The 55,219-nt window shown below is 68.4% G+C and carries 57 protein-coding genes, 2 tRNA genes, 1 other RNA gene and 1 pseudogene (2 of these 61 running past the window's edge); 42 read left to right on the top strand and 19 right to left on the bottom strand.

The window, feature by feature from the left end; genetic code table 11:
* The 4 genes in view from RUR_RS34780 to RUR_RS34765 are tightly spaced (at most 56 nt apart) and all read left to right on the top strand, a layout consistent with a single transcriptional unit that may run on beyond the window.
* Positions 1-692 carry the 3' portion of a helix-turn-helix transcriptional regulator gene (locus RUR_RS34780; protein WP_283139479.1) on the top strand. It extends 367 nt beyond the left edge of the window, so only the last 692 of its 1,059 coding nucleotides appear in the window; its start codon lies beyond the left edge, outside the window; it ends in the stop codon at positions 690-692.
* A gap of 29 nt (positions 693-721) precedes the next feature.
* Positions 722-1,648 (top strand): N-acetylglucosamine kinase, encoded by a 927-nt coding sequence (locus RUR_RS34775; protein ID WP_283139478.1) that lies wholly within the window; start codon positions 722-724, stop codon positions 1,646-1,648.
* 56 nt (positions 1,649-1,704) lie between these two features.
* Entirely contained in the window at positions 1,705-3,240 is a 1,536-nt protein-coding gene (locus RUR_RS34770) for a hypothetical protein (RefSeq protein WP_283139477.1), read from the top strand.
* A complete protein-coding gene (locus RUR_RS34765; RefSeq protein ID WP_283139476.1) occupies positions 3,237-3,977 on the top strand; it encodes a sugar isomerase domain-containing protein in 741 nt (246 codons plus the stop codon). The genes RUR_RS34770 and RUR_RS34765 overlap by 4 nt, the downstream gene beginning before the upstream one ends.
* A gap of 323 nt (positions 3,978-4,300) precedes the next feature.
* Here the strand turns inward: RUR_RS34765 and RUR_RS34760 are convergent, their stop codons facing one another.
* Genes RUR_RS34760 through RUR_RS34745 form a run of 4 tightly spaced genes read right to left on the bottom strand, consistent with a single transcriptional unit; the run spans position 4,301 to position 9,162 of the window.
* A complete protein-coding gene (locus tag RUR_RS34760) occupies positions 4,301-5,863 on the bottom strand; it encodes a hypothetical protein (RefSeq protein ID WP_283139475.1) in 1,563 nt (520 codons plus the stop codon).
* Complete coding sequence (locus tag RUR_RS34755; RefSeq protein WP_283139474.1) at positions 5,863-7,443, bottom strand: hypothetical protein; 1,581 nt, start codon at positions 7,441-7,443, stop codon at positions 5,863-5,865. Before RUR_RS34755 ends, RUR_RS34760 begins: the two co-directional genes overlap by 1 nt.
* Positions 7,444-7,465: 22 nt before the next feature.
* A complete protein-coding gene (locus tag RUR_RS34750) occupies positions 7,466-8,278 on the bottom strand; it encodes a carbohydrate ABC transporter permease (RefSeq protein ID WP_283139473.1) in 813 nt (270 codons plus the stop codon).
* Complete coding sequence (locus RUR_RS34745; protein ID WP_283139472.1) at positions 8,278-9,162, bottom strand: carbohydrate ABC transporter permease; 885 nt, start codon at positions 9,160-9,162, stop codon at positions 8,278-8,280. The genes RUR_RS34750 and RUR_RS34745 overlap by 1 nt, the downstream gene beginning before the upstream one ends.
* Before the next feature lie 179 nt (positions 9,163-9,341).
* Between RUR_RS34745 and RUR_RS34740 the strand changes: the two genes are divergently transcribed.
* The 7 genes from RUR_RS34740 to RUR_RS34710 all read left to right on the top strand — a co-directional run bounded on the left by RUR_RS34740 (position 9,342) and on the right by RUR_RS34710 (position 16,518).
* Positions 9,342-10,634 (top strand): ABC transporter substrate-binding protein, encoded by a 1,293-nt coding sequence (locus RUR_RS34740; protein ID WP_283139471.1) that lies wholly within the window; start codon positions 9,342-9,344, stop codon positions 10,632-10,634.
* Positions 10,618-11,610, top strand: coding sequence for a Gfo/Idh/MocA family protein (locus RUR_RS34735; protein WP_283139470.1), 993 nt, complete (start codon positions 10,618-10,620; stop codon positions 11,608-11,610). The genes RUR_RS34740 and RUR_RS34735 overlap by 17 nt, the downstream gene beginning before the upstream one ends.
* Entirely contained in the window at positions 11,607-13,319 is a 1,713-nt protein-coding gene (locus RUR_RS34730; protein WP_283139469.1) for a heparinase II/III domain-containing protein, read from the top strand. The genes RUR_RS34735 and RUR_RS34730 overlap by 4 nt, the downstream gene beginning before the upstream one ends.
* Complete coding sequence (locus RUR_RS34725; protein ID WP_283139468.1) at positions 13,316-14,077, top strand: amidohydrolase family protein; 762 nt, start codon at positions 13,316-13,318, stop codon at positions 14,075-14,077. The genes RUR_RS34730 and RUR_RS34725 overlap by 4 nt, the downstream gene beginning before the upstream one ends.
* Positions 14,074-14,874, top strand: coding sequence for an amidohydrolase family protein (locus RUR_RS34720; protein ID WP_283139467.1), 801 nt, complete (start codon positions 14,074-14,076; stop codon positions 14,872-14,874). The genes RUR_RS34725 and RUR_RS34720 overlap by 4 nt, the downstream gene beginning before the upstream one ends.
* 1 nt (position 14,875) lies before the next feature.
* Entirely contained in the window at positions 14,876-16,180 is a 1,305-nt protein-coding gene (locus RUR_RS34715) for a GTP cyclohydrolase IIa (protein WP_283139466.1), read from the top strand.
* 249 nt (positions 16,181-16,429) lie between these two features.
* Positions 16,430-16,518: transfer RNA gene (locus RUR_RS34710), tRNA-Ser, on the top strand.
* Positions 16,519-16,569: 51 nt separating this feature from the next.
* Here RUR_RS34710 and RUR_RS34705 read toward each other — a convergent pair.
* A complete protein-coding gene (locus RUR_RS34705) occupies positions 16,570-16,737 on the bottom strand; it encodes a hypothetical protein (RefSeq protein ID WP_283139465.1) in 168 nt (55 codons plus the stop codon).
* 233 nt (positions 16,738-16,970) lie between these two features.
* Between RUR_RS34705 and RUR_RS34700 the strand changes: the two genes are divergently transcribed.
* The gene (locus RUR_RS34700; RefSeq protein ID WP_283139464.1) at positions 16,971-17,327 is read left to right on the top strand and encodes a hypothetical protein; all 357 of its coding nucleotides are present in this window, start codon (positions 16,971-16,973) and stop codon (positions 17,325-17,327) included.
* Between the two features lie 206 nt (positions 17,328-17,533).
* Here the strand turns inward: RUR_RS34700 and RUR_RS34695 are convergent, their stop codons facing one another.
* Complete coding sequence (locus RUR_RS34695) at positions 17,534-18,193, bottom strand: hypothetical protein (RefSeq protein ID WP_283139463.1); 660 nt, start codon at positions 18,191-18,193, stop codon at positions 17,534-17,536.
* Between the two features lie 411 nt (positions 18,194-18,604).
* Here RUR_RS34695 and RUR_RS34690 point away from each other — a divergent pair, with 411 nt between their 5' ends.
* From RUR_RS34690 to RUR_RS34680, 3 genes are all read left to right on the top strand, one after another.
* A complete protein-coding gene (locus tag RUR_RS34690) occupies positions 18,605-18,784 on the top strand; it encodes a hypothetical protein (RefSeq protein ID WP_283139462.1) in 180 nt (59 codons plus the stop codon).
* A gap of 457 nt (positions 18,785-19,241) precedes the next feature.
* The gene (locus tag RUR_RS34685; protein ID WP_283139461.1) at positions 19,242-19,418 is read left to right on the top strand and encodes a hypothetical protein; all 177 of its coding nucleotides are present in this window, start codon (positions 19,242-19,244) and stop codon (positions 19,416-19,418) included.
* A 20-nt stretch (positions 19,419-19,438) separates the two neighbouring features.
* On the top strand, positions 19,439-19,621 hold the full coding sequence (locus RUR_RS34680; protein ID WP_283139460.1) for a hypothetical protein: 183 nt from the start codon (positions 19,439-19,441) through the stop codon (positions 19,619-19,621).
* Positions 19,622-19,774: 153 nt separating this feature from the next.
* Here the strand turns inward: RUR_RS34680 and RUR_RS34675 are convergent, their stop codons facing one another.
* Positions 19,775-20,077 (bottom strand): type II toxin-antitoxin system VapB family antitoxin, encoded by a 303-nt coding sequence (locus tag RUR_RS34675; protein WP_283139459.1) that lies wholly within the window; start codon positions 20,075-20,077, stop codon positions 19,775-19,777.
* 313 nt (positions 20,078-20,390) lie between these two features.
* Between RUR_RS34675 and RUR_RS34670 the strand changes: the two genes are divergently transcribed.
* Complete coding sequence (locus tag RUR_RS34670; protein ID WP_283139898.1) at positions 20,391-20,741, top strand: hypothetical protein; 351 nt, start codon at positions 20,391-20,393, stop codon at positions 20,739-20,741.
* Between the two features lie 42 nt (positions 20,742-20,783).
* Here the strand turns inward: RUR_RS34670 and RUR_RS34665 are convergent.
* Together RUR_RS34665 and RUR_RS34660 are read right to left on the bottom strand one after the other, a co-directional pair.
* A pseudogene (locus tag RUR_RS34665) lies at positions 20,784-20,900 on the bottom strand (type II toxin-antitoxin system VapB family antitoxin); the annotation flags it as partial.
* A gap of 270 nt (positions 20,901-21,170) precedes the next feature.
* A tRNA-Ser gene (locus RUR_RS34660) sits at positions 21,171-21,256 on the bottom strand.
* A gap of 113 nt (positions 21,257-21,369) precedes the next feature.
* On the opposite strand from RUR_RS34660, the gene ffs reads away from it, so the two are divergent.
* The 7 genes from ffs (at position 21,370) to RUR_RS34625 (ending at position 27,833) form a co-directional block, all read left to right on the top strand.
* Positions 21,370-21,465: signal recognition particle sRNA small type (gene ffs / locus RUR_RS34655), an RNA gene on the top strand.
* 34 nt (positions 21,466-21,499) lie between these two features.
* Positions 21,500-23,518: a DNA polymerase III subunit gamma and tau gene (locus tag RUR_RS34650; protein ID WP_283139458.1), complete on the top strand. Its 2,019-nt coding sequence runs from the start codon at positions 21,500-21,502 to the stop codon at positions 23,516-23,518.
* A gap of 359 nt (positions 23,519-23,877) precedes the next feature.
* Positions 23,878-24,246: a YbaB/EbfC family nucleoid-associated protein gene (locus tag RUR_RS34645; RefSeq protein ID WP_283139457.1), complete on the top strand. Its 369-nt coding sequence runs from the start codon at positions 23,878-23,880 to the stop codon at positions 24,244-24,246.
* Positions 24,247-24,248: 2 nt separating this feature from the next.
* Entirely contained in the window at positions 24,249-24,848 is a 600-nt protein-coding gene (gene recR / locus RUR_RS34640; protein WP_283139456.1) for a recombination mediator RecR, read from the top strand.
* Positions 24,841-25,413, top strand: coding sequence for a DUF5063 domain-containing protein (locus tag RUR_RS34635; RefSeq protein WP_283139455.1), 573 nt, complete (start codon positions 24,841-24,843; stop codon positions 25,411-25,413). Before recR ends, RUR_RS34635 begins: the two co-directional genes overlap by 8 nt.
* A gap of 90 nt (positions 25,414-25,503) precedes the next feature.
* Positions 25,504-26,778, top strand: a complete 1,275-nt coding sequence (locus tag RUR_RS34630; RefSeq protein ID WP_283139454.1) for an aspartate kinase — start codon at positions 25,504-25,506, stop codon at positions 26,776-26,778.
* Positions 26,775-27,833 carry an aspartate-semialdehyde dehydrogenase gene (locus RUR_RS34625; protein ID WP_283139453.1) on the top strand — a complete coding sequence of 353 codons (1,059 nt, stop codon included), beginning with the start codon at positions 26,775-26,777 and terminating at the stop codon, positions 27,831-27,833. Before RUR_RS34630 ends, RUR_RS34625 begins: the two co-directional genes overlap by 4 nt.
* A 3-nt stretch (positions 27,834-27,836) precedes the next feature.
* Here the strand turns inward: RUR_RS34625 and RUR_RS34620 are convergent, their stop codons facing one another.
* Positions 27,837-28,472 (bottom strand): hypothetical protein, encoded by a 636-nt coding sequence (locus RUR_RS34620; RefSeq protein WP_283139452.1) that lies wholly within the window; start codon positions 28,470-28,472, stop codon positions 27,837-27,839.
* 446 nt (positions 28,473-28,918) lie between these two features.
* On the opposite strand from RUR_RS34620, the gene RUR_RS34615 reads away from it, so the two are divergent.
* Positions 28,919-29,602 (top strand): bestrophin-like domain, encoded by a 684-nt coding sequence (locus RUR_RS34615; protein WP_283139451.1) that lies wholly within the window; start codon positions 28,919-28,921, stop codon positions 29,600-29,602.
* A 429-nt stretch (positions 29,603-30,031) separates the two neighbouring features.
* Here RUR_RS34615 and RUR_RS34610 read toward each other — a convergent pair whose 3' ends face one another.
* On the bottom strand, positions 30,032-30,226 hold the full coding sequence (locus RUR_RS34610) for a hypothetical protein (RefSeq protein ID WP_283139450.1): 195 nt from the start codon (positions 30,224-30,226) through the stop codon (positions 30,032-30,034).
* Position 30,227: 1 nt separating this feature from the next.
* Here RUR_RS34610 and RUR_RS34605 point away from each other — a divergent pair, with 1 nt between their 5' ends.
* The 5 genes from RUR_RS34605 (at position 30,228) to RUR_RS34585 (ending at position 33,964) form a co-directional block, all read left to right on the top strand.
* Positions 30,228-30,545 (top strand): hypothetical protein, encoded by a 318-nt coding sequence (locus RUR_RS34605; RefSeq protein WP_283139449.1) that lies wholly within the window; start codon positions 30,228-30,230, stop codon positions 30,543-30,545.
* Between the two features lie 36 nt (positions 30,546-30,581).
* Positions 30,582-31,073 (top strand): hypothetical protein, encoded by a 492-nt coding sequence (locus RUR_RS34600; protein ID WP_283139448.1) that lies wholly within the window; start codon positions 30,582-30,584, stop codon positions 31,071-31,073.
* 578 nt (positions 31,074-31,651) lie between these two features.
* Positions 31,652-33,064 carry an amidase gene (locus RUR_RS34595; RefSeq protein ID WP_283139447.1) on the top strand — a complete coding sequence of 471 codons (1,413 nt, stop codon included), beginning with the start codon at positions 31,652-31,654 and terminating at the stop codon, positions 33,062-33,064.
* 61 nt (positions 33,065-33,125) lie between these two features.
* Positions 33,126-33,476 (top strand): YkvA family protein, encoded by a 351-nt coding sequence (locus RUR_RS34590; protein ID WP_283139446.1) that lies wholly within the window; start codon positions 33,126-33,128, stop codon positions 33,474-33,476.
* An 86-nt stretch (positions 33,477-33,562) separates the two neighbouring features.
* Positions 33,563-33,964 carry a MarR family winged helix-turn-helix transcriptional regulator gene (locus RUR_RS34585; RefSeq protein ID WP_283139445.1) on the top strand — a complete coding sequence of 134 codons (402 nt, stop codon included), beginning with the start codon at positions 33,563-33,565 and terminating at the stop codon, positions 33,962-33,964.
* Between the two features lie 277 nt (positions 33,965-34,241).
* Here the strand turns inward: RUR_RS34585 and RUR_RS34580 are convergent, their stop codons facing one another.
* On the bottom strand, positions 34,242-35,231 hold the full coding sequence (locus RUR_RS34580; RefSeq protein ID WP_283139444.1) for a pirin family protein: 990 nt from the start codon (positions 35,229-35,231) through the stop codon (positions 34,242-34,244).
* Positions 35,232-35,320: 89 nt separating this feature from the next.
* Here RUR_RS34580 and RUR_RS34575 point away from each other — a divergent pair, with 89 nt between their 5' ends.
* The 11 genes from RUR_RS34575 to RUR_RS34525 all read left to right on the top strand — a co-directional run bounded on the left by RUR_RS34575 (position 35,321) and on the right by RUR_RS34525 (position 46,268).
* A complete protein-coding gene (locus tag RUR_RS34575; RefSeq protein ID WP_283139443.1) occupies positions 35,321-36,208 on the top strand; it encodes a phosphotransferase family protein in 888 nt (295 codons plus the stop codon).
* Between the two features lie 72 nt (positions 36,209-36,280).
* Entirely contained in the window at positions 36,281-36,556 is a 276-nt protein-coding gene (locus tag RUR_RS34570) for a TFIIB-type zinc ribbon-containing protein (RefSeq protein ID WP_283139442.1), read from the top strand.
* 157 nt (positions 36,557-36,713) lie between these two features.
* Positions 36,714-37,502: an SURF1 family cytochrome oxidase biogenesis protein gene (locus RUR_RS34565; protein ID WP_283139441.1), complete on the top strand. Its 789-nt coding sequence runs from the start codon at positions 36,714-36,716 to the stop codon at positions 37,500-37,502.
* A 193-nt stretch (positions 37,503-37,695) separates the two neighbouring features.
* Positions 37,696-38,970, top strand: a complete 1,275-nt coding sequence (locus RUR_RS34560; protein WP_283139440.1) for an amidohydrolase family protein — start codon at positions 37,696-37,698, stop codon at positions 38,968-38,970.
* Positions 38,971-39,119: 149 nt separating this feature from the next.
* Entirely contained in the window at positions 39,120-39,830 is a 711-nt protein-coding gene (locus tag RUR_RS34555) for a VC0807 family protein (RefSeq protein WP_283139439.1), read from the top strand.
* 65 nt (positions 39,831-39,895) lie between these two features.
* On the top strand, positions 39,896-40,432 hold the full coding sequence (locus RUR_RS34550) for an RNA polymerase sigma factor (protein WP_283139438.1): 537 nt from the start codon (positions 39,896-39,898) through the stop codon (positions 40,430-40,432).
* Positions 40,432-41,589: a hypothetical protein gene (locus RUR_RS34545; protein WP_283139437.1), complete on the top strand. Its 1,158-nt coding sequence runs from the start codon at positions 40,432-40,434 to the stop codon at positions 41,587-41,589. The genes RUR_RS34550 and RUR_RS34545 overlap by 1 nt, the downstream gene beginning before the upstream one ends.
* Positions 41,590-41,917: 328 nt before the next feature.
* Positions 41,918-42,223, top strand: coding sequence for a hypothetical protein (locus RUR_RS34540; protein WP_283139436.1), 306 nt, complete (start codon positions 41,918-41,920; stop codon positions 42,221-42,223).
* An 82-nt stretch (positions 42,224-42,305) separates the two neighbouring features.
* Positions 42,306-42,905, top strand: a complete 600-nt coding sequence (locus tag RUR_RS34535; RefSeq protein ID WP_283139435.1) for a TetR/AcrR family transcriptional regulator — start codon at positions 42,306-42,308, stop codon at positions 42,903-42,905.
* A gap of 371 nt (positions 42,906-43,276) precedes the next feature.
* Positions 43,277-44,725 (top strand): DUF7059 domain-containing protein, encoded by a 1,449-nt coding sequence (locus RUR_RS34530; RefSeq protein ID WP_283139434.1) that lies wholly within the window; start codon positions 43,277-43,279, stop codon positions 44,723-44,725.
* A 79-nt stretch (positions 44,726-44,804) separates the two neighbouring features.
* Positions 44,805-46,268, top strand: coding sequence for a glutamate-cysteine ligase family protein (locus RUR_RS34525; protein ID WP_283139433.1), 1,464 nt, complete (start codon positions 44,805-44,807; stop codon positions 46,266-46,268).
* A gap of 67 nt (positions 46,269-46,335) precedes the next feature.
* Here the strand turns inward: RUR_RS34525 and RUR_RS34520 are convergent, their stop codons facing one another.
* On the bottom strand, positions 46,336-46,947 hold the full coding sequence (locus tag RUR_RS34520; protein ID WP_283139432.1) for a GNAT family N-acetyltransferase: 612 nt from the start codon (positions 46,945-46,947) through the stop codon (positions 46,336-46,338).
* Between the two features lie 638 nt (positions 46,948-47,585).
* On the opposite strand from RUR_RS34520, the gene RUR_RS34515 reads away from it, so the two are divergent.
* Positions 47,586-49,856: an MMPL family transporter gene (locus RUR_RS34515; protein WP_283139431.1), complete on the top strand. Its 2,271-nt coding sequence runs from the start codon at positions 47,586-47,588 to the stop codon at positions 49,854-49,856.
* Here the strand turns inward: RUR_RS34515 and RUR_RS34510 are convergent.
* Positions 49,849-51,159: a pyridoxal phosphate-dependent aminotransferase gene (locus RUR_RS34510; protein WP_283139430.1), complete on the bottom strand. Its 1,311-nt coding sequence runs from the start codon at positions 51,157-51,159 to the stop codon at positions 49,849-49,851. The two genes, RUR_RS34515 and RUR_RS34510, sit on opposite strands and share 8 nt — an antisense overlap.
* A gap of 384 nt (positions 51,160-51,543) precedes the next feature.
* Here RUR_RS34510 and RUR_RS34505 point away from each other — a divergent pair, with 384 nt between their 5' ends.
* Positions 51,544-51,798, top strand: coding sequence for a hypothetical protein (locus RUR_RS34505; RefSeq protein WP_283139429.1), 255 nt, complete (start codon positions 51,544-51,546; stop codon positions 51,796-51,798).
* A 29-nt stretch (positions 51,799-51,827) separates the two neighbouring features.
* Here RUR_RS34505 and RUR_RS34500 read toward each other — a convergent pair whose 3' ends face one another.
* The 5 genes in view from RUR_RS34500 to RUR_RS34480 are tightly spaced (at most 50 nt apart) and all read right to left on the bottom strand, a layout consistent with a single transcriptional unit that may run on beyond the window.
* On the bottom strand, positions 51,828-53,246 hold the full coding sequence (locus RUR_RS34500; RefSeq protein WP_283139428.1) for a serine/threonine protein kinase: 1,419 nt from the start codon (positions 53,244-53,246) through the stop codon (positions 51,828-51,830).
* A gap of 5 nt (positions 53,247-53,251) precedes the next feature.
* Positions 53,252-53,827, bottom strand: a complete 576-nt coding sequence (locus RUR_RS34495; RefSeq protein ID WP_283139427.1) for a GTP-binding protein — start codon at positions 53,825-53,827, stop codon at positions 53,252-53,254.
* Positions 53,808-54,113 (bottom strand): DUF742 domain-containing protein, encoded by a 306-nt coding sequence (locus RUR_RS34490; RefSeq protein WP_283139879.1) that lies wholly within the window; start codon positions 54,111-54,113, stop codon positions 53,808-53,810. Before RUR_RS34490 ends, RUR_RS34495 begins: the two co-directional genes overlap by 20 nt.
* Positions 54,114-54,163: 50 nt before the next feature.
* Positions 54,164-54,568, bottom strand: a complete 405-nt coding sequence (locus RUR_RS34485) for a roadblock/LC7 domain-containing protein (RefSeq protein ID WP_283139426.1) — start codon at positions 54,566-54,568, stop codon at positions 54,164-54,166.
* Positions 54,568-55,219 carry the end of a sensor histidine kinase gene (locus RUR_RS34480; protein ID WP_283139425.1) on the bottom strand. 1,739 nt of this gene lie beyond the right edge of the window, so 652 of the gene's 2,391 nt are visible here — the last part of the coding sequence; its start codon lies beyond the right edge, outside the window; the stop codon is at positions 54,568-54,570. The genes RUR_RS34485 and RUR_RS34480 overlap by 1 nt, the downstream gene beginning before the upstream one ends.

The following is a 55,219-nucleotide window of genomic DNA, read 5'->3' as shown; positions in this document are numbered from 1 at the left end:
CGTGGGACGACCACCGGGTCGGTCCGCCGGTGCGGATCGAGGCCGAACTGGCGCGGGCCGTACAGACCGGCGACCGGCGCGCGGCCGCAGGCCTGCTGGCGAGCTGGGTGGACCGGTGCGCGCAGGAGCGCGACCTCGACCCCCGCGCGCTGCACCGGTGGCTCGTGGGCGAACTGCTGTTCATCGTGGACGTCGCGAACCGGCGGCGACTGGCCGACGGCTCGACCGACTGGGTGGACGCGTGCGAGCGGCTGCCGGTCTCCGAGCTGATGGCGGTGAGCACGATCCACGAGCGCTCCTACCTGCGGATCTGGCTGGAGGAGACCTTGGTGGGCATCGTGCCGCGCGCGTCACGCACGGATCGGAACATCCTGTCGACGGCGGAAAGCTACATGGCGGCGCATTACGCCGACCCGGGGCTGCGGCTGTCGACGGTCGCCGAGGCGGTGTCGGCCAGTCCCTACTACATCTCACACCTGTTCGCGAAAGAGCGGCGGACGACCTTCCTGCGGCAACTGACGGCGCTGCGGCTGCGACACGCGCGGGCGCTGCTCACCACGTCCACGCTGCCCGTGGACACGGTGGCCGTGCGATCCGGCTATCACAGCGCCAAGGCGTTTCGCGGGGTGTTCAAGCGGCATGTCGGATGCTCGCCGAGCGAGTACCGGCAATCGTATCGGCCGGAGCCCTAAGCTCCGGGGAAAAGCGGGGTTGACCTCCTGTGGACATCGCTGTCGACGGTGGACAGACCGGACTTCGCATCGGATTGGCCGGCGAGGGACGGCTGCTTCGGACCCATGAAGTGGCCGGCCTGTCCTACGCGGCCGGATCGCCGGTCGACGTGGTCACGTCGCGCGTTCTGGAGGCGTGGCGGGGTCTGGATCCGCCGAAAACCCGGCTCGGCTCGCTCTGTCTCGGGCTGACCTCGCTGCTCGGGACGGTCGCCGCCCACGAGGAACTGGCCCGGCGGCTGCTCGACGCCATCCCGGCGCGGCGCGTCCTGGTCACGGGCGACGTCGTGACCGCGCACGCGGGAGCATTCCAGGGGCGGCCTGGTGTGGTGCTGGCCGCGGGCACGGGAGCCGTGGCGCTGGGGGTGGGCGCCTGCGGCGCGACCAGGCAGGTGGACGGCTGGGGATTCCTGCTGGGCGACGCCGGAAGCGGCCTGTGGATCGGCAGCCGAGGCCTGGAGGCCGCCTACCGCGGGTACGACGGGCGCCTGGCGCCGGGGCCGCTCACCGCGCGGGCGCACGAGGTGCTCGGCGACCTCGGCCGCCTGCCGGAGCGGCTCTACCTCGCCGACGACGCGGTGGCGCGCGTCGCGGGCTTCGCCGTACACGTTCTCGAACTGGCCGCGGTCGACGAGACCGCCCTCGCCATCGTGGAGGCGGCGGGACACGAACTCGCCGACAGCGTCGCCGCCGCGGCCTGCTGCTTCTCGGGGACCGCGCAGGTGCCCGTGTCGTGGACAGGCCGCCTGCTGCGCGACCCGATCCTGCGCGCGGCGTTCGAAGGACGGTTGGGTACAAGGCTGCCGCAAGCCCGGATCGCCCCACCCGCGGGAGACGGGCTGACCGGTGCGGCCGTCATCGCCGCGACCGCGGGACTCGGGCGCTACCAGACGCTGGTCAGGAAGTTCGAGCGGTGAGAGACGGGTACGGCACGGCAGCGTGGGCGTCGGGGCATCGAGACAGGGGACCGACGGTGAGGATCGGCTATGGCGCGGCGCGGTTGGACGTGCCGGTCGGAAGCTCCATGGGCGGCTACATCGACCGGGTGGGAAAGTCGACCGGCACCCTGGATCCGCTGGAGGTGTCGGCGATCACGTGGTTCGACGGGCACAGGCGGTTCGCTCTCGTGGTGGCGGACGTCATCTGTGTGAACACGGACCTGGTCGCAGCCGCCCGAGCCGCCGTGCCGGAGGCCGGGCGGCTGTGGCTGGCCGCCACGCACACGCACGCCGGGCCGGAGACCGGGTGTGTGCCCGGTGGTTCGGCGACGCCGCAGCCGTGGTCGGCTCACGTCGTCGGGGCCGTGAGGCACGCCGTGGCCGCCTCGGTCGCCGCCGAGCGGAGCGCGTGGAGTGCCGGTGTGAGCGGCGGGCTGCGGGACGTCGGCGCGGACCGCAGCCTGCCGGGCGCCGAGGCGGTGGTGCCGCTGGACGTGGCCGCGGTGCGCGACGGCCTCGGCCGGCTCACCGGAGTGCTGGTGGTGCTTCCTGTGCATCCGACTGTGCTCCCGGCCGCCAACCGCAGGGTGAGCGCCGACCTTCCCGGCGCGGTACGGCGTGCGCTTCGGGAACGGCTCGGTGTCTGGGTGGTGGTGGCGACCGGCGCCGCGGGAGACATCAGCACCCGGCACACGCGGCGCGGCCAGGACGCCGCCGAACTGGAACGTCTGGGGGAACTCGTGGCCGACCGCTGCGTCGGACTCCTCGGCGGAGCCGACCGGCGGGCGACGGTACGGGAGACTCCCGAGGACAGCGGCGGGCCGGGGTCGGCATCGGCTCCGGAGGGCGCATGCGGAGAGGGCTCGCCGGGAGACGTGGACAGGCCCACCGTGGGGTGTGAGCACGGGGATGCCTCCCGGCCCGCCCCCGAGGCAGGGCTGGGGAGGGTGGCGTGGGCGGCTCGGGAATGCGTGCTCCCCCGCGCGGCCGGGCCGGGCGACCCGGCCGCGCTGCTGGCCGACCTGCGCGCGGCCTACGAGGAGTCGCTGGCGGCGGGAGACCCCGTGGCGATCCGCATGGCGCGAAGCCGCCTGGAGGGAGCCCGGGTCGCGACGACCCGGGCCCCCGGGTCGCCGCCGTCGGCGGACGCTCCGCCGGCCTCCGGCCCGACTGCCGACCTGCGGCCCGGCTTGGGAGCCGTGCCCGAAGGGGGGCGCGCCCTTTCCGGCATCGCAGCGGAAGTGGGTGTCGCCAGGCTGGGCGGGCTCACGCTCGTGGCGCTGCCCGGCGAGCCGTTCCTGGCCGTCCGGGAGCTCATCGGGGAGGCGGCCACCCCCGGTGGTGAGAGGGCTCACGAAACCCTTCCCGCGTCCGGTCCTGCGACCGAGCCCGCCGCCGTGGCCGCGTCGGGGTCCGCGATCGTCCTCGGGTACGCCAACGGCTACCCGGGCTACCTCCCGACGCGTGAGGCGTACCTGCGCGGAGAGTACGAGGTGCTCGCGGCCCGGGTGGCGGCCGGGAGCGCCGAACTGCTCGCGACAACCGCACGAGAACTGCTGGAGGAAACATGATCGACCAGACGGCCTACGCGGAGATCGTCCGGACCGCGATCGAGCGGGTGCTCACCGAGGAGCGTCACACGATAGCGCGTGCCGGTGAGATGATCTTCGACGCGCTGCGGAGGGGAGGGGTGCTGCAGACGTTCGGCACGGGACACTCCAGGGAGATCGCACTGGAACTGGTGGGCCGCGCGGGTGGCCTGGTGCCGGCCAACCAACTCGGCATTCGAGACCTTGTGTATTACGGTGACGCCTCCCCGCAGGACATCCTCGACCCCAAGATCGAGCGTGTGCCAGGCCTGGCCGAGCGCATCTGGAACCTGGCCGACATCCGCCCCCAGGACGTTTTCGTCGTCATCTCGAATTCGGGGGGCAACGCCGCGATCGTGGAGATGGCGCGGCTGGCGGTGGACCGCGGGCATCAGGTCGTCGGGATCACGTCCCTGGCGCACACGAGCCGGGTGCCCGGTGAGCGGCTGATCGACCTGGCGCACGTGGTCATCGACAACGGAGCACCGTACGGCGACGCGGTCGTCGAGTTGCCGTCGGGCGTGGGGGCGGTCGGCGCGATCTCCAGCGTGACGGGGGCACTCATCGCGCAACTGCTGGTGACGGAGGTCGTCGGCCACTATGCGAGGGCGGGTGAGGACGCGCCGGTCTTCATCTCGGCCAACACGCCGGTCGGCGACGACCACAATGACCGCTTGATGCTCGCTTACGGCTCCCGCGTTCGGCTGGGCGACGCGTGAAGTCGTAGCAGTCAGGTCCTTGATCAGCGACACGAACCCCTCCCTGTGTCACCCCGTTCTTGTCACTGCCATGGCCGCCGAGGACGTGCCGCTCGACGGAGGCTGTCCGCCGCCGGGCACGATGTCCGCGCTCACTCCAGGCGGGTGCGCGGGTCGAGCCGTGTCCCGCCCCCGAGGAGGCGGCCGGGTCGGTGGTCTGGGTGCGCCAGTCGATGCCCATGGACGACCCCGCTCGCTCCCGCGACATCGCCGAGGCTCCGGCCAAGGTGATCGGGGCGTGGAACGGCCGCCGACCCGCGCGGGCCGGCGGCCGTCCGGTCGGGTCAGGCTCCCTTCAGGAGCCGGGACAGGGTGATGAGGTGGCCGGAGTTCTCCGGGGTGAAGTTCGCGTACTTGTTGACCACCAAGGTGCGTACCTGCGGGTCGAACGCGGCGAGCTCGACCCAGGAGTGCAGGTAGTAGTCCATGTGGTCCTGGTTGTGCGGGATGCTTGGGTGAGGGGTGCCGTCGACGTAGCGGGAGAACTCGGGGGCGGTCACCGTACCGCTCCACATCTTGGTCGTGAACGTGTTCTTCAGCTTGGTCATGTCGTCGGCGGTGAACACGCTGCCCCGCCGGTGGAACTCCAGGAACGCCTCCAGATCCATGTTGGCGTGGGAGAGGTCTTCCTTCATGGTGGTGTAGGTGGCGTAGTTCCACACGTAGGCGGTGCCGGAGACGGTGAGGTCGTTCCTGGCCCAGTGGGCTATCCGGGTGGCCCGGTCGAGGTAGGCCGGGTCGGAGTTGACGGAGTGCAGCACCCGGAGCAGGTGGGCGAACACCAGCGGCATGTTGTACGGCAGGTCGTCGGAGGGGCGGGTGTGGCTGAACACATCGAAGTTGGGTGACTGCCGATAGAGGCCCTCAGTCGCCCCGATGGGATGCCAGGTGTTGCCGATGTAGGAGCTCAGCTGCCACCTCGGCACAATCTCGGTTTCGAGGAAGGTGCGGTACGAAGCCGCCTTGGTCGCGTAGGACGCCAGAGCAGGCGTCTGGTGGACCAGCCTGATGAACTCCGCCATGGGGAGGCCGATCATGCCGTCGTGGACGATGTAGGGAAACATTCCGCTCAGCTTGACGTCGTCGAAGTACGCCGACCCCGGCTTCGTGTAGTCCGCGTGCTCCAGCCAGACCGAGTAGGTCTGCCCGGCCGGCATCTCGCACACGGTCTCCTTGTAGGTCCACGTGGAGGTCGTGTACTCCAGCATGCAGACGGTCGCCGTCCCGTTCCGCAGCACGATCCTGCCGACGCTCTGGTCGGTGCGCTTGCCCCATCCGCGCAGCTTGTGCCGGGTGCCGCCCTCATAGGTGCTCGCGACTGTCTGGTGGAGCTTCTTCCACTTGTTCTCGCCGGCGACGATGCGCACCGATCTGCTGCCGGTCACATCGGGCGGCACATCCGTGGACCGGTAGACGTAGGTTCCGGTGTCCTGGAACCTGGTCCAGTTGGCCGGCAGCGTCGCATCGCCGGTCGTCGCCGTCTCGAAACCGGGATTGAGCAGTTCGACGGGGGAGTAGCGCGCCGTGGACCACCCGAGATAGCCGTCGCCGTCTAGGTCGTCCGCATCCGCGATGACCTGGTCGGTATGTGTGACCAGTTTGTCCAGCCACGCGGTGTTGCCCGTGACCGAGTACACATCGAGGTAGCTGCGCAGGATGTAGCTCTCGTTCCAGGCCAGATTGGCGCTGTCGGGGTTCTGATAGGCGGTGTGCCCGATCTGCGACTCCAGTGCGCTGTACTTCGTGAGCCACTCGCTCTGCGTGTCGTTGACGGCGGCGTTCGCCGCGGCGGGCGCATGCAGGCCGCTCAGCACCAGCGCCGCGGCGGCGATCAGTCTTCCGAGCATCACGCCCCCCGCCGCGGGTACCAGTTGAGGTAGGCCACGCACAGCAGGTACGAGCCGTACTGCGGTTCCACGGCCCTCGCCTCGTAGATGGATTTGGCGTGCTGGAAGACGTCGCGATCCCATGGCGCGGCCATCATCCAGCGCGGCGCCTGGAGGTACTGCCCCGCCGCGGCCAGCCCGCCTGTTCCGTCCACGCGCAGGAATGTCGTCGGCACACCGGCTGGATCGGTCGTGGCCATGTTCTTGCTGTAGCTTCGCGCGAACCTGCCCATGTCCAGGCCGCGGAATCCGAGTCCGCCCCGGTGGGCGAGGGCGGCGAACTCCACGTCGATCGCGCCGTGGCTGAGATCCTCGATCTGCTTGGCGCCACGACCCGACGGGGTGTACTCGGAAATCCCGTCGCTCGCGCTGAAACCCCGATGGGTGTGGCCGAACGTCGGCCAGTACGCCCAGGTGTAGGCGTCGTCGGCGTCCACCGTGAGCTCGCGGGCGAAGGTGCGTGCCATCCGCCGTACCCGGTCGGCATAGTGGCGCTCACCCGTGGCGGCGGCGATCTCGGCGTAGGTCTGGCCCAGTGCGAGCGACTGGTTGGTCGGCTGCTCGGTGCCGTCGTAGCCGAGCGGTGTGCCCTTGTTCCAGACGAAGTAGCCGCCGCCGTCATCGGTCTGCCGCCACTCGTCGTCGTGTACGGCTGCCGCCGCCTTGGCCGCGGCCAGGTACTCGACCGCCTTCTGGCGGTACTTCGCCACCTTCAGCAGGCGCCGGCTCCGCAGCACCAGCCGCGCGAACGACGCCATCGGGTAGGTGATCATCCCGGTGTGCACGGTGAAGACCACCGGTTGCGACACGAGCGGCGTCGCACCGTGAGCGGGAAGTGCCGTATCCCCGGCCTCGCCCACCGCCTTGGCCGTCACCAGTGTCGGCGTGGGATAGGCGTCGTTGATCCGGCGTACGGCGAAGTCCGGCGAGGCCGGGTCCGCCGACAGGTCGGTGAACGTGGCGGTCGCGCCGTTCCTGCTGTTGCGGACCTCCAGCGTGAACCGGTCCTCGGTGCTTCCCGCCCGCACGGTGGCCGTGGCCAGGTCGGCGTAGGTCTGCGCGCTGCGGACCTCCAGCACCGGCCGCCCGTCGCCGGACTTCAGCGTGGCGATTCCCACGGTGTAGGGGTGCATGGCCCGCCAGCCGGGTAAGGACCGCCCCCGGTAGTCGGTGACGCCGCGTACCGAGTCGCGGTTGGCGAGCACGAGGTCGATGTTGGTGATGAGCCGGTCGAGGTAGTGGGTGTCCTGGTACGCCTCATACATTCGGATGAACCCGGCCAGGACGTAGGACTGCCCCCAAGCCAGTGCGCCGTGCTCGTTGGTGTCGGTCGGCTGCCCCACGGTGCCGCTCGCGTGAAAGGTCCTGTCGAAGTGGTCGAAGGTCTCTCGGGTTGTGTAGTCGTAGGCGCTTCGCATGGCGGCGGCGCGAGCCGTACGCGTGGCGAGGCGGTCCGAGCCGGCGTATGCCGTACCCGTCGAAGCGGCGGCGAGGGCGCCCGTCATGAGCGCTCCCCATCCGAACTGTCTGCGTGTCAACATCGGTCGATCACCTCCGGCGGCGTCAGCCCTTGACCGCGCCGCGCATTCCTTCGAGAACGTGTCGTTGGAGGAGCATGAAGACGACGACGACCGGGATCATCGAGATGATCGTGCCGGCCGCCAAGGAGCGGACATCCGTGCCGGTGATGCCGGCGAGATAGGCGATGCCCAGTGCGATCGGATAGTTGGCTGAGTCCTTCAGCACCACCAGCGGCCACAGAAAGCTGTTCCACACCGAGATGAAGCCGAAGATCCCGAGGATGGCCAGAGTGGGTCTGGCCGCGGGGAGCATGACGTGCCAGAAGATGCGCAGCTCGTGGCAGCCGTCGGTGCGGGCGGCGTCCACGACCTCGCGCGGTATGGCGGCGAACGTCTGACGGAGTAGGAAGATCCCGAACGCCGACAGCAGACCCGGGAGGATCACCCCGGCGAAGGTGTCGGCCAGGCCGAGCTGCGAGACCACCAGGAAGCGGGGGATCAGCATGACCTCGGCGGGCAGGAACATCGTTGACAGGATCGCGAAGAAGAGCACGTTCCTGCCGCGGAAGCGCATCTGTGCGAGGGGGTAGGCGCAGAGCGCGGAGACGACGACGTAGGCCGGCACCATGAGGCCGACGTAGATCACCGAGTTGAGCAGGTAGCGCGGGAACGGGATCGCCGTCCACGCCTCTTTGACCCAGGTCAGCACCGGTGGCCTGGGGATGATGTCCGGAGGGAAGGAGAACACGGCCTGGTCGGCAGGTTTGAGCCCGCTCGACAGCAAGATCAGGAACGGGCCGACGAAGGCCAGCGCGATGGCGGTCAGCAGGATGTACATCCCGGCTCTGCGCAGCATTACGCCACCACCCGCCCCTTGCTGATTCTGTGGTTGAGGAAGGCCAGGCCGATCATGAGCGCCCACAGCACGAGCCCCATGGCGCTGGCGTAGCCCATCTCGTAGCGTTGGAAGGCGGACGACCAGATGTAGTAGCCCAGCGTGAGTGTGGCGTCCTGCGGTCCGCCCCCCGTCATGACGTAGATGGAGGTGAAGGACTGCATCGCGTCGAGCATCTCCACGGTGATCGCGACCGCGATGTAGGGCATCATCAGCGGCACCGTGATGTGCCGCAGTCTGACCCAGGGGCCGGCGCCGTCCACCTTCGCCGCTTCGTACAACCCGGCCGGGATCGTCTGCAGGCCGGCGAGGTAGATCATCATGTAGAAGCCCATGCTCTTCCAGCCCTCGACGAGCACCAGCGCGGGTAGCGCCCAGAACGAGTCGAGGAGGTACTGGATCGGCTGGTCGAGCAGGCCGACCGTGGTCAGCATCCAGTTGAGCACGCCTTGCTGGTGGAAGACGTACTCCCAGGCCACTCCCACCGCGACCATCGACGTCACGACGGGCAGGTAGTAGAGCATCCGGAAAGTCCTGATGCCGGGGAGCTTCTGGTTGACGAGTACCGCCAGCAGCAGCGGCACCACCACGAGGAGGGGAAACATCCCCACCAGGAAGAGTGCCGAGTTCAGCATCGACGTCCAGAAGCGTTCGTCGCCCAGCATCCTCGTGAAGTTGCCCATTCCCACGAACACGGGAGGGGAGACGACGTCGTACTTGAGGAAGGAGAGCTGGATGGCTGTGACGGCCGGCCAGGCGAAGAACACCCCGAACAGGACGAGTGCCGGGAGAGAGAACAGATAGGGGGTGTACCACCGTTGTCCAGGCAGTCCGGTGGTGGCCATCGGCATCACATCCTTAGAGCCGTCCTAAGAACAAATAAGGGCTGGCCGGAATTTGACGAAGCGTATAGTCGCTGCCTGGTGAGGTCAATGGGCGTGGAGTCTTGACGCAGACTGGTTCGCATGCCATTGTGCCGAAAGTGCCCATAAAGGACGGCCATATTCTCTAGGAGGTTGTGGCCATGCCCGCTCCCCCCCGCAGCGTTCTAGCAGCCGGCGCGCTCGCCCTGTCTCTCCTGGTCACCGGTTGTGTAGCCGGTACGTCGACGGAGAGCGCCGGGACCCCGGCCGGTGACCAGCCCTTCGAGGGCGAGGTCGAGTTCTGGACCATCAACCTGAAGAAGAACTACAGCGACTACATCACCGGGTTGATCACGGAGTATCGGAAGAAGCACCCCAAGGTCACCATCAACTGGGTGGACGTCCCCGGCCAGGAGAGCTCGACCAAGCTGCTCGCCGCCGTCGCCAGCGGCGACGTCCCCGACGCGGTCAACATCACCTCGATCGAACTCGGCCGCTTCGTCCCCTCACTCGAACCGCTCGACTCCCACTTCGGCCAAGCCGACCTCGCCGACTACCATGCCAACCTGGTCGAACCCCTGCGCGCCGACGGCAAGCTCTACGCCATCCCGTGGTACAACGGCGGCGCCCCGGTCGCGATGTACCGCAAGTCGCTGGTCGGCAAGGCCGGCTTCGACGAGAAGGCCCCGCCGACGGACTACGACCAGGCGCTCGCCCTGGCCGACAAGGTCTACAGCGAGACCAAGGTCAGCGGCATGAATTCCATCCCGGACGTCAACGTGCTGCGCTACCACGGGGTCGAACTGCTGTCCGCGGACAAGAAGAAGGCCGCCTTCAACACTCCCGAGGCGGAAGCCGTCCTGGCGAAGTTCAAGAAGAGCTACGACGCCCGCGGCATCGCGCCGGGTGCCATCTCCAAAGACGTCCGCAACATGCCGCAGACCCTGGAGAACGGCCAGCTCGCCTTCCAGCCGACGGCCAACGCCTCCCAGCTGCTCAACGTGCAGAAGAACGCCCCCGACGTCTACAAGGACCTCGCCGTCACCGAGCCGGTGCGGATGAGCACAGGCGGATATCTCCTCCTGGCCCAGCAGGTCTTCGTCGTGCCCAAGGCGTCGAAGCAGAAGAAGGCCGCGGCCGAGTTCATCAAGTTCTTCACCAACGGCGCCAATCAACTCGCCTTCTGCAAGATAGTGCCGATCTACCCGTCCACCGTCTCCTCCACCAAGGACCCGTTCTTCACCGCCGACGGCGGCGACGACGCGATGGCCACGGCCCGCAAGGTGATCGTGAAGGGCATGCCCAAACTGGAGTACAAGCCGCTCGGCACCGGCAAGGACGCCGAACTGGGCGAGCTCCTCCTGGAAGAGGTGAGGGCCTTCCTCCAGGGCAGCAAGAGCGCCAAAGAGGCGCTGGAGTCCGCAGAGAAGCAATGGAATGACGCACTTGCCTAAGCTCAGAATGGGGATCATCGGCGTCGGCATCATGGGCCGCGGCCACGCGGAGGTCCTCAACGCCCACCCCGAGGTCGAGCTGACCGCCGTCTCCCGCGCGCCGCTCGGCGACGCGGCCGTCTACACCGATTATCTGGACATGCTCGACTCGGGCACCGTCGACGCCGTCTCGATCACCACGCCTGACCACCTGCACGCCGACATGATGGTGGCGGCGGCCGAACGCGGGGTGCACATCCTCGTCGAGAAGCCGTTCACCACGACTGTGGAGGACGCCGACCGGTCCGTCGCCGCCATCCGAGACGCAGGCGTGGTCGCCATGTGCCTGTTCAACCACCGCTGGGTGCCCGCCTACGCCCAGGCCAAGGACCAGATGGCGCTCATCGGCGAGCCCGCCGTCGGCTATGCCCGCAAGGACGACACCATCCACGTCCCCACCGAGATGATCCGCTGGGCCGACCGCACCACCTGCGCCTGGTTCCTGTCGAGCCACGACATCGACCTGATGGCGTGGTTGTACGACGACGAGGTGGTTGAGGTCTACGCCGGCGCGCGGTACGGCAAGCTGCGCGGCCTGGGCATCGACACCCCGGACGCGATGCAGATCCAGGCCCGCTTCAGCCGCGGCGCGATCGCCACCTTCGAGTCGGCCTGGATCTATCCCAACACCTTCCCGACCATGGTCGACAGCTACGTCACGGTCGTCGGTGAGGACGGCGTCATCCAACTCGACCGCCAGAAGGAGAACATCCAGCTGGCCACCGCCAAGTCCTACACCTATCCCCGCAACATGCTCCAGCGCCTCGTCCACGGGGTCCCGGCCGGGGCGTACCGCGACGCCATCCACCACTTCGTGGAATGCGCGCGCACCGGGACGCAGCCGCTCATCTCCGTGGAGAGCTCCCGCCATGTGACCGCGGTGCTCGCCGCGGCGCACGAGTCCGCCAGGACGGGGCTGCCGGTGAGGGTGCGATGACCACGGGCACGCCGGCCTCCGTGGAGAAGCCGCCGCACGTCCACGAGACCCGCATGCGGCACATCGCCGACGACGACCTGCTGGCCGCCTTCGGGGCGTCCGGCCTCGCCGAACTCCGCCGTCGCCCGCGCCCCGCACCCGCCTGGGACCTCACCGAGGACCGTACGGCGGAGGCCCGTGAACTCGTCGGCCGGGACGTCGACTTCCTCGACAGGAGCCGAGGCAGATCGCGCCTGTACGGCTTCCACTACCTACGCTGGATGATGCCCCTGGTCTCGACCTACGCTCAGACGGGCGACCCGGTGTACGCCGCCGAGTGGGACCGGCTGTTCACCCGGTGGTACGACACCCGGGACCTGGTCGTGGGCGACTGGCCCGGGCTCGACGTGGTCTGGTACTCCCTCGGGGTGTGGGCCCGCTCGATGCACGTCAACGCGGCGCTGACCGTTTTCGCCGAGGAGCCCGCCCTGAGCGACGGGTGCTGGGCGCGGATGCTGAAGACCGTCGTCGGCGGCGCCCGGTGGGCCGCCGAGGAGCACGACCGGTTCCGGCACGGCAACTGGCAGTTCGTCTGTGCCTGCGAACTGCTGCACACCGCCACCCTCTATCCCGAACTCGCCGAGGCCGGGACGTGGGCAGCCGTGGCGCGCGCCCGTGTCTTCGAGCACCTTGAGCGCGACGTGCGTGCGGACGGGGGCCACCATGAGCGCTCACCCGGATACCACGTCATGTGCCTCACGGCGTTGCGGCGGGTGGCCGCCCTCGACCCGGCGATCGCCGGGCACCCCACGTTCGACACCATGCACGAGTGGCTGGCGGCGCTCACGACCCCCGGGGGCTGGGTGCCGCACCTGCAGGACAGCGGTGTGGTCTGGCCGGACGACCTGCCTCCCGGCGGACCGCCCGTCACACCCCCCGCCGACTCGCGGCTGCTGGACGCCAGCGGATACGCGATCATGCGCTCGGGCGAACTGCACACGGTCGTCAACTACGGGCCCTACGTCGGACACGAGTTGGAGCCGCACAGCCACCACGCCGCGCTCGACTTCGTGCTCTCGGGGTGGGGGAGACCGCTGGCCTGGGAGGCGGGCGGTCCGCCCTCCTACGACGACCCCGCCTACTACGACTGGTACCAGGCGACCAGGGGGCACAACACGCTCCTCGTCCCCGGCCAGGACTACGTCGAGGACCGCCGGGCCGAACTCGACCTGTTCCACACCGGCGATCACGTGGACGTCTTCGCCGGGCATCATCACGGCTACCGGCAGAGGCACGACCGCAGGATCGTCTTCGTCAAGACCGAGCCGTCCTACTGGCTCGTCACCGACACGATCGGCACCGAGGCGGTCTGGCAGCTCCACGGCCTCGAACCCTGGCGCGAGCACGGCGCCGGCTACGTGAGCGGCCGGCTCCATGTTCTGCCCTCCGCACCCCCTGACGAGGTGGTGCTGGGCAGCGGCCCCGCACGCGTGCCCGACCCCGGCACCCGTACCGCGGAGTACGGGGAGATCCACTCCCTGGGGCTGCGCCGAGGCGACGGCCGATTCACCGTCGCGATCCTGCCGTTCGCCGAAGGGCGACATCCGCCCGACGCCACCGTGACCGTCGACTCGACGACGATCACGGTGACCGTCGACGGCGTCACCGACACCTTCACCTCCTCCGGTTGGAGCCGGGGGAGCCACTTCGAACCCTGGGACGACGCATGAACAAGGACCGGCCGGTCCTGATCGACGCAGACGCTCTGCTGGGCCGCCACCCGCGCCGTGACGTGGGAGGCGGCTCAGCCGCGGAACTGCTGGCCGCCATGGACCGCGTGGGAATCACCGCGGCGCTCGTCGGCAACGTGACGTCCTGGCTGCACGATCCGGCCCGCGGCAACCGCGACCTGCTCGGTCTCGTCGAACGCCATCCGAGGCTGAGCCCCTGCTGGGTGCTGCTGCCCGACACCTGCGGGGAGGTGGGCCCCGCCGCCGCGTTCGCCGACGGCGCCGCCGCCGCCGGAGTCCGGGCCGTGCGTGCCTACCCGCGCGACCACGGATACGATCTCGCCGGCCGCGACATGGCGCCCCTGCTGGCCGCGGTCGAGTCGGTACGGCTTCCGCTGCTCCTGGACGCCGGCCAGGTCGGCTGGCCGACGACGGAGGCGATCGCGAAGGCGCATCCGCGTCTGCACATCGTCGTCGGCGGCGTCGGATACAGGATGCTGCGGCAGATCGCCGGCGTGCTCGACAGGACGGCCAACGTGCACATCGGGCTCGCGGACCTGTCATCGCACCGGGGCCTGGAATGGCTCGTGGAGCGCTTCGGCGAGCGGAGGCTCGTGTTCGGCACGGGCGCACCGTATCGCGACCAGGCCGAGGCGGTGACCAGGCTGCTCTGGTCGGAGCTCTCCGACGCGCAGGTGGCGGCCATCGGCGCGGGCAACCTGCGCCGGCTTACCGAGCAGGAGGCCAAGGCGGCGTGAACTCTCTGGCGACGGCTGTGTGGGAGCGGCGACCCCAGCAGGCCATACGCATTGTCGACGCGCACGCGCACGCCGGGCCGTACAGCCTGTTCTTCATCCCGGAGCCGGATCCCGGTGGGATGCTGCGGGTGATGGACCGATGCGGCGTCGCGCACGCGGTCTTCTCCAGCCACCTCTCCATCCAGGCCGACGCCGCGGCGGGCAACGCGCTCACGGCGGCGATCGTCGCCCAGGCGCCCGATCGTTTCACCGGCTATCTCACGGTCAACCCCTGGCAGGACCCGGCGGCCGAACTGGTGAGGTGGGGGGACGACCCGCGCTTCGGCGGCATCAAGCTCCATCCCGACCTGCACGACTACCCGCTCGTCGGATCGCGCTACGCCGGGGTGTGGGAGCACGCCGAGGAACGCGGATGGCCGGTGCTCACGCACACGTTCAGCGGCTCGCCGTACAACGACCTGTTCCACGTCGAGACGGTCGCCGCGCGGCATCCGGGCGCGACGATCCTGGCCGGGCACTCCGGGGTGACGCCGCTTGGCATCGAGGCGGCGATCGAGGTCGCCAAGCGTCACGACAACGTGATCCTCGAGGTGTGCGGTTCGTACAACACGGGGACGGACATCGTGCGCATGGTTCGGGAGGTGGGTGCCGACCGGGTGGTATACGGTTCGGACTTTCCCTTCATCGACCTCAGGATGTCGCTGGGGCGGATACTGTTCTCAGGACTCACGGACGTGGAGAGAGCGGCGGTGCTGGGAGGGACCATCACCAGGCTGCTCGGCGGGAATGGGATGTGACGTGGAGCGCCTGCGATCCAAGATTGCGATCGGAGTGGTCGGGCCACATGACCTCGTCGAACAGATCGTGCACATCGGCGCGAGCCTGCCGTCGGCGGCTTCCTTCCGGTTGGTCGGGGCGCCGCACGCGGGCGAGCACGAGACGCACGACAGACTCTCCAAGATCATAGGCGGCATAGACGTCGTGCTCTTCACCGGACCGCTGCAGCACGACCTCGCCAGGCAGTCGGGTGACCTGCCCGTGCCGGCGACACATGTGCAGGTCAGCAGTGGCGGGCTCTACGCAGCCCTGCTGCGCGGGGTGCTGAGATACGGCATCGATCCGGCCAGGGTCAGCGTGGACTCCGTCGCGCCCGACGATGTCGCCGAGGCGTACGAGGAGATCGGGGTGTCGATGTCGGGCGTGCATGTGTCCGAATACCTCCGGCCGGAGTCGGTGCGTGCCTTCGTCGGTTTCCACGAGCGCCTGCACAAGAGCGGCGCCACCACCGCGGCCCTCACCACCGTCAGGTCCGTCGCAACCCGGCTGGTGGAGGACGGCGTCACCGCGCTCCGCATCATGCCGACCATGCACACGCTCCGGCAGGCCATCGACACCGCGGCACTGCTCGGCACCGGGAGCCGGCTGGAGGAGTCGCAGATCGCGATCGTGCTCGTGGAGCTGGCCGCCTCCGCCAGGCCCAGTCATTCGGGGCCGGGCAACTATTGGCAGCAGGAGCTCAAGCTGTCCCTCCACCGCGCGCTGCTGACCGACGCCAGGCTCATGGGCGCGACCGTCACCCCCCGTGAGGAGAACACCTACGTCGTGACCACCACCGTCGGGGCGCTGAAACAGGCGACGGAGGGATTCCGCGTGGCCCCCTTCATGGACCGGGTGCGGGCCGACGTCGGGGTCGCGGTCGACGTCGGCCTCGGCCTCGGCCACACCGCGCGCGACGCCGAGGCCAACGCTCTGACGGCCCTGGAGCGTGCCCGCGGCTCGGACGCCGCGGCCGCCTACCTCGTCGGCGACGACGGCACCTCCCTGTCCCTGCCGCTACGGCAGCGCCGCAAGGTCGAGGCCGAGCCCGAGGTCGAGTCCAAGGCGGTCAAGGTGCGCGACCGCCTCCTCAGCCACCTCGGGGACGACCCGGAGGCGATGGTGGTCGACGCGGAGATCGTCGCCGAGATTTTGGGCGTCGCCCAGCGGAGCGCCAGACGGGTGCTGCAAAACCTCGTCGAGGAGGGCCTCGCCTGGGCTCTGCCCCCCGCCAAGTCCCCCCACGCCGGCCGCCCGCGCCAGCCGTACCGGCTGGTCAACGGCTAGCGCACCCTGGGCGGGGCGGTCCGGTGATTGCGCGGCGCGGACAGCAGGAGGAACGTCTCGGCGTACCTCCGCGGCGCTGGGATCGATGTGCGCGGTCGGCCGGAGCTCGGGGCTGCCAGGTAGTCGAGGGGGACAACGCCGCTGCCGTTGGAGGTGCGGGCGCCGCCCTGTCAGTCGGCGGATGTCAATCCTGGCGGGATGCAAGTCAGGCCCAAGTCCACGCGGACAAGATCCTCTAGGCTGCTGGCCGGTGAAGTCGCCCAGTGGCCGAGGACGCACGCCTCGAAAGCGTGTGATGGTGCAAGCCATCCGTGGGTTCAATCCCACCTTCACCGCCATGCCGTCCGAGCCGCTCGGCTGACCGGCGCCTGGGATGCGTGAGCACCGTCTCAGGCCGACTGTACGGGGTAGGGGACATCGTCGATCTCGTACTCGGAGCCGATGGTGCTCACCCGATCGCCCCCGGCGGCATCACCGACACCGACGAGGGCGGGTACGGCAAGGGCCGCCAGCAAGGCCAGCAGTGCCGCGGGTCGCTTGAACGTCGCGAAGTCCATACCCGGCAGTGTGCGTGCGGCCTCTTGTGGATCACTGGAATCGGGAGTATCCCCCGCTACCTCAGTCGGCGTGTTGTCGGTGTGGGGTGGCGCGGTGGCGGGATGTCAATCCCAGCGGATGTAAGTCAGGCCCAAGTCAGCGCGGACAGAATCCTTCCCGAAATCGCCCAGGGGAGGAAACCGTGCCGGTACGGCTTCTCCGCCCCGGGAAACACATTGCAAGGAGAAATGTCATGCGAGCACGCAGAGTCGTCGGCGTGGTGTCCGCCGTCGCCTTGGCCAGTGGACTTCTCACCGTAGCGCTTCCGGCCGCAGCCGCCGCGCAGTCCGAAACGGTCACCGTCTCGGACAGCAAGCTTCTGGCCGCGGGAACGGGCGGTTCCGTGTTCCTCAAGTGCCCCGCCTCCCACCCGTACATGGTGCCGCGTTCGGGGCAGTGGGGCACTACGGGCCCCTTCACCAGCGTATGGACGCCGCCCGCTGGATTCCCGGGCTACATGCAGCAGGCGACGTACTTCTTCAACAACACCAGCAACGCGGCCGTACAGATTTCTGCATGGCAGAACTGCACCACTGTGAAGCCGTTCTAGGGTCGGCACGAGTGGATCGCTGAGCACCTCCTCTCCGGGAGGTGCTCCCGCGAATCACCGCGAACCGAGTCGGCGGAAGACCGGATCCGGCAGGTGGCCGCGGACGATCGGCCTGGCCCGCGGGCACGGCGGCACGGATCCTCAGCTGAGCGCCGCACAGGCGGAGCAGCCTTACGGACGACGCGGATCAACCGGGCGGAGAATCATCACGTGCGGCGTAGGCCGAGCCGGAGGGCGACCGCGACGAACCAGATGAAGCCGATGAAACGGCCGAGGGGCACGAAGAAGGTTCCGCCGAAGAAGAGCCAGGAGAACACCGAGAGCACGGACAGAGCGCCGATCGCGACTCCCAGCCAGCCCAGCCAGCCGGGCAGGATCCGGGTCCTGAGCGCGAGGAAGGACCCCACACCGACGAAGATCCCGAGGGTCGCGACGTGCGCGGGTCCGCCGGTGATGAACCCCAGGTCCATCACCATCCGGAAGACCCGGAGATCGGCCACGGTGCTCGGCCGGGACAGCACCCACTGCGCGCCGGCGGACAGCAGGAGGAACGCGGCCCCCACGGTCCCGGCGCCCTGGATCACTCCGGTCCAGGGGTTCTCCCCGTGCCGCCGTACGGCCGCGGTGAACAACGGGACGAAAACCAGGAGCGAGATCGCGGCGAGGACGTGGAAGAACGGCGTGAGGACGCCGGGCACTCCTCCGGCGGCGAGGTACCGCTCGACTTCGGCGTCGGTCGAGTAAGGGATGGGCGCCTCGGGGGAGGCGGCGAGCAGGCCGGGCACGAACATCGAGGCGAGGAAGAGCACGGCGTAGGAGGCACCGCTGAGCAGGCCGAATGGTCGCGGTGCCGTGGACGTGGTCATGGGGATCTCCAGAGTCGTGACGACGACCTCGAGATCGTGATGTGCTGTCGCCTGAGTTGATCACAACCCTCGGTCGCGGGTCGTCTCAGCCTGTCCGCCGATCGATCGCCGCACATCGCCCGGCCGGAGTATCCCTTGCTACCTCAGTCGGCGTGTGGTCGGTACGGGGTGGCGAGGTGGTGAGCGCCGAGTCGCACAAATGAATGTGCACGGCCGGTCGGCACTCGCCGTTGCCAGGTAAGTCGAGGAGGACAACACCGCTGCCCTCAAGGGTGCGGGCGTTGCCGTGTCAGCTGGCGGGATGCAAGTCACGCCCAAGTCAGCGCGGACAGAATCCTTTCCGAAATCGCCCAGGAGAGGAAATCGTGGCGGCACGGCTCCCCTGAGGAACGAATTGCAAGGAGAAATGTCATGCGAGCACGCGGAATCGTCGGCGTGGTGTCCGCCGTCGCCCTGGCCGGTGGACTTCTCACCGCGGCGCTTTCGGCCGTAACCGTCGCGCAGTCCGAAACGGTCACCGTCACGGACAGCAAGCCGGTGGCCACGATCCGCGGCAGCCTGGACGTAGGCTCAAAAGGCCCGACGTTGTAGTAGAAATCGTGATGTGCTGTCGCCTGGGTTGATCACGACCCTCGGTCGCAGGTCGTCTCAGCCTGTCCGCCGGTTGATGGCCGCGCATCGCCCGGCCGGAGTATCCCCCGCTACCTCAGTGGTGAACCCCGAGCCGCGCAAGTGCGGTGGGTTCAGACGGGCGCCCGCCGAGGTGTTGTCGGGCGACACGGTGCCGTACCCCGAGGCGGGCGTCTCGGCGTATCCGCGCGGCGCCGGGATCGATGTGCACAGTCGGCCGGAGCTCGCGGCTGCCAGGTAGTCGAGGAGGACAACGGCCCTTCGGGTTTGGGCGTTGGCGGCGGGATGTCAATCCTTGCGGGATGCAAGTCAGGCCCAAGTCAACGCGGACAGAATCCTCCATGAAATCGCCCAGGGGTAGAAACCGTGCCGGCACGGCTTCCCAGTCCCCGGGAAATGAACTGCAAGGAGGAATGCCATGCGAGCACGCGGAATCGCCGGCGTGGTGTCCGCCGTCGCCCTGGCCGGTGGACTTCTCGCCGCAGCGTTCTCGGCCGCAGCCGTCGCTCAGTCCGAGACGGTCACCGTCACGGACAGCAAGCCGATGGCCACCATCCGCGGCAACCTAGACGTGATCACAAAAGGTCCGTCGTGATGTGTGCAAGGAGAAATGTCATGCGAGCACGCAGAGCCGTCGGCGTGGTGTCCGCGGTCGCCCTGGCCGGTGGACTTCTCGCCGCAGCGTTCTCGGCCGCAGCCGTCGCTCAGTCCGAGACGGTCACCGTCACGGACAGCAAGCCGATGGCCACCATCCGCGGCAATCTGGAGATAGTCGTAAAAGGTCCAGCTTTGCTGTAAAGGTCCGGGATTGTGATGTTCCGGCGCCTGGGTTGACCACGATCCTCGGTCGCAGGTCGTCTCAGCCTGTGCGCCGGTTGATCGCCGTGCATCGCCCGGTCGGAGTATTCCCCGCTACCTCAGCCGGCATATCGCACCGGCCCCCGAAAGCGGTCAGGGGTTGTCGCCGAGCTCCAGGACGCGGGCGTGAAGGACGGATCGCTGGTGGAGGGCGGCTCGCAACGCGCGGTGGAGCCCGTCCTCAAGGTAGAGCTCATCCCGCCATTGGACGACGTGAGGAAACAGATCCCCGTAAAAGGTGGAGTCTTTGGACAGAAGCGAGTGAAGGTCCAGCACCGCCTTTGTGGTGATCAGTGTGTCGAGGCGGATCTGCCGCGGCGGAATCTGGGCCCAGTCTCTGGAAACCAGGCCGTGTTCGGGATATGGGCGAGTATCGCCGACCATCTTAAAGATCACGGATATGAGTCTAGGGCACCGGTCTGGAACGGTGCCGCGTGAGCTGCCTGCGGAGAAGGTGTCGCCCATCCCGCTTGCCACCAAAGCATCGCGAGTCAATGCGGCGTTCACCGTCTCCGCCCGGGCCGAGGTAAGCGGCCCGGGTGCACGGATGAGCTTCTCAGCAATCAGCCGGAATGGTACCTAAGGGTGTTCTCGTAAGCTCCCACAGAATCAGGGCTTCTCACCTCAAGGGGTGTATTTGAGCGGAAAGTTCAATGCTGTGCTGCAGACGGCCGCTATCGCGTTGTTCCTCATCCTGAGGGGGGCCGGCATGGGCTGGCTACTGTTGTTCTTCATCCTCACCGTGATCGGCCCGGTGATCCTCCTCACGCACCTCGTCACCGCTCTCGTCGCCGCCAGGCAGGCCGCGCTCTCCCCGCTCGCCTCCTGGGGCTGGGGGCTGACCGCGTTCTTCCTTCTGCTGGTCGGGCTGGTGCTGCCTGACGTCGGCGACAGCGCCGGAGGATGGGTTCCCCTGCTAGGCGGGGAGAAGGTCTACGGCACCGCCTTGAACGTGTTCTCCTGGGCGGGCCTGATCGGCATCGTGGGCTACCTCGCCTCGCTGATCGTCGCCTGGGCGGGTATCAGTCGCAGCCGCCCCTCGGCGGCCGGGGGACGCTGACCGGGAGGTGCGGCAAGCCGCTAGAGCCAGTGCTCGCCGTCGGCTCTCCAGAACTTCACGGAGCGCGGCGTTCACCGTCTCCTCCTTCGTACCGGTGCCGAGTACCGCGGCAACCTCGGCGACCAGGCGGTCGTCCAAATCGATCACGGTTTGAGTCATCGGGCACCTTTCTCAGCGTGTGTATCGAAGCAGAGCGGGTCTGCCGACGGCTCTTTTGCAGCCCCTCGCCTTCAACGGCAAGGTCGAGGTGTGGAACCCCGCCACCTGCGAACGGATCGGTGCGGCCAAAGGCGCCGACGGCGGGCAGTTGCGGTTTACGGTGCCAGTGACGATCAGTGGGCGGCCGTACGACCCTGGGGCGCGCAGGCCCGGATAGCAAAAGGCCCGGTCTGGAGTAAGACCGGGCCTTTGTGCTGCCTCAACCAAGCGCGGAGGATACGAGATTCGAACTCGTGAGGGGTTGCCCCCAACACGCTTTCCAAGCGTGCGCCCTAGGCCAACTAGGCGAATCCTCCGTCGCACAGCTTACCGGTATTTGCGGGTGCGTGTTCCACAACGGCAGACGCGGAGTTGAAGCGACCTTGAGCGAAGCGGGACACGCGACCCTCGAAGACGGATAGACTGCGAAGCGGACCCCTCGCATGGCGTCATCCTGTGAACCTCCCCAGGGCCGGAAGGCAGCAAGGATAAGCGGGCTCTGGCGGGTGTGCGGGGGGTCTCTTTCAGTTTGATCGCCGACCCGCCGGACGGGGTTCCCGATGAGCCTTGCGCTGTATCGCAAGTACCGGCCCGGGACCTTCGCCGAGGTCAAGGGCCAAGAGCATGTCACGGATCCGTTGCGGCAGGCCCTGCGTAGCGGCCGCATCAACCACGCCTACCTTTTCAGCGGCCCGCGTGGGTGCGGGAAGACGTCGAGCGCCCGGATCCTCGCCCGCTCGCTGAACTGCGCGCAAGGCCCGACCCCCGATCCGTGCGGGGTGTGCGATTCCTGTGTGGCGCTGAGCGCCACCGGTCCGGGGCACCTCGACGTCATCGAGATCGACGCCGCCTCGCACGGTGGCGTGGACGACGCCCGTGACCTGCGGGAGCGTGCCTTCTTCTCGCCGGTATCGGCCCGTTTCAAGATTTACATCATCGACGAGGCGCACATGGTGACCCGGGAGGGTTTCAACGCGCTGCTCAAACTCGTCGAAGAGCCGCCACCGCACCTGAAGTTCATCTTCGCCACGACCGAGCCCGAGAAGGTCATCGGGACCATCAAGTCCCGGACCCACCACTATCCCTTCCGCCTGATGCCGCCAAGCACGCTGCGCCAGCTGCTGGAGGAGATCCTGGGCTCGGAGTCGGTGCCGTACGAGCCCGCCGCGCTGCCGCTGGTGGTACGGGCGGGCGCCGGCTCCGCCCGGGACTCCCTGTCGATCCTGGACCAGCTGCTGGCCGGCTCGGACGAGGCGGGGATCACCTACGCGCGTGCGGTCTCCCTGCTCGGCTACACCGACGCCGGGCTGCTCGACGAGGTCGTCGACGCGTTCTCGGCGGGCGACGGCGGGTTGGTGTTCAAGACGGTCGAGCGGGTCGTCGAGGGCGGGCACGATCCCCGGCGGTTCGCCGGAGACCTGCTCGAACGCTTCCGCGATCTGGTGATCCTGGCGAACGTCCCGGAGGCGGCTTCCAACGGCCTGCTCGACGCGCCGACCGACGAGCTCGAGCGGATGCAGGCGCAGGTCGCCAAGATGGGCGTCGCCGAGCTGACCCGGGCCGCCGAGGTTTTCAACGCCGGTCTGACCGAGATGCGTGGGGCGACGTCGCCCCGGCTGCTGCTCGAACTGATGTGCGCGCGTCTGCTTCTGCCCGCCGCGACGCGGGACGAGGCCGCGCTGCTGGCCCGGCTCGACCGGCTTGAGCGCGGGGTCTCCGGCTTCGCCGTACCGGCCTCGGGGGGATCGGTGCCGACGACGGCCGGCCCGGCCGAACCCCGGCAGGCCATCCAGCCGGTCGCGCCGGCGCATCCGCACTCCGAACCGCCCGCTCCGGCCCCGTCGGCTGCGCCGTCGTGGCCTGAGGCCCGTACCGCGGTACGACCTTCCGGCGACCGGCCCTCGGCGCCGGAGCCCACCTCCTCGGCGCCGCCCGCGTCGGTTCCCGGGGGGTCCGGGGTGGGGTCGGTGCAGCAGGCGTGGCCGCAGATCCTGGAGGCCGTCAAACGCCGGCAGCGGGTCGCCTGGGGCTTGATCAACGCCGAGGGGCGGCTGCTCGGCGTGCAGGGAAACACCATCACGCTCGGCTTCAAGCTGCCCGGCACGGTCAAGGGCTTCCTCGCCGGCAACCGCGAGGCTCCGCTCGCCGCGGCGCTGCAGGACGTCCTCGGCGGTAAGTGGCGGGTCGAGGTGGTCGTCGGCGGCGACGGACCGCCGTCCTCCGGCTCCTTCCCGCAGAGCCGGGCGGGTACGGCCTCGGCGTACACCGCCGGCTCACCGGCTCCCCAGCGCGCCTCGGCCGCACCGGATACGTCGGCCTCCGGCCCTGCCGTGAGGGAGGCCGCTACCCCGGTACGGGCCACGGTGTCGTCCGTACCGCCCACGAGCACGCTGCGGCCGACGCCGAGCCCGTCCGCGCCGGGAGCGGTCGGCGGTGGCGGTACGGCCGATGATTTCGACGAGGTCGACGAGGTCGATCCCCTCAACGACTCCGACGCGGAGGTGACCGGGGTTACGGGCATAGCCCTGGTCGAGAGGGAGCTCGGGGGTCGCGTCATCGGTGAGATCGATCACGCGTAGCCCGTCGGCCGCCGCCGGTTGGGCGGTTTTCGGGCCGTGCCGTGCTCTCGGGGCGGGCCGTGCGCCGGCTGATCGCTGTGGTATGCGCTCCCGATGGGGCGGGAACCGGCGCATCGATCATCCGGTGACGCCCGGACGGCGGCTCCGTATGGAACAACACACGGTGAGTCGGCTGCGCGGTGCCACTGGAGCGGTAAAACCCGTAGTCTCGTGACACGGAGCGGCAGTCGGCCCGGGGAGGTGCGCGACGTGGTGAACGGACCGGTCATCACGGGTGTCGTGCCCTGTCACGGGCCGGTGCGGGCCCCTGAGAGTATGTGGATCGGGAGCGACCGGGAAAGCATGAGGAGCGCACGACAGTGAATCCAGGAGACGTCAACCTCCAGCAGATACTCGAGCAGGCGCAGCTCATGCAGCAGCAGCTTGTGAGTGCCCAGCAGGAGCTCAACGACGCCGAGGTCGCGGGTACCGCGGGTGGTGGTCTGGTGACGGCGACCGTCAACGGGTCGGGAGAGCTTCTGGAGCTGCGTATCGACCCCAAGGTCATCGATGCGTCGGACCCCGAGGAGACAGCCGAGACGATCGCCGATCTGGTGATCGCCGCGGTCCGGGACGCGGTACGCGCCGCGGGTGATCTCCAACAGCAGAAGCTCGGCCCGCTGGCGCAGGGACTGGGTGGTTTCGGTGGGGGGCCCGGCGGGCTCCCGGGTCTGCCTCCCGGGTTCTAGCCATGTACGAAGGGGTCGTCCAGAGTTTGATCGACGAGCTGGGCCTGCTGCCCGGTGTCGGTCCCAAGAGCGCTCAGCGGATCGCCTTTCACATTCTCTCCGCTGATCCGGCCGATGTACGGCGGCTCGCTCAGGTCCTCACGGAGATCAAGGACAAGGTCCACTTCTGCCGCATATGTGGAAATGTCGCGGCAGAAGAAGAGTGTCGCATTTGTCGGGACGCTCGGCGGGACCCTCAGGTGATCTGCGTGGTGGAGGAGTCCAAGGACGTCGTCGCGATCGAGAAGACCCGGGAGTTCCGTGGTCGCTACCACGTGCTCGGTGGGGCGATCAGCCCGATCGAAGGTGTCGGCCCGGACGACCTCCGGATCAAGGAGCTGATGAAGCGACTGGCGGACGGCGAGGTCACCGAGGTGATCCTCGCGACCGACCCCAACCTTGAGGGCGAGGCGACCGCGACCTACTTGGCCAGGTTGCTCAAGCCCATGGGTTTAAAGGTGACAAGACTGGCCAGTGGGCTGCCTGTCGGGGGCGACCTCGAGTACGCCGACGAGGTTACATTGGGCCGCGCTTTCGAAGGACGGAGGCTACTGGATGTCTGACAACGTTGTTCCCAAGGAATCTCCGCTGACGGCGGAGAGCAGTGAATGGAGCGCACTCGCCGACCGGGTCGCCGTTCACACCCAGAACTATCTGGACGGGCTCGCCGCGCTGGCCAGGGGCGAAGGCGGGGACATGATCTTCCCGCTGCTGCTGCTGGAGGTGGCCCAGGTGAGTCTGGCCGGTGCGCAGCTGGGCGCCAGCGAGGACATCATCCTCCAGGGGAACTGGGAGCCGGAGATGAGCGAGGACCCGGACCTGGACGGGATCCGCACCACCCTCGCCGCCAGGCTGGGCGCGGTGGACGACTACGCCGAGGTCTTCGACCCGTACAAGGACACCCTGGTGACCCCGTACCGGCTCTCGGACGACCTGACCGCCGTGGCGGCGGACCTCGTGCACGGGTTGCGCCACTACAAGGCGGGCCGGCCGCTGGAGGCGTTGTGGTGGTGGCAGTACTCCTACTTCAACACCTGGGGGAACCACGTCGGGGCGGCGATGCGATCGCTTCAGGCCCTGGTCGCCCATGCCCGCCTGGACGTCGTGGAGGAGCGAACCCAGGTCTGAGTCTCACATAGTGGTCTAAATGAGTCGCTGAGCTCTGTTTCCGCTTAAGTAGACTATGGCGTCCGCAGGCCTGAACTGGGGAGACATCAAGTGGCCTTCATCGTCCAGAAGTACGGTGGTTCGTCCGTCGCCGATGCGACTTCGATCAAACGTGTTGCCCAGCGCATCGTCGCGACCAAAAAAGCGGGCAACGACGTCGTCGTGATCGTGTCCGCGATGGGTGACACGACGGACGAGCTCATCGACCTGGCGAAGCAGGTGTCCCCGTTGCCACCCGCCCGGGAGCTGGACATGCTCCTCACGGCGGGGGAGCGCATCTCCATGGCGCTGCTGGCGATGGCGATCGCGAACCTGGGGTACGAGGCTCGTTCGTTCACCGGGTCCCAGGCGGGTGTGATCACCGACTCGACCCACGGCAAGGCCCGGATCATCGATGTGACCCCCGGCCGGATCAGCTCCGCGGTGGAGGCGGGCTCGATCGCCATCGTGGCCGGGTTCCAGGGCGTCTCTCAGGACTCCAAGGACATCACCACGCTGGGCAGAGGCGGGTCGGACACGACGGCGGTGGCGCTCGCCGCGGCCCTGGAGGCCGATGTCTGCGAGATCTACACCGACGTCGACGGGATCTTCACCGCGGACCCGCGGATCGTCGCGGCCGCCCGCCAGATTCCCCGCATCTCCTACGAGGAGATGATGGAGATGGCCGCGTGTGGCGCGAAGGTCCTGCATTTGCGGTGCGTGGAGTACGCGCGGCGGTTCAACCTGCCGATCCACGTCAGAAGTTCGTTCAGCCAGAAGGAAGGCACCTGGGTCGTCGCCGACCCTGACAGTGAGGGAATCCAGATGGAGCAGCCGATCATCTCCGGCGTCGCGCACGACCGGAGCGAGGCCAAGATCACCGTAGTCGGGGTTCCCGACAAGGTCGGCGAGGCTGCCACGATCTTCAAAACCCTTGCCGACGCCGAGATCAACATCGACATGATCGTTCAGAACGTGTCGGCGGCGGCCACCGGTCGTACCGACATCTCGTTCACCCTGCCGGCCAACGACGGTCCCACCGCGCTCACCGCCCTGAAGAGGATTCAGGAGCGGGTGGGCTTCGAGTCGCTCCTCTTCGACGACCAGATCGGGAAGGTCTCCCTGATCGGAGCGGGGATGCGCTCCCACCCCGGAGTCACGGCGACGTTCTTCAGCGCGCTCGCCGACGCGGGGGTCAACATTGAGATGATCTCCACATCCGAGATCCGGATCTCGGTGATCGTGGGCCAGGACGAGGTCGACGCGGCGGTCACCGCCGCCCACCGGGCGTTCGCGCTCGACGCGGACCAGGTGGAAGCCGTTGTGTACGGAGGTAGTGGACGATGACCAAGCCGACTCTCGCCGTCGTGGGCGCCACCGGCGCCGTGGGCACGGTCATGCTGGAGATCCTTTCGTCGCGACCCGACGTGTGGGGTGAGATCCGGCTCATCGCCTCGCCCCGGTCCGCCGGCAAGCGCTTGGTGGTCAGGGGGCAGGAGGTCGAGGTCGTCGCACTCTCGCCGGAGGCCTTCGACGGGGTCGACGTCGCCATGTTCGACGTGCCGGACGAGGTGTCCGCCGAGTGGGCCCCCATCGCGGTCACCCGGGGGGCGGTCGTGGTGGACAACTCCGGGGCCTTCCGCATGGACCCCGAGGTTCCGCTGATCGTTCCCGAGTGCAACCCCGACCAGGTACGGACCCGGCCCAAGGGCATCATCGCCAACCCCAACTGCACCACGCTGTCGATGATGGCCGCCCTCGGCGCGCTGCATCGGGAGTACGGCCTGCGCGAGCTGGTCGTCTCCTCCTACCAGGCGGTCTCGGGCGCGGGTGTCGCCGGACCGGAGCGTCTCCACGACGAGATCGAGGCGCTCGCCGGTGACCGGAGCATCGGAACCGTGGCCGGAGACGTGCGCAAGGCCGTGCCCGACCCGGCCGCCTCACCCTTCCCCGCCCCCATCGCCTTCAACGTCGTCCCGTGGGCGGGTTCGCTCAAGGACGACGGCTGGACGTCCGAAGAGCTCAAGGTACGCAACGAGTCGCGGAAGATCCTCGGTATCCCGGATCTCAGGGTCTCCGCCACCTGTGTGCGCGTCCCGGTGATCACCACGCACTCCATGGCGGTGCACGTGACGTTCGAGCGGGAGGTCACGGTCGACGCGGCCAGGACCGTGCTCGACGCCGCCCCGACCGTGGTGGTCTTGGACGACCCCGCGAACGGTGTCTTCCCCACACCGGCCGATGTGGTGGGCACGGACCCGACCTATGTCGGCCGGATCCGTCAGGCGCTGGACTTCCCGAACACGCTGGATCTCTTCATCTGCGGAGACAACCTGCGCAAGGGAGCGGCGCTGAACACGGCCGAGATCGCCGAACTCCTGGCGGCGGAGTTCACCGCCTAGCGGTCAGCGGAACAGAATGTCCCAATGGTTCGGCTCTCTGGCATAGACGCTCGATGATTTGGCGTCATGGTAGAGAGCCGCACCGTCGCCGCGTCTCCCGATGAAGGGGAATCTGCTGCGAATGAAGCGATTGACGCAGCGGTTAAGGGAGATGTCCACCTTGTATCCGTTCATATGGCTGAATGGGCCTGGGGCGTGTCCGACTTCGGTGCCACCGGTGACCAGAACCGGACAATCGCTCCGCCGTTTCAATCGGATCAGGCCGGCCAGGGTGCGGTGTCGAATCTCATGGAAAGACGTACATCGCCGCCGTCGATGATCACTACATCGTCCGCTCGACATCCAGCGAATCCCGGAGTTCCGGAGTTTTTGCGCCGCCGAGGAATGGCTGAACCGGGCCTTTTCCGACGATCTTTGAACGGGTCTCGATCCGGTCTGGAATGTAATTTCGCCACGGAGGTCAAGGATCTTCCCGATGGAATGTTGACTTCCTATGAAAGGCGTGCTGATCGACGCCTCCGGCGTGGTCGCGGTGGGTTCGGCCTTCGCCGCGGATATGGTGATCAGTGGAATCAGCAAGGTCAGGCCGCTGCTCACGGCCAGCCGGGCGCGCAGGCGTGCCACGGGGTTGATCAACATTTTCGTACCCCTCGACAATGGGCGCCCCTCCGCCAAGAGGATCAATCCCACATTTCTCGGCGCCTGATCCTTGTGGATGCCAGTCTTTGCCGTTGTCTGGGGATATTCAGGGAAGTGGGGCGATCTCCCCGGCCACGGTCCCGGCTTGCCGCCCGCGGTTCGGTATCCCCGGCGGGATAAGGGCTCCGCAGTCTCCGCGCATGCCGACGCAGCTGCCGGAGAATTCCTATTTTGTGCAGTTTGTGTGGTTGCCGTGGAGAACTATTTCCATACCTAATTGGTTGGCGGCGTGAGTCTCCACCAAATTAAGCCCTTGGATGAATACGCTCTGCACACGCATGCCTACATGATTGCGAGGGATCATGACGACGTGGGCGATTGTGATCAGCGGGATCGTGATCGGTCTTACGCTGATTGCTCTGGTCGTGCTAAGCAGACGGGGCCGAGTGGATGAAAGCCGGGGCGAGGGCAACCTCGATTTCGCGCTCAACCTCGCACTCGCCGTTTACCTTCTGATCCTCGCCTACGGCGTGGTCCTCGGCCGGGACGGCATCGAAGCCGCCCGCCAGGACGTGGCCACCGAGGCGGAGAGTCTGGTGGAGCTGTACTGGGCGGTCGCGCCCCTCCAGAACAACGCGGAGATCAAGAACGAGATCCGAAGCTACACGACGCAGTCCATCCAGCAGGACTGGCCGCTCATGCAAGGTGGGCAGGTCAGCGAAGAGGCCGGGAACACCCTGGAGAGCTTCCGCGCCAACCTGCTGCGGCTGCGGCCGGCCAATGAGGCGGACGAATCGCTCCGCCAGGACGCCTTGGTCCGGGCGAGTGAGGTGAGCCACGCACGCCAGCTGCGAGCCTCCAACACCGGGGGCACGATCCCCGACGTGTTCATGACCTGCATGGTCATCTCGGGGATCGCGGTGATCGCGTTCCCCTGGTTGCTGGGCTATCGGCCCAATCTGGCGTCCGTCGTGGGTGACACCACCCGGGTCGCCGTCGTTCTGGTCGGCTTGGTCGTGCTCGCCGTCGTCAGCAATCCGTTCAGCGGGGCGGCGGCGGTGGACAGTGAGCCGTTCGAACTCGCCCGAGAACAGTTCAACGCCATCGATCAACGATTCAGTGGCGCATAGGGCGATGTGGGTGTGACGGTGACCGGGCACCCATCGTGCCGTCGGTTCGGATCGCGGAGCCAAGCTTGGTCCGCGCCATGGCCGGCGGGTGACGGAGTATCCGGGTTCCGAGTGAAGTGAGTTGAGGAGTGCCCCGGCCGTGTGACGGTCGGGGCACTCGTCGTCTTCCGGGTGGCTGCGAGCTGTCACGAGGGACGTGGCGAGGGGATACCTGCTCCGCCGGCGTGGTCATGCGGGGATCGTCCGGTGGAGCCGGGTCAACCGGCGGGATAGGGCGGGGCACGCGTGAGGTCCGACTGGACCTGGCGGGGGGTGCCGAGCCGGACCGGTCGGCGGGATGGGGCCCGCACCGCCGGCCGTGGGCGTGGCGGGGCGGGTGTCCCGGGAAGGTCGGGACACCCGCTGTCCGCCGGAGTCGCCGGGGGTCGGTCAGCGGCGTCCCCGACTGCCGGAGCCGCTCTGGTTGAAGCCAACGCCGACCACGAACGACAGGACCACCGTGCTGATCACGATGAGGGTGGATCTGTCGGTCTGGGTGGATCTCTTGGCGAAGCGCGAGACGACACCGGGTTTGTCGAGTGCCCGCCTCGCCCGCACGACGACGGGGGGCGGGGAGGGCTTCACGGTGGCCGACGGTCGCGGTGGAGTCGGCTCCGGCCTGCTCGGCGGTGCCACGATCGGAGCCGCCACCGGTCTCGGCGGAGGCACCGGGCGAACCGGGGTGGGCTGGGGCGGTGGGACGGTCGGCGTAGGCGTAGGCGTCGGTGTTGGCGTCGGTTCCGGCTCCGGCGACGGCGGGGGCAATGGCGCCGGGAGCGGTGGTGGGGTCGGCTCAGGTGTCGGCGTCGGCGTGGGGGTCGGCTCGGGAGTAGGCGTCGGCGTGGGGGTCGGCTCAGGCGTCGGGGTCGGTTCGGGGGTCGGCGTCGGTGTGGGATGGGGGTGATGGGGGTGGTGCGGGTAGTAGTCGATGATCGGCGGGATGACGATCGGGAAGTACGGCGGCACCAGGATGGGCAGGAGCGGGGGCAGGAGCCCGATCCCGAGGAGTCCGTCGGGGTCGGACGCCGCGGTCGCACCCGCCGACACCGCCGGGGGCGGCTCCGCCGCTACGGAGGGCCGAGGAGGGATCGGACGGGGGGAGAGGGCCGGTTTCGGGCTGTTCAAGGGTTCCGGGGTGCTCCGGGGGGATTCGACTTCCTGCGGTCGCTCGACGGGCATGGGCGGATCGATGGGGACCGGTGGCGGGGCGATCGGGACGGCGGTCGGCGACGTCGCTTCGGCCGGGGTCGGCGACACCGCTTCCGCCGGGGCCGGGGTGGCTCGGGGGAGCGTGGGCTCCGTGTGCTCAGAGGCCTCGGAGGTCGGCTCCGGGGTCGTGGGTTCGGGACTGTCCGCGGAGGCCGGGACGATGAGCGGCGGCCCCCATCCGGCTGTCGTCGGCCTTGTCGTGCCGACGATGGCGAACTCGTAGTCCACCCGGATCCACAGCAGGAACTTCCGGACGGTCAGGACGGCGGACGGTGAAATCCCGTCGGGATTGTCCAGAGGCGGGGAATCCTCCCGATCCCGGATTGACTGCCGAGGATGGGCGGGCCACGTCATGGGCCGAGGACTCCATAAGAAGTCCGGGACCTCGGTGGCGGTTCGTTGGTGGAGAATTGAGGGTGATTCCCTGGATAGGGAAGGGACATCGGCATCAAGGCCGTATGCCGCTGTTGTTCCAAATGCTGTCGATCCACCGGTCGTCAACACACACAGACCGAGAGCGAGAGCTCTTCGGCAGCTGCGTCCGGTCCTCCCACCACGCCAGCTCACGCCAGTATTTTTGCATAGCGAGCCGTAATTGTTGGGAAAGCCGCCCGCATTCCGGCGGAGATGATGCCACCGATTCTCAGCCCGTGATCAATAGAGGGGCGCGAAATCCGTCTGCCTAAATCCTGTCACCTGCCGGGCGTCGCCACAAAATGGTGACATATACACATATGTATCACATGTCTGAAAGAAGGTGAAATATTAAAATCTAGAATTAAAATGGGCTATTATCACCACATGGATGACGTTCTTCAGTTGGATGCGACCGCCCAGGCACAGCTGATCCGGGACGGGAAGATCTCCCCCCGAGAGCTGACCGAGGCGTCGATCGCCCGAATCGAGGCACTGGACCCCGAGTTCAACGCGGTGGTCCACCGGCGGTTTGACCGGGCTTTGGCGGAGGCCGCCGCGGTCTCGGGAGATGGGCCGTTCTCGGGGGTGCCGACCCTGCTCAAGGATCTGGGCTGGTTGAGTGAGGGCGATGTGTACACCGAGGGGTCACGGGTCCTGCGGGGGTTCGTCTGCCCCTGGGACGCGTACGCCACCTCACGGCTCAAGCGGGCCGGGTTCGTGATTCTCGGCCGGACCAATGTGCCGGAGTTCGGGACCTCGTCGACCACGGAGCCGACCCGGCACGGCGCCACCCGCAACCCGTGGCACCGGGATTACTCGCCGGGCGGGTCGAGTGGGGGGTCGGCGGCGGCCGTCGCGGCCGGGATGGTGGCGATGGCCACCGCGAACGACGGCGGCGGATCGATCCGCATCCCGGCGAGCCTGTGCGGCCTCGTCGGCCTCAAACCGAGCCGCGGACGGATCAGCTTGGGACCGGGTGTCGGGGAGGCCTGGGCGGGTCTTGGCGCATCGGGCGTCCTCACCCGTACCGTTCGGGACACCGCGGCGACCCTCGACCTGCTGTCCGGGCTGATGCCGGGCGACCCGTACACCGCTCCACCGCTGCCGGGGCCGCTCGCCGAGGAGGTGGGCCGGCCGCCGGGGCGGCTGCGCGTCGGTTTCACCGCCGGTCACCTCAGGGACGACGTTCCGGAATACCCGGACGGCGCGGCGGCCGTACGGCGCGCGGCCTCACTCCTTGAGTCGCTCGGGCACGAGGTGGCGGAGTCCTCGCCTGCGTCGCTCGCGGATCCGTCCTTCCCCGACCACCTCGGCACCGTGGTGAGCGTCAACACCGCCGCCTGGGTGGATCAGCTGGGTCGGCTGCGCGGCGGTGCCGTCGATCTCGATGAGCTGGAGGCGATGAACAAGGCGATGGTCGTCGCGGCGCGCAAGGGCACGGCCGTCGACTACGTCGGCCGACTGGGGTGGCTGGACGCGTACCGGGGACGGGTGATCCAGTGGTGGGACTCCCGGGATCTGCTGCTCACCCCGACCCTGGGCACGGCCCCGTACCGGCTCGGCTGGCTCACCGACCCGGACTTCCGGGTGCTGATGTCACGGCTCAACCTGACCATGGCGTTCACGGCGCCGTTCAACGTGACGGGGCAGCCGGCGATCTCCCTGCCGATGGGTCGCACGGCGGACGGCGTGCCGGTGGGTGTCCAGCTCGTCGCCGCTCCGGGTAGGGAGGACATACTGGTTCGTGTGGCCGCGCAGATAGAAGAGGCTAGCCCGTGGACGGTATCCACCGGCTGACCGGAACGGACGTGCGGTCCCAGCCGTTTGTCCGGTAAGAGGTCCCGCAAGGAGGTTGATCGTGGGTAAGACAGGACGGGCCGCCGCGGCCGGAGCCGCCTGGCGTCTCTACCGGGACGCCAAGAGGCCGGGTTCGGCCTCGCTTTCGGCTCGGATCCGCGCCCTGCCGCGGATGGTCCGGCAGACCCTGGGCGGGGACTACCGGGGGCTCGGCAAGGGCAAGCTGGGGCTGATGGCGCTGAGCGTCGTCTACATCGTGTCGCCGATCGACATCCTCCCGGAGCTGCTCCCGTTGATCGGGGTCGTCGACGACGTCGGTGTGCTGGTCTGGCTGCTGGGCTCGGCGCTGGGGGAGAGCGACAGATTCGTCCGCTGGGAGAAGTCGCGGATCGCCGGCGAGGTCGTCCCCTGACCGGCACCCGGTGGCTCGACGACGAGGAGCGCCAGGCTTGGCTCTCCCTTCTCATCACGGGCAATCTGCTGAGCAAGACGCTCGGCGTGCACCTCAAGAGCGGGCACGGTCTGACCCTTGAGGACTACGGCGTGCTCGTCGCCCTGGCGGCGGCACCGGACTCGCGGGTCCGCATGAGCGAGCTGGCGGAGGTGGCGCTCATCTCGCAGAGCCGCCTTTCCCATCAGGTCAAGCGGATGGAGGAGCGCGGGATGATTCGGCGGGAGCCGTGCCTGGACGACCGCCGGGGCACCTGGGCCGTGCTGACCGGGCAGGGCCGGGACATCCTCGACAAGGCGGCGCGGACCCATGTCGAGGATGTTCGCCGGCATTTCATCGATCTGCTGTCCAGGCAGGACCTCCGTCGGCTCACCGCCATGCTGACCCCGGTGCTGAAGGCGCTTGAGCCGTCGGAGGCGCTGGTCCGGCTCATGGACGGGGACGCTTGACGCGCTCCCTGGCCTGAAGGCCGGGGATTCAGCCTGTGCCGCAGGTGCGGCACTTCTGCGGCTTCCTGTTTCACCGACCCGCGCCACCGAGGTGGTCCCACCGGGTCTCCGCAGGCTTTCGAGCCTTCCCGCCCGCCCGGCGGTACCTGACGCGGTCACCCTGCCGAACGCCGATCCGCCCCGGGGCGAATCGGCCCCTCCCCGTCCCGCCACGCGGGAGAGTCCGCTTCACCCCCGGCCTGAAGGCCGGAGCACTGCGGACGACCCCCGGTAGTGGTCAGACGACCTCGTCCGCCTGGCTGCGGTGCGGTACCCGGGTTGCGGGGACCACGCCCATCCGACCGGCCTGGAAGTCCTCGAACGCCTGGATGATCTCCTGGCGGGTGTTCATGACGAACGGGCCGTAACGGGCGATCGGCTCCCGGATCGGCATGCCCCCGAGGACCAGGAGCTCCCAGCCGTTCGCGGACGCGGACGGCTGGGTGTCCGCCGCGCGCAGGGTGAGCGCGTCTCCGGCGCCGAACACGGCGAGCTGTCCCTCGGTGAGGGGGCGGCCGTCGGGTCCGGCGAATCCACGGCCGGAGAGCACGTAGACCATGGCGTTGAAGTCCCGCGGCCACGGCATGGTGAGCTGCGCCGAGGGCGCGACGGTGGCGTGCAGGTAGGTGATCGGGGTGTAGGTGATCCCCGGCCCCTGATGCCCGGCCAGCTCACCGGCGATGATCCGGATCAGGGATGAGCCGTCGGCGTCCGTCACCAGGGAGACGTCCTGTGCCTTGATGTCCTGGTAGCGGGGCTCCACCCACTTCTGGCTGCGGGGCAGGTTGACCCAGAGCTGCACGCCGTGGAAGAGGCCGCCCTTGGCGACGAGCTCGGGGGGCGGCTGCTCGATGTGCTGGATGCCGGCGCCTGCCGTCATCCACTGGGTGGCCCCGTCGCCGATGAGGCCGCCGCCTCCGGTGGTGTCCTGATGCTCGAAGGCGCCGTCGATGATGTACGTCACGGTCTCGAACCCGCGGTGGGGGTGCCAGGGCGTGCCCTTGGCCTCGCCAGGCGCGTACTCCACGGCCCCCATGTGGTCCAGGAGCAGGAAGGGGTCGGCGAGCGACAGGTCCGTCCCCGGGAAGGGGCGGCGGACCTGGAAGCCCTCGCCCTCCAGGTGGCGCTGGGCGGTGACGATCCGGGTGACGGGGCGCCAGGCGGTCTCGGCCTGCGGCAACCGGGACAGGCGCGGCAGGGTCAGGGTGTTCGCGGTGATGGCGGGCATCTCATCTCCCCCTTCTCGGTGGTTGCTACCCGGTCCAACTCTATTGAAACTTCAAATATTTCCGCGAGGATCATCCATATAATCCTCGGGTGACCCCCACCGCCGAGCTAGTCACCGCGATGACCCGCTTCGCCGACGCCGACGGCGACCCCGAGATCCTGTCGACCAGATCGGGCGCGGTCGTCATCCGCGTCGGGAGAGTGGTGGTCAAGGCGCATCGGGCCGAGACCGACGGCGACGTGCTGACCGCACAGGCCTCGATCGTCCGGCACGAGGCGCTGCGGGGCGTCTTCGCCGAGCCGCTTGCGCTGACCAGGCTGGGCGACCGGTGGATCTCGATCTGGCCGGCCGGGCGGCCGGTCTCCCCCGACGATCCGGACGTGGCCCCCTGGGAGCACGCGGCCCGCCTCCTCGCCCGGTTGCACACCGCCCCGCTCCCGGCCGTGGGCCGCCTTCCGGTTTCGGGCGGGCCGGTGCGGGTCGCCCAGGCCGTGGCCGGGCTTCCCCCGGGGGCCGTCGCCGAGAAGGAGATCACCGCGGCCTACGCCGGGCTGCCCGATTGGGCCAGAGACCGGGCTCCGGTCCCCGTCGCGGGACGGCTCGCGCACGGTGACTGGCACCTCGGTCAGCTCGTCCACCTTGACGGTACGGGCTGGCGCCTCATCGACATCGACGACGTGGGCACGGGCGACCCCGCATGGGACCTGGCCAGACCCGCCGCCTTCTACGCCGCCGGACTGCTCGCCCCGGAGGTCTGGGCGCGATTCCTCGACGCCTACCGGGAGGCGGGGGGCTGCGCGATACCCCCGGACGGCGACCCCTGGCCCGCGCTGGACGTCCCGGCCAAGGCGATGACGGTTCAGCTCGCGGCGTTCGCCGTCACAAAAACGCATGAGGATAACAGACCTCTCGACGAGATCCAGGAGCTCTTCGTCGACGCCTGCCGGAGAATTTCCGGCCTCCACCACCTCCGTTGACGAAGAACGTGTGGCTAGTATCTGAATCAAGACCCTGGGGGGTTCCCTCGTAAGTCGGGAGGCGTTGAGCCCATGCAGTGCCCCAAGTGTCACGGCAACATGCGGACTTATGACCGCAATGGTGTACACATTGATCAGTGCGAGATGTGCCGCGGTATCTTTTTGGACTATGGCGAGCTGGAGACCCTGACCCGGCTGGAGAGCAACGTCCATCAGCCGCCGCCCGCTCCCCAGCAGCACTACGGCCAGGCTCCGCCTCCGCCCGGCTACGGCCAGCCCGGCTGGGGCCAGCCGTACCACGGCCACCGGAAGCACGGCAGCTTCGCCAGGCTGCTCTTCTCCACCTGATCCACCTGAGTCCGATTCCCGGACAACTCCAGTGACGGGCCTGAGGCGATCGCCTCCGGGCCCGTTTTCTGGTACGGCGCGGGGCGCGGCGGCCTTCGGCTCCGGGACCGAGCGCCTGGTGGCGTGACCGCCCGGGTCACTGCCTAGTCTGGAAGCCGTGTATCGGTTCCTGCTCGCCCCGCGATGGCTCGCACTGCACCTCGTCGTGCTGCTGGTGATTCCCGGCTTCGTGCTGCTCGGGCAGTGGCAGTTCGGCCGGTTCGAGGACCGGTCGGACCTCTCCCACCTGACCGAACAGAACCTCGCGACCCCGCCCGTACCGCTGAAGTCCGTCGTCGCGGTGGGCGCCCCGGTCCCGGCCGAGCTGGTCCGCCGGCACGTCGAGGTGAGCGGCCGATACGATCCGGCGGGCGAATGGCTGATCCGGCACCGATACCAGAACTCAAAACTCGGCTTCTACGTGGTGACCCCGCTGATCACCGCGGAGGGCGAGACGGTGCTGATCAATCGCGGCTGGGTCCCCGCGGCGAAGACCGCCGACGCCAGGCCCGAGGTGCCCCCGCCGCCTCCGGGGCAGATTCAGGTGACCGGACGGCTGAGGGCCACCGAGACGCCGGAGAGCACCGGGATCGCGGACCGGACCGGGCTTCCGGCCGGTCAGGTTCTCCTCATCGACGTGCCCAAGCTGGCCAAGGCGCCGGCGTACGGCGGATACCTGGAGCTCACGCGGGTGCGGCCGGCGGCCGTACCCGCACCGGAGCCGCTGCCGGCCCCGGACCTCGGCGGCGGCGGAGGGCTCAACCTCGCCTACGCCGTGCAATGGTGGATCTTCATCGGTGTCGCCGTGGTCGGCTGGGTCTTCCTGATCCGCAGGGAGATCAAGGATGTACGGGCCGCGGCCGCCCGGTCTTCCGCTCCGGCCGAACCACAGCCCGACCGCGTTTAGTCCGGCGAACCGCCTGAGCCGTCAGATGTACGGCGTCGCCGGGGGCATCGGCGCGCCGAGTCGGGCGAGAGTGACAAACCCACCTTTTCGGGTGGGTGTAGAAGGCGTGATTTCACATATCAAACGGGTTAAGCGGCGTCGGACAAGTGCGTCAACTTGTTCGGTGCCACGCCTGCGGCATAACGTGTCCGACGTGAACTTTCCGCTGCTTCCGGACCCCGAACCCCGGCGGCGCGACTATGTCCTCATCTCCGCTGACGATCACTTGATCGAACCCAAGGATCTCTTTGACGGCCGTCTGCCGCTGCACATGATGGACGCGGCTCCGAAGGTCGTAGACACCGAGGCGGGTCATCAGGTCTGGCTCTACGAAGGCGCCACCTATCCCATGATCGGGATGGATGTGGCGGCGGGGCGTGCCAAAGAACACCGGAGTATGGAGCCCGTTCGATTCGAGCAGATGCGGCCAGGCTGTTACGACATCGAGGCCCGGATCGAGGACATGGACCGAGCCGGCGTATGGGCCTCGCTGTGCTTTCCGACCACCCTCGCGGGGTACGCCGGGACGGTTTTCTCCCGGACCCGCGACCGCGAACTGGGTCTGGCGGTGCTCCGGGCGTGGAACGACTGGCACGTCGAGGTCTGGGCCGGGACCTATCCGGAGCGGATGATCGCGCTGCAGTTGCCGTGGCTCGGCGATCCGGTGATCGCCGCGGCTGAGATCCGGAACAACGCGGAGCGGGGCTTCAAGGCGGTCTCGTTCCCCGACTTCCCCTCGCGCCTGAGGCTGCCGTCGATCCACACGTCCCACTGGGACCCGTTCTTCGCCGCCTGTGAGGAGACGTCGACGGTCGTCTGTCTCCACACCGGGTCGGCGTCCTGGGCGCCCGTTCCGTCGCCCGACACGCCTTTCGAGGCGATTACCACGCTGCTGCCGACGACGGCGCTCTTCGCCTGCGTGGACTGGCTCTGGTCGGGCATCCCGCTCCGGTTCCCCAATCTGAAGATCCTGATCGTCGAGGGCGGCATCGGGTGGGTTCCGATGCTCGCCGAGCGAGCCGACCGGGTGCTGGACCATCCGGTGATCTCCGGGGACGAGCCCGCCGTCTGGACGGGTGACCTGAAGCCGAGCGAGGTCCTCCGCCGGAACTTCTTCTTCAGCTCGCTGGACGACCAGTCCGCCTACGCCCTCCGCGGCGCGATCGGTGTGGAGAACATCCTCCTTGAATGCGGCTATCCCCATGCGGATTCCACCTGGCCGGACATTCAGCGGGTGGTCAACCGGGATCTGGGCAGGCTGCCCGGAGGCGAGGTAGGCCGGATCAGTTACGGGAACGCCGCTCGGCTCTTCGGGCATCCGCTGCCTTCCCGGGCCTGGCTTCGTGGCGAGTCGCTGGACGAGGCGGTCAACGGCAGGACGACATCGGTGTGGCTTGGGCGCGCTCCTGATGTCCGGGATCGGCTCTGAGCGTGCGGGATATCGGGGAAGACGCGAGAAGAATGCACGATTGCGTATCGAACGCGCCCGGTTTCCCGTACGGTCGGTGAAGCTCGTCACGCGCTGACGAGCAGTGCTTACCCAAACGCCACACTAGGCTTACCGGAACAGGGTGCCCCATGCCCGTAGCCGACTTGGTCCGTACCGAGCCTCCGACGTTCACGATGCCGCGGCTCGGTGCGCTCATTCGGCATGCGAGCCCCCGGGTGGTGGCGGGGATGATCGCGCCGGTCCTTGCCTTCTATGCGGGCTTCTTTGCGTTCGGGGCGGTTGGCGGGATGCTCGCCTCGCTCGGCTGGGTGTCCGGGAGCGTGGGCTGGTACATGCTGCGCGAGCGCACCGTGCCCGGCACCATGGTGCTCGCCGTGGTGGCGGTGCTCGCCCGGATGCTCGCCGCCCTGTTGACCGGCAGCATTGTGATCTTCTTCCTCCAGCCCGCGCTCGGCACAATCCTGGTCAGCCTGGCCTTCCTCGCCTCCGTTCCACTGGGAAGGCCGCTCGCCGGGCGCCTAGCCTGCGATCTTGTCCCGCTTTCGCAGGACTTGGTGGAGCATCCGCAGGTACGGCGGTACTTCGCGAGAATCTCCCTGCTGTGGGCCGCAGTGCAGATGAGCAACGCGGTCGTGAGCCTCTGGCTCCTGCTGAGCCAGTCCATCGAGGTGTACCTGCTGGTCCGGACCGCCGCCGTCGGGGTGCTCATGATCGCTGCGGCGGCGGTGACCCTGATCGCCTTCAACCGGTGCCTGCGCCGGATCGGCTGCCCCGGGGCAGCCCGCCCGGTCCGCTTCCGGGCCCGTTCGACGAGCTGGCAAGAGCGCGCGAAGAAGTAGGGAAGAAGAGCTCCGCAGCGGGCAATCAGGGGTGTCATGTTCTTCCGGCAGGGAGACCCGTACCCATGATTGTTGTTCCAGACGAGTCCGCACTCACCGATCCGGAGCGGTTCGGCGCGGTCTTCGACTCGCACTACGCGGAGATCCGCCGCTACATCGGGCGACGGCTCGACCTCGACATCGCCGAGGACCTCGCCGCGGAAACCTTCCTCATCGCCTACCGGCGGCGCCACCGGTTCGACCCCGGCCGGGGAGAGGTCCGGCCCTGGCTGTACGGCATCGCCACCAAGCTGATCGGCCGCCATCGGCGGGCGGAGGTACGGCGTTATCGGGCGCTCGCCCGGGCCGCGCAGCCCGACGTCGAGCGCGGTCACGACCAGCGGGTCGTCGATCGGGTGGCGGCGGGGATCACAGTCGGCCGGCTCGCAGGGGCGCTGGCACGGCTGTCGCGCGGGGAACGCGACGTGGTCCTGCTCATCGCCTACGCCGGGCTCAGCTACCTCCAGGTCGCGGAGGTACTCGGGGTCGCAGGCGGAACCGTGGCCTCCCGGCTCAGCCGGGCCAGGGCCAAACTACGCGACGCTCTGGGGGTGGAGATCTGATGAGCGAGTTCACAGTGATCGACGAGATGATGCCGGATGTCCCCCCGCCCAACCCCGGTGAGGTGCGCCGGGTAAGGGCCCGGGTACTGCGCTCCAAGGGGACACGGCGTCGTGCTCCCTTGAAGTGGGGAGGCGCCGTGGTCGCGGGAGTCGTGACCGTGGCGTTGATCGTGGTGACGGTTGTCGCCGTCTCCGGGCTGGTGGAGAATTCGGCTTCCGGGCGGCAGAGCGCACCCGTTGCCGGTCAGCCGGGAGAGGCTTGGTCTTGGGGGAGCGAGACGGCCACACCGGCCAGGCCGGGTGCCGAGGTGCTGAAGGAGGTGGTACGTCGTGTGGCCTCCCGGCGGGAGACGGTGCGCAGGGTCTGGCGTGAGGAGTATGAGAGCTTCTCCCGGGGGTGGCTAGGAGATGAACAGGAGCGCTACCAGGTCGAGGAGGACTCGGGCGGCCACACCGACTGGCGGGGGTCCGTCGGCGTTGTCACTCAGGGGAGTAGGCTGCCTGAGGTTCGGCCCTTGACCGATGGGGACAAGGCGGCTTGGGAGCGGGCAGGCTCTCCCAAACTCTGCGGAACGACGGACACGGGGGAGGCAGGCGGTTGCGCCCCTGAGAACAACCTCAAGAACGAAACGCCACACAGCGGCAGCCGGTACGCCGGGAGGATGTTCGGCGAGACCACGGTGCGTTTCGAGAAGGCGCGCGGGCTGCCAAAAGATCCGGCACGGTTGAAGTCGTACTTCATGGCGCACTGGGCGGAGCAGGCCGCCGGTTCAAGCCCACCGTGGTACTCCAGCGACGAGCTGCTGTGGTGGGCGGGGGTGCATCTGCTGAGGGAAGTCCCGGCCACCCCCGGAACCCGCGCGGCGGCGCTCCGCATGCTGGCCGCGCTGCCGAATATGCGGTTGACCGACGAGGTCAAGGATGCGATGGGACGGGTCGGCCTGTCCTTCGAATGGAAGCGGGAGACCGCGAAGCATACGCTGGTCTACCGGATGCTGATCAATCGGGCCACAGGTCACCCGCTGTTCGTAGGGGTGGAAACCACGAAGGGGAAGCCGAAGGAGATCGGCTCCATCGGGTTCCTGGTGAAGCGTGTGGGCTGGACCGATGAACTCCCCAAGTGCGCGACCCGAAAGGTGAGCCCCTGCCGCATCTGACGGGCGGATACGGCTGGGCGGATTCAGTGGTCCGCCCGGCCGACGCGGTCTGGTCGGACGGCCGCCTGCGCGGGTGGGGGAGGTGTCCGCCGGGGGCGGACCGGTTACCGGACAGCCGGTTGAGGGCAAGTTGGCTTGGGCCGGTGATGAGCCACGGTGCGGGCGCAAGGCGGCCGCCGAGGTGTCGGCTGAGCCGACCGGTGCGGGCAGGTGTCGTACTGTGGGTCGGCCTGCCTTGCCGTGCGGCGGATAGAGCGGCGGAAGCCGTACGGGTGCCCGTCGGAGAATCCCCCGAAATCGGGGACTGGTTGCTTGTACGCTTTCGCAGATGAGTGACAGTGAGCTGCGATCGTTGATCGCGGAGCGGAACGCCCTCGGCCGGGAGTTGGCTGAATTCCGGAGCAAGGTCTGTCTGGAGTTGGGGATCGTCCGGCGCCAGGAAGTCCGGCGCCAGGGTGAGGAGAGCGGCTCCCATCGGCTCATCACGCTGTCGCTCCCTCCGGACCAGGAGATTCTTGGGCTAATCCGCCGTCTTTGTGAGCTTATGGAGCCGTCGGCGGAGGAGTCGGAGTCCTCCTGCGGCCGAGGTCACGTGATCGCCGACGTAAAGGATCTATCCGGCAATAGCCCTTAAGTCAAAATTTACCCCAGACTTTGAAATGCGGCATATTTCCAGAATTTGCGGTAAAAGTGCACTTGAAGCAGGATTGGTCGCTGTGACGGCCGTGAAGAATCCCCGCGACGGCAGACTCCGAATTCTGGAGGGCGCACTTCGCCGCTTCAGCCAGGACGGTGTCTCCGCGACGACCCTGGCGAGCCTCCGGGAGGAGAGCGGCGTCAGCGTCGGCAGCTTCTACCACCATTTCGCCAGCAAAGATCATGTATTCGGCGTCCTCTACGCCGAGACGCAGCGCATATACCAGGAGGCGTTCCTCCAAGAGCTGTTCCGGCACACCGAGGCCCGGGACGGTATCACCGGGATCGTCGCGTTTCATATGGCCTGGTGTGGCCGTCATCCCGAACGGGCCCGGCTGCTGCTCACCGAGCGGCCACCCCGCCGCGCGGAACCCGGCGGACCCGAGGTGGCGGCGTTGCGGAAGGCGTTTTTCACCGAGGTCGCCTCATGGTGGGATCCGCAGACCGAGCGGGGAAGCATCCGGCAGGTCGGGACGCTGATGTGCTACGTCCTCTGGCTCGGCGCCGCGCAGGAGACCTGCCGCCTGTGGTTCGCGGGGGTTCGCGAGCCGAGCGAGGAGGATGTCGCGGCGCTCAGCGAAGCCGCGTGGCACAGTCTCCGTCAAGATCAGAGCGCCTAGACCGGGCCACGTCCACCACGAAACCCCCCGGTTCGCCACCCCAGCGAACGTGGCCGATCAGGCGCCGTGATGAGGTGCCGTGCCCACGTCGCGTTGCGCGCGCGGCACCTCATCACGTGTGCCCAGCGGAATCGGTCACCCCACCACTTGGTTCGACCCTGCGCCTCGCCACCTCGCTTCGGCTCAGTGTCGACTGACCTTTACGTGATTCCGTTGTGCACCTCTTTAATATGACTGGCACCTTTACGCACGCTTTCAAGGCGGTTGCGGGTCGCTTGCAGCACAGCTCCGGGCACTGACTCGACGGGTTGACAGCCGGGTCGCACCGGGTCCGACAGAGAAGTCACCCGTGAGCGGTCGATACTGGGAAGGTGAACTCCGACCTTCCGGTCCGGCTGCGCGAGGTGTTCGCCGGCGCGGACTACACGATCGACGGCGTACGCGGCCGTCTGGGCGACACGGCCGCGCGGGCGCTCTCCCGCGAGGAGATCGTGCCCGCGCTGCGCGCCACGGGCGACGGCGACGCCCTGGCCACCCTGATCAGGCTCTTCTGGCTTCAGGTGCCCGTGCCGTCCGACCGGGCCCGCCGGGTGCTGCCCGTCGACGAGCTCGCGGCCTGCGGGCTGGTCGATCGCGACGGGGAACGGGTCCGCGCCGCCGTACACATCCAGCCGTGGGACGACCTGGGCTACGTCGTCTCCGATCTCAAGGTCCGGCCGGGCGATCCGCCGCTCCGTCCCGACCATGTGGTCGGTGCGGGCGGGGCCTCGGCCAACCTCGCCCAGCTGGTCACCCGGGACAAGGTGGAGTCCGCGTTCGACCTGGGCACCGGATGCGGCGTTCAGGTGCTGCACCTGGCGGGGCGGGCCGGTTCGGTCACCGCCTCGGACGTCAACCCCAGGGCGCTGGAGCTGGCCCGGATGAGCTGGGCCCTCTCCGGGGTCGAGGGGGTCGAGGCGCTCCAGGGCTCACTGTTCGAGCCGGTGGCGGACCGCCGCTTCGATCTGATCGTCACCAATCCGCCGTTCGTGATCTCGCCGTCGGCCCGGTTGACCTACCGGGAGGCGGGCCTGCCGGGGGACGGGCTGAGCCGCGAGATCGTCCTGCGTGCGCCGGACCGTCTCAACCCCGGCGGCCGATGCCACCTGCTCGCCAACTGGCTCCATGTGCGCGGCGCCGACTGGCGGGATCGGGTGGGCGGGTGGCTCGCGGAGGGGGGCTGCGACGGCTGGGTCGTCCAGCGCGACGTCCAGGATCCCGCCGAGTACGTCGAGCTCTGGCTCCGGGATTCCTGCGATCAGGGGACGCCGGAGTACCGGCGGCGGTACGACGAATGGCTCGCCTGGTTCGACGAGCTGGACGTGACCGGGGTCGGATTCGGGTGGATCACGTTGCACGCGGCCGGTTCGCTCGATCCGGTGGTCCGGGTGGAGGAGCTCCGGCAACGCGTCGAACTGCCGGTCGGCGGGTACGTCGACGACGTGCTGACGGCTATGGGGACGGCGCATCGGATCGGTGACGAGGAGCTGCTCGCCGCCCGTCCGCGTACGGCCGAAGGCGTGGTCGAGGAGCGCTCGGGGCAGCCGGGCGCCGAGGATCCGGAGCGGATCACACTCCGGCAGACCCGTCACCTGATGCGCTCGGTGCAGGTGGGCACGGTCGAGGCCTCGCTCGCCGGGGTCTGTGACGGGACGCTTCCGCTGCGGCCGTTGCTGGAGGCGATCGCGGAGCTCACCGAGGAGGATCCGGGGGAGCTGACGGCCCGCGCTCCCGAGGTGATCCGGTCGCTGGTCGCGGAGGGGTTCTTCATCATCGAGTAGATCAAGCTGGTCATCGGGTATGCGGCGTGCGACGCTCGAAATATGGCGTGCTAGCCCGTTCTATCCCACGGAGGTGTGCATGGGCCGTGATGTACCGGCGATCGTGTTCAGCCACGATGACCGGCGGCGTTTTCGCGACAAGGTGCGTCGCTGTCTGGACGCCTTCGCCTTGATGCTCCGGGACTCCCGGTTCGACTTCGACCGCCCGCTCGCCGGGCTGGAGATCGAGCTCAACCTCGTCGACGACGCGGGTGAGCCGACGATGAAGAACGCCCAGGTCCTGGAGGCGATCGCCGCCCCCGACTGGGCGACCGAGCTCGGACGGTTCAACGTCGAGATCAACATCGAGCCGCAGCGGCTCTCCGGGGACGGGTTCCTCCGGCTGGAGCAGACCGTCCGGGCACGGCTGAACCACGCCGATGCGCGCGCCCAGACGGTGGGCAGCCACATGATGCTCGTGGGGATCCTGCCCACGCTGCGCGAGAGCGACGTCAACGAGGGGACCCTGTCGGCCAACCCGAGATACAAACTCCTCAATGAACAGATCTTCGCGGCGCGCGGGGAGGATCTCCATTTAAAGATCACCGGAGTGGAGCGGCTGAACACCTACGCGGACAGCATCACCCCCGAGGCGGCGTGCACGAGCGTCCAGCTCCACCTTCAGGTGAGCCCGGCCACGTTCGCCAACCACTGGAACGCGGCCCAGGTCATCGCGGGTCCGCAGGTGGCGGTGGCCGCGAATTCGCCGTACCTCTTCGGCAAGGAGCTGTGGCGGGAGACCAGGCTCAACCTCTTCGAGCAGGCCACCGACACCCGTCCCGAGGAGTTGAAGACCCAGGGTGTACGGCCTCGGGTCTGGTTCGGCGAACGGTGGATCACCTCGGTCTTCGATCTGTTCGAGGAGAACTTCCGCTACTTCCCGGCGCTGCTGCCGCTCTGCGAGGACGAGGATCCGCATGAGGTGCTCGCCCGCGGCGACGTCCCGGACCTGGCCGAGCTGTCGCTGCACAACGGCACGATCTACCGGTGGAACCGGCCGGTCTACTCGGCGTCCGGCGGTCAGCCGCATCTGCGGGTGGAGAACCGGGTGCTTCCCGCGGGGCCCACGGTCGTCGACATCATCGCGAACGCGGCCTTCTACTACGGCCTGATCCGTGCCTTGGCCTACACCGAACGTCCGGTGTGGAGTCAGATGTCGTTCCTCGCGGCGGCGGAGAACCTGCGTAACGCGGGGCGGCGGGGGCTGGAGGCCAAGCTCTACTGGCCCGGGCTGGGCGAGGTGTCGGCCTGCGAGCTCATCCTGCGCCGGTTGCTTCCCCTCGCCCACGAGGGGCTGGACCTGTGGGGGGTGGACGGGGCGCAGCGCGATCGGCTTCTCGGCATCATCGAGCAGCGCTGCCTGACGGGGCGAACGGGGGCGGCGTGGCAGGTCGAGACCGTTCGGTCGATCGGCGGTGACCGGTATGAGGCGCTCCGCCAGATGACTCTCCGCTACATCGAGCACATGCACGGCAACACGCCGGTGCACACGTGGCCGGTCTGATCTCGTCGGTTCGCTCGAATGGGTGGCCCGCCCGGACGCCGGGGCGGGCCACGGGGCCGGCGGTGGGTCAGGCGGCTTCCACAAGCCCGAGGCGGGCGCTGAGCAGCGCGCGCACCTCGGGCCATTCACTACTCAGGATTGAGTAGTACGCCGTATCTCGCACCGTGTCGTCGGCTCCCATGGTCTCCGCTCTCCGGATGCCCTCCAGGCGTGCGCCGAGGGCTTCGATGGCGTTCCGGGAGCGGGTGTTGCGTACGTCCGCCTTGATGGTGATCCGGTGGACCTGCCAGGTCTCGAACGCGTGCAGGAGCATGAGGAACTTGCTCTCCAGGTTGACCCCGGTGCGCTGGGCGGAGGGGGCGAGCCAGGTGTATCCGATGTCCGCGACGTCGGGGACGTCCGTGACCGGGTTCCGGGCCGGCGCGTCACAGGATTGGGGCCGCTGCCAGTAGCACAGGTTCAGGAAACGGGTGGTGCCGACGATCGCGTCGGTCTTCATCCATCTGATCGCGAAGGGGACGGTACGGCTTTCCGCCTGCTCAGCCAACGCCTCTGAGATGTAGGCGGCCATGTCTTCCCGGCCCTCGGGGACGCGGGTGAAGCGATACGTGGATCGGTCTTCACCCGCCGCCGCGGTGAGATCGTCGACCGCGGCGAGACTGAGTGGTTCCAGGCGCACAGTGCGCCCGGAAAGTGTGACGAAAACGGGCATTGGCACATGATGGAGGCTGAAGACTGTTTTCGCGACATAGCCTGATGAAACAACTTGGAAACGCCCAGGTGAACTTAGGTAGCCGACCGTAATTGTGCAGGTGGAAGGCCCAGCAGGTCGGCGAGGCCGTTTCTCCGGCGTTTTACCGGTGTTTGTCATGGGGTGTTCTGGCGGCTGTCGCCGCGTCACCCGTACCAGACGGCGAACCCTCCCGATATTTGCCGGAGACGGCCATTCAACGGGGGCATGCGCGGGAGCGGAACGGCCTGCCGGCCGCTTTCCCGGTCGGCCGTCCCCACTGGCCGTATCCCCGATATTCGGATGGCCGCCGGCGACGGGACCGAGGCCCATGGGGTTGGAGGAAGCGGTGATCTCGTCACGGCAGGGCTGTGACGTTCCAGGTCTTATCCCACGGCGTTTCGGCATTCAACCCAACCGCCGGATGGGGATTCCGCGGCTTTCGGCGATGTAGGTCTGCGGAGCTAGGGCTTGGGGCGGATAGTCCACCCGTATGACGGGTTAATTGGCGTTCAGGGCCGATGATGGGAAAGCGCTGTGCTTCTACCCTTCGGGCATCTGTATCGGTGCCGACGAGGAGCCCAATTGTGGAACGCAGAGTAGGGAAGCGGAACCTGGCCGCGGCGATCGGTGGCTGGAGCGCGCGCCACCGGTGGGCGGCGATCCTGCTCTGGGTGGCGTTCACGGTCGGCGCGACCCTCGTCGGCAACGCCGTCGGCATCGCCGAGACCAAGAACTACCAGCTGCAGAACGGGGACTCCCGCAAGGCTTCCAAGATCCTCGACACCGCGGGCTTTCCCAACCCCGCCGCGGAGACGGTGCTGATCGAGGCGGGGGACAGCGGCCTCACCGTCGACGACCGGCGGTACCGTGCCGCGGTCGACCGGCTGGCGAGCGAGATCACGGCCACCGGGCTGACCCAGGACCTGCGCACGCCGTACGACACCGAGGCGGCGGCCCCGGTCACCGCGGACCGGAAGACCGCGCTGCTGCTCTTCACCATGAAGGGTGAACGAGGCCAGGCCGACCGGCACGTCCAGCGGGTTGTCGACGCCGTCGCGGCCGTACAGCGGGAGTTTCCCGAGCTCCGGATGGCCCAGGCCGGGGACGCCAGCTCCGCCAAGATGATCGACGGGGCCCTCGCCGACGACTTCGTGAAGGCCGAGTTGATCTCGATCCCGCTCACCCTCGGGATCCTGCTCGCCGCCTTCGGGGCGCTGCTCGCGGCCGTCGTCCCGGTGGCGCTGGCGCTGACCGCCTTCATGGCCTCGCTGGGGCTGCTCGCGCTGGCCAGTCAGGCCGTTCCGGCGGCCGACACGACCAGCAACCTGATGCTGCTCATCGGCCTCGCGGTCGGCGTCGACTACTCGCTCTTCTACATCCGCAGGGAGCGTGAGGAGCGGGCCAAGGGGCGGAGCCGGGAGCGGGCGCTGCGGATCGCCGCGGCCACCTCCGGCCGGGCGGTCGTCATCTCCGGCATCACGGTGATCGTCGCTCTGGCCGGGATGTTCCTCACCGGCAACGGTGTCTTCATCGGGCTCGCCGAGGGCGCGATCCTGGTGGTGCTCACCGCGGTCCTCGGCTCCGTCACGGTCCTTCCCGCGATCCTGTCCCTGATCGGCGACCGGATCGAGTCCAGAGTCGTCCACGGCACGTTCCGTGTGGTCAGCGGGGGGCGGATCACGTGGAAGAGGGTCCTCGGCGGCCGGGTCGGGGGCGGACGCCTGTGGGGTGCGGTGCTGAGTGCGGTGCTCCGCCGTCCGCTGGTGTCCCTCCTGGTCGCCGGGGGCCTCCTCGTCGCCATGGCGGCCCCCGCCCTGCAGCTCAAGACCGGGGAGCAGGGGATCAACGACCTCCAGGGCGACTTCCCGATCGTGGAGACGTTCAAGCGGGTCGAGAAGGCGTTCCCGGGCGGCAACGAGCCCGCCAGGGTCGTCGTCAAGGCGGCCGACGTCACCGCCCCCGAGGTGGTTCAGGCCATCGAGCGTTTCAAGGAGCGGGCGCTTGCGACCGGGCAGACGAACGAGCCGTTCGGTGTCCGGGTCAATCCCGGCAAGACCGTCGCGATCGTGTCGATCGGGCTGAAGGGCGCGGGTCCTGGGGACGCCGTTTCCGAACAGGCGGTGCGGACCCTGCGCCAGACGGTGGTGCCGGCCACCTTGCCGGGGGTGGAGGTCTACGTCTACGGCAGCGTCGCGAGTTCCATGGACTTCAACGATCAGCTGAACCGGACCCGGCCCTGGGTCTTCGCCTTCGTGCTGCTGCTCGCCTTCATCCTGCTGCTGGTCTCGTTCCGCTCGCTGGTCGTCGCGATCAAGGCGGTGGTCCTCAACCTCCTCTCGGTGGCCGCGGCCTACGGGGCGTTGGTGGCGATCTTCCAGTGGGGGTGGGGGGAGAGCCTGCTCGGCTTCACCTCCACCGGAGTGATCACGAACTGGCTCCCCCTGTTCCTCTTCGTCATCCTGTTCGGACTGTCGATGGACTATCACGTCTTCATCCTCAGCCGAATCCGGGAGGCCTACGACCGGGGGATGCGGACCGAGGAGGCCGTCACTTACGGGATCAAGGCCACGGCGGGCGTGGTGACCAGCGCGGCATTGATCATGGTGGCGGTCTTCGGCGTCTTCGCCACCCTCTCCCTCCTGACCTTCATCCAGGTCGGGGTGGGATTGGCGATCGCGATCCTGATCGACGCCACGATCATTCGGGCCGTCCTGCTCCCCGCCGCCATGCAGCTGCTCGGCGACCGGAACTGGTACCTCCCCCGCGTGCTCCACTGGCTGCCCCGGCTCTCCCACGGCGAGGAGGAGGCCGAGGAGGACCCGGCTCCCGCCGCCGTGCTCGCCGGGGTCAAGTGAGGGACGACGTCCCCGATGAGGTACGGCCGGCGGTGGGGTCCGGCCGTACCTCATAGATCATCTCCAGGACCTGGTCCAGGCGGTCCAGGGAGGCTTTGATCCACGGTAGGTCGAGTGGGTCGGGGGCGGCGAGCGCGTCCAGCCGGTCCCGCTCGCTCTCGCCGTACAGCATGCTCGTCGCGATCCGCAGGCGGAGCGCCTCGGCGTGATCGCCGAAGTCGGATCCCGCGAGCACCCCCACCCCGAACACCTCCATGAGGAAGCGCCGGAGTCCGGCTCCGGTTCCGATGCCGTACGTCCGGCTGAGGAGCTCGCGCCAAGGCTCGAAGTCGGGGTAGGAGTAGAAGCCGGCCTCGGGCATCGTGACGGACACGCCCGCCTTGGCGAACCGCTCGGCCACCCCCCGGGCGACCGCCGCGTGGAGCCGTCGGCTCTCCCGGACACGGTTCGTCAGCTCCTCCGGCTCACCGAACGCGTAGGCCGCGACCTGCTGGACGGGGCCGGCCGGGCTCGACCAGATCTCGCTCGCCACACCGGCCAGGTGGGCCCGCAGGTCCCGGCCGTAGGGGGTGCCGGGGAGCCGGGCGACCCCGATTCGCCAGCCACCCAGGGCGAGGTTCTTGCTCAACGCGGTGGTGATGATCGTCCGTTCCGGGGCGACCTCGGCGGGGCTCAGGTACGGCGTGGCGGGATCGAAGATCAAATCGCGGTAGATCTCATCGGCGACGATGAGCAGATCCAGCTTCCCGGCCGCCGCGCAGAGCCGTTCCACCGTCTCGGGGCGGGCCACCGTCCCGGTGGGGTTGTCGGGCAGGGTGGCCACCAGGAAACGCACCGAGCGCCCATGCCTTCGCGCCTCGGTGACCGCGGACACCAGCGCCTCGGGGTCGGGGACGCCCCCCTGGCCCGGCACGGTGTCCACGAAGACGGGCCTGGTGCCGGCCAGCCGGGCCTGCGCCGCGTAGCTGACCCAGCTCGGCCGGGGGAGGACCGGGTCGCCGCCGAGGGCGAGGGCGAGGGCGTAGAGCAAAGGCTTGCTCCCCGGTCCGCAGATCGTCGAATCCGGATCGGTGGGGAGGTTACGGCGTTGCCAGTAGCCGGCGGCGGCCTGGCGGAGTTCGGTGATCCCGGCCACCGGGCCGTAGGAGTTGCGCCCCGCCGCCGCGGCCAGACGCTCGCGCAGGGCCGGGTGCACCGGAAGACCGGCCTCGCCGAAAGCCAGGGGGAGGACGGGCAGACCGGCCCGTCGCCGTCGTTCGATCGCCTCGTTGGCCGCCAGGGTGGCGGACACCGCGATGGACATCATGAATCTCCATGACCTGGGGAATGTCTGATCGCCAGTCTTACCCAGCCCGCCGACAATCGCCTATCACTCCAAGCAGCACTTTTACCTAGTGTTAACAATCATGTCCTATGGAGATTTGAAGAAATTTTTCGCATTTGTGGTTTGGTGTCGGTACGGTGACGCCGACCTGCCGCCGAACGGGGAATTAGCGGTTTTGACAGCCGGGCGCGGTAACTTGTGGCCATGAAGATATTCGCGACCGTAATGTCAGCGGCTCTTCTCGGGGCCGTCATATCGGTGGCCACGGCCCATTCGCCGGTGTCCGCAGCCACGCTTCCCAAGCCGTCGACCCCAGCTTCGAAGCAGTATTTATACGTTAACCCGACATATGGCCACTATAATGTGAGATCCGGTAAGTCACCGAAGAAGCAGCTTGTCGCCACCGTCTACCCCAATGGGCGTTCGGCCTGCTTCCAGGGCGAATGCAGCGTGGAGCGGGGTCGGGGGTACCGCTGCAACGGGGGTGAGCAGCGCAGGTTCGACTGGTACGCGGTGCGGATCGGCAAGTCGGAGCGGAGATACGTCGCCGCGGCCTGCGTGGTCGTCAAGTCGGGTGAGCGAAGCCCGGTAAGGAATCAGCGGCCTGTCGCCGGGTAAATTTATGGTGGATTATCTGGGTTCCCGGACTATTTCTGTAGAACGCCGACATAGGTGAAGATTCCCAGGTCGTCACTCCATTCATAGTCGATGGCGTTGCCGTTCTTGGTCAGGGTGATGTCGCCGGGGACACAGGCACCGTCGATGTTCTCCAGCCGTACCGTCAGCGTGGAGCCGGAAACAGACCGGACGGCGAGGTCGCCGGAGCAGGAGTTGGCCGGCTCCTCCCACCGGCCTTTCCTTTCCCCTCGGGCCAGCATTACGGTGATGTCGTAATTTGTGGCCGTCTTGGTGTTCTTAATGTTTCCCCGCCAGGTGCCGTGAAAGCCGGCGGGTATCACCGTGCCCCCGTTGTCGGCGGCCTTGGACTCGGAGGGGGACTCCTCCGGTTCCGCACCGGTCGGCTCGTCCGAGGATCGCGAGGAGGTGGCGGGCGCGGCGTCGGTGCCACGCTCGCCCCCCGGATCCGCCGACGGGGAGGTGAGCTGCCAGACGGCGACGCCGCCGACCAGGAGGACGGCCGCCGCTCCGGCGATCACGCCGATCAACCGGCCGCGGCCACCTCGGCCGACCCGGCCCGGCTGGGTGGGGGCCGCGGAGTAGCCGCCCGGGGAAGGGGTGGGAAAGGGCCGGCTCTGCGATGCGGTACTCGATGACGCCGGACCGACCAGCCTGATCAGGAGCTGCTGCGCGTCGGGACGTGCCAGCGGGTCCTTGGCGAGGCAGTCGGCGAGCGGCGCGCGCAACCGCTCCGGGATCGACGACAGGTCGGGATGGTGGTGGAGGACTCTGCCCAGGACCGCGGCGACCGAGTCCGAGCCGAACGCCGCCTGGCCGGTCGCCGCGAAGACCATGGTCGACGCCCAGGCGAAGATGTCCGCCGCGGGGGTCACCGGTACGCCGCTGAGCTGTTCGGGGGCGAGATAGGCGGGGGTGCCGATCAAGCCGGAGGTGATGGTGGGGTTCTCGGCGATCCTGGCGATGCCGAAGTCGACGACGCGGGGTCCGTCCGGACCGAGCAGCACGTTCGCCGGTTTGAAGTCGCGGTGGATCACTCCCGCCGAGTGGATGGCGGCCAGCGCCGTGGCCGTACCGACCATCAATCGTTCCAGGTCGCCGCCGCGCAACGGGCCGCGCTCCCCGACGCGCTCCTGGAGCGAGGGGCCGTCGACGAACTCGCTGACGATGTACGGGCGGCGCCCCTCGACCGAGGCGGCGAGCACGCGCGCCGTACAGAACGAGGCCACGTCGGTGATCGCGGAGAACTCGCGGGTGAGCCGGGTCCGGGCGTCCCCGCTCGCGTCGGCCCGGAGCACCTTGACGGCGACCTGCTCCCCTTCGGGGGTCAGGCCGAGGTAGACAACCCCCTGGCCACCTTCACCGAGCCTGGCCACCAGGGTGAAGCGGTCCAGTCGGCGGGGGTCTTCCGGGGTCAGGGGGTGTGACATGGGTTCTACCGTACAGAAGTCGCCATTGTCCGCATCGAGTGCTCGACCAGTGTGATCAGTACGTGCTTCACGGATTCCCGCTTCCGCGCGTCGCACAGCATGACGGGGACGTCGGCGTCGAGGTCGAGCGCGATCCTGACGTCCCCCGGCTCGTAGCGTTGCGCGTTGTCGAAACAGTTGACGGCCACGATGAACGGCGTCCCCTGTCGCTCGAAGTAGTCGACCGAGGGGAAGCAGTCGGTGAGCCGCCGGGTGTCGGCGAGGACGACGGCGCCGAGCGCGCCCAGGGAGAGCTCATCCCACATGAACCAGAACCGCTGCTGTCCCGGGGTGCCGAAGAGGTAGACCGCCAGGCCCTCCCGGAGGGTGAGCCGGCCGAAGTCCATGGCGACCGTGGTGGTTCGCTTCTCCTCGATGCCGTCGGTGTCGTCGACTCCCACGCCGACGTCGCTGAGGACCTCTTCGGTGCGGAGCGGCCTGATCTCGCTGATCGAGCCGACCATGCTGGTCTTGCCCACACCGAAGCCCCCGGCCACCAGGATCTTGAGGGCGATGGGCGGCTCAGAGCGCGCGTAGTCCATTGATCACTTCTTTCAAGATGCGCTCGCTCGGCATCTCGGCGACACGAGCGGGTGGCCGAACCATCACGAGCCGCTGCTCGAGAAGGTCGCCCAGAAGAACCCGTACGACGCCGAGCGGGAGGTCCAGCTCGGCGGCGACGTCGACGACCGACGTCGCCCTTGTGCACAGGGAAAGTATCGCCAGATGCTCGGGCCCGAGTTCAGCTGGGGGCCGACCCGGGACCGACGTCACCAGAGCGATGAGGTCGAGGAACTCACCCGTTGGTCGGGTTCGACCTCGAATCATGGCATACGGACGAACGACTGGCCCCGCGTCGTCGTCGAGCCATCGCTCGCTCACGGGTGGGTCACTCTCGGATTTGTCGAGAGATGTGGGCCCACCCGCTTGACCAGCAGGGCCATTTCATAGGCGATGTGCCCCGCGTCGGCGTCGGTGTCGCTGAGCACCGCGAGGCAGCTGCCCTGTCCCGCGTTGGTCACGAACAGGAACGCCGACTCCATCTCGATGATGGTCTGCCGGACGTTGCCGCCGCCGAAGTGACGTCCCGCCCCACGGGCCAGGCTCTGGAAGCCGGCGGCCACCGCCGACAGATGCTCGGTGTCCTCCCGGCTCAACCCCTGGGAGGCCCCTACCGCGAGCCCGTCGTTTGACAGGACGACTGTGTGGCGGACACCGGCCACCCGGCTGACCAGGTCGTCCAGCAACCAATTCAGCTCGCCTCTCGCCGTGGACGGCGCCATTAGACATCCCCTTCACGTTCCGCATCGATTCGTCCGCGCTGCCACCCCTTTTGGAAGGAGGTCAGCATCGCGCTGGCTTCCTCAGGAGAGCGTTGCGTAACTTCTAGTGATTCTCCCGATATTTCGCTATCTGTCGGTACGGCAGGCCCTGCGTTGCCGTTCCGGCGTTCATCCTGGCGCAGTTGGGGGGCGAGATTGGCCTGCCGGACCCGCCGCGGCAATCCCGCATGGGTGGGGGGCGGAGCCGGGGCCGGTGCCGGGGTTTCGCCGGCTTCCGACTCTCTGACCTCCGGCTCCCTGATCTGAGGTTCGGCGGAAGCCTCGGTGAACACGGCGAGAACCGGGGGAGCCCCGTTCGGGGCGGGCTGCGCGGACTGAATGGACGGCAGCTGTACGGCTCGCGTGGACCGCGCCGTACGGGTCGGGCGCGGGGTCGAGGCGAGAATGGGTGGGGTCGCCTCCAGCTCGGGCATCTTCTCCTCCGGTGCCCCCTGATCCAGCTCCGCCTCGTTGACGATGAGCGTGTGCGGGATCAACACGATCGAGGTCGTCCCGCCGTACGGCGACGGCCGGAGCACGACCCTGATCGCATGCCGTTCGGCGAGACGGCCGACGACGAACAGGCCCAGCCGATCGCTGTCGGCCAGATCG

The organism is Rhizohabitans arisaemae, assembly GCF_025996515.1.
Taxonomy (GTDB): domain Bacteria; phylum Actinomycetota; class Actinomycetes; order Streptosporangiales; family Streptosporangiaceae; genus Rhizohabitans; species Rhizohabitans arisaemae.
Note: the sequence above shows the minus strand (reverse complement) of the source record. Positions and strands in the feature narration are given on the sequence as shown.

Excerpts from the sequence above, each read along its gene's own strand:
- RUR_RS34765 (WP_283139476.1), top strand. The coding sequence starts at position 3,237 with ATGATCGACCAGACGGCCTACGCGGAGATCGTCCGGACCGCGATCGAG.
- RUR_RS34760 (WP_283139475.1), bottom strand. The coding sequence starts at position 5,863 with ATGCTCGGAAGACTGATCGCCGCCGCGGCGCTGGTGCTGAGCGGCCTG.
- RUR_RS34755 (WP_283139474.1), bottom strand. The coding sequence starts at position 7,443 with ATGTTGACACGCAGACAGTTCGGATGGGGAGCGCTCATGACGGGCGCC.
- RUR_RS34750 (WP_283139473.1), bottom strand. The coding sequence starts at position 8,278 with ATGCTGCGCAGAGCCGGGATGTACATCCTGCTGACCGCCATCGCGCTG.
- RUR_RS34745 (WP_283139472.1), bottom strand. The coding sequence starts at position 9,162 with ATGGCCACCACCGGACTGCCTGGACAACGGTGGTACACCCCCTATCTG.
- RUR_RS34740 (WP_283139471.1), top strand. The coding sequence starts at position 9,342 with ATGCCCGCTCCCCCCCGCAGCGTTCTAGCAGCCGGCGCGCTCGCCCTG.
- RUR_RS34735 (WP_283139470.1), top strand. The coding sequence starts at position 10,618 with ATGACGCACTTGCCTAAGCTCAGAATGGGGATCATCGGCGTCGGCATC.
- RUR_RS34730 (WP_283139469.1), top strand. The coding sequence starts at position 11,607 with ATGACCACGGGCACGCCGGCCTCCGTGGAGAAGCCGCCGCACGTCCAC.
- RUR_RS34725 (WP_283139468.1), top strand. The coding sequence starts at position 13,316 with ATGAACAAGGACCGGCCGGTCCTGATCGACGCAGACGCTCTGCTGGGC.
- RUR_RS34705 (WP_283139465.1), bottom strand. The coding sequence starts at position 16,737 with ATGGACTTCGCGACGTTCAAGCGACCCGCGGCACTGCTGGCCTTGCTG.
- RUR_RS34700 (WP_283139464.1), top strand. The coding sequence starts at position 16,971 with ATGCGAGCACGCAGAGTCGTCGGCGTGGTGTCCGCCGTCGCCTTGGCC.
- RUR_RS34695 (WP_283139463.1), bottom strand. The coding sequence starts at position 18,193 with ATGACCACGTCCACGGCACCGCGACCATTCGGCCTGCTCAGCGGTGCC.
- RUR_RS34690 (WP_283139462.1), top strand. The coding sequence starts at position 18,605 with ATGCGAGCACGCGGAATCGTCGGCGTGGTGTCCGCCGTCGCCCTGGCC.
- RUR_RS34685 (WP_283139461.1), top strand. The coding sequence starts at position 19,242 with ATGCGAGCACGCGGAATCGCCGGCGTGGTGTCCGCCGTCGCCCTGGCC.
- RUR_RS34680 (WP_283139460.1), top strand. The coding sequence starts at position 19,439 with ATGCGAGCACGCAGAGCCGTCGGCGTGGTGTCCGCGGTCGCCCTGGCC.
- RUR_RS34670 (WP_283139898.1), top strand. The coding sequence starts at position 20,391 with ATGGGCTGGCTACTGTTGTTCTTCATCCTCACCGTGATCGGCCCGGTG.
- RUR_RS34650 (WP_283139458.1), top strand. The coding sequence starts at position 21,500 with ATGAGCCTTGCGCTGTATCGCAAGTACCGGCCCGGGACCTTCGCCGAG.
- recR (WP_283139456.1), top strand. The coding sequence starts at position 24,249 with ATGTACGAAGGGGTCGTCCAGAGTTTGATCGACGAGCTGGGCCTGCTG.
- RUR_RS34635 (WP_283139455.1), top strand. The coding sequence starts at position 24,841 with ATGTCTGACAACGTTGTTCCCAAGGAATCTCCGCTGACGGCGGAGAGC.
- RUR_RS34625 (WP_283139453.1), top strand. The coding sequence starts at position 26,775 with ATGACCAAGCCGACTCTCGCCGTCGTGGGCGCCACCGGCGCCGTGGGC.
- RUR_RS34620 (WP_283139452.1), bottom strand. The coding sequence starts at position 28,472 with ATGTTGATCAACCCCGTGGCACGCCTGCGCGCCCGGCTGGCCGTGAGC.
- RUR_RS34600 (WP_283139448.1), top strand. The coding sequence starts at position 30,582 with ATGACGATCGGGAAGTACGGCGGCACCAGGATGGGCAGGAGCGGGGGC.
- RUR_RS34595 (WP_283139447.1), top strand. The coding sequence starts at position 31,652 with ATGGATGACGTTCTTCAGTTGGATGCGACCGCCCAGGCACAGCTGATC.
- RUR_RS34580 (WP_283139444.1), bottom strand. The coding sequence starts at position 35,231 with ATGCCCGCCATCACCGCGAACACCCTGACCCTGCCGCGCCTGTCCCGG.
- RUR_RS34570 (WP_283139442.1), top strand. The coding sequence starts at position 36,281 with ATGCAGTGCCCCAAGTGTCACGGCAACATGCGGACTTATGACCGCAAT.
- RUR_RS34555 (WP_283139439.1), top strand. The coding sequence starts at position 39,120 with ATGCCCGTAGCCGACTTGGTCCGTACCGAGCCTCCGACGTTCACGATG.
- RUR_RS34550 (WP_283139438.1), top strand. The coding sequence starts at position 39,896 with ATGATTGTTGTTCCAGACGAGTCCGCACTCACCGATCCGGAGCGGTTC.
- RUR_RS34545 (WP_283139437.1), top strand. The coding sequence starts at position 40,432 with ATGAGCGAGTTCACAGTGATCGACGAGATGATGCCGGATGTCCCCCCG.
- RUR_RS34540 (WP_283139436.1), top strand. The coding sequence starts at position 41,918 with ATGAGTGACAGTGAGCTGCGATCGTTGATCGCGGAGCGGAACGCCCTC.
- RUR_RS34525 (WP_283139433.1), top strand. The coding sequence starts at position 44,805 with ATGGGCCGTGATGTACCGGCGATCGTGTTCAGCCACGATGACCGGCGG.
- RUR_RS34510 (WP_283139430.1), bottom strand. The coding sequence starts at position 51,159 with ATGTCCATCGCGGTGTCCGCCACCCTGGCGGCCAACGAGGCGATCGAA.
- RUR_RS34500 (WP_283139428.1), bottom strand. The coding sequence starts at position 53,246 with ATGTCACACCCCCTGACCCCGGAAGACCCCCGCCGACTGGACCGCTTC.
- RUR_RS34495 (WP_283139427.1), bottom strand. The coding sequence starts at position 53,827 with ATGGACTACGCGCGCTCTGAGCCGCCCATCGCCCTCAAGATCCTGGTG.
- RUR_RS34490 (WP_283139879.1), bottom strand. The coding sequence starts at position 54,113 with ATGATTCGAGGTCGAACCCGACCAACGGGTGAGTTCCTCGACCTCATC.
- RUR_RS34485 (WP_283139426.1), bottom strand. The coding sequence starts at position 54,568 with ATGGCGCCGTCCACGGCGAGAGGCGAGCTGAATTGGTTGCTGGACGAC.